Below are 57,671 nucleotides of genomic sequence, written 5' to 3' on the forward strand. Positions count from 1 at the left end.
AACGTGCTGCGCGGGGAGATGAGCCTCATCGGGCCCCGCCCACCGTTGCCAGCCGAGGTGGACCGGTACGAAGACGCCGCCGCGCGTCGCCTGCTCATCAAGCCAGGGATCACTGGGCTGTGGCAGGTATCCGGGCGCTCGAACCTGAGCTGGGAGGAGAGCGTGAAGCTCGACCTCTATTACGTGGAGAACTGGTCAGTGACCGGGGATTTGATGATCCTGCTCCGCACCGTCCGTGCCGTTTTGAGGAGGGAGGGCGCGTACTAGCAATGTCCGTTTTCAGTTGTGCTCATTCGGGAGGTCGCAATGTCTCAATATCTGTTCGTCTGTTCGGGCGGAGGGCACCTTAAACAGCTCCACACCCTTGCCCGCCGTATCGGTATCCCACCGGAGGACCAGTTCTGGTTCACCTTCGATAACGGGCTCAGCCGTACGCTCACCGACGGCACCGACCGGGTCTTCGCCAGGTTCGCTGCCCCGCGTGACGGATTCAACATCCTGAGGAACGCTGTGCTCGCCGCGAAGGTCATGGCGCAGAGGGACTTCGCCGCGGTGATCAGCACCGGCTCGTCGCCCGCGGTCTCAACGTTCCCCGTTGCCCTTGCCCGCGGCATCCCGTGCCACTACATCGAGAGCGCGGCGCGAGCGGAGGGGCCATCGCTCAGTGGACGGATTGTGGCCAGGATGCCAGGGGTCAAGACGTATTCGCAGTACCCCGTCTGGGCGAGCGACAGTGAATGGGCGTACCGCGGCAGCATCTTCGACGAGTTTGCGCCTGGCCCCAACCGTCCGGAGCGGCCCATCCGGAGGGCGGTGGTGTCGCTCGGCACCCAGGAGTCATACGGGTTCGACCGGTTGTTCCAGAAGCTGGTGCCGCTGCTCGACGGGTGTGAGGTGCTGTGGCAGGTCGGCGCAGCGGATGTCTCGGCGTACGGAATCGACGGGCGGGCGAGCGTGCTGCATTCGGAGCTCGCTAGGGCGGTCGCCGAGGCCGATGTGGTCGTTGCCCACGCCGGAACCGGGGCGGCGCTGACCGCCATTGAGGCGGGCAAGGTCCCGGTGCTTGTGCCGCGGCTGGCGCGCTTCGGGGAGCACGTGGACGACCACCAGATCCAGATCGCGGCGGAACTCTCGCGGCGTGGCCTCGCTATCGATTGCCCGCCCGAGCGACTTGACTTCGCGACGCTGGTCGCGGCATCCGTGCGCACAGCGCAGCGGGTGGAACCGCCGAGCTTCGACCTCGATGGACTGGTGCCGGCGGCGATGGCAGTTCTGTAGTACCAATCCTGCCGGTCGGGCGTCGTGTGCGTTCCGGCCGGAGGGGCAGGCGGCCCGGACCATCCCGAAGGCCGGGCCGCCGTCCACCCCCCCCCTCGTCCATCCCCCTTCGTCCCCCGCGCCGCGGAAGGCGGTGCCGCTCTGCCGCGCGCCGTGCTGCGGCCCGCCGACGCGATTCTGGCATTCGGGTGACAGGTGATGTGGGTGTCGCGGCCGCGCACCCACACAAACTGTCACTCCAACCGGGTTGCCCGTCCACAGCGGTGTCGGCGCTCGGGTGACACTTGATGTGGGTGTCGCGACTGCGCACCCACAGCATCCGTCACACCAACGGTCAGGAGCGGGACAAGCCCGAAGAGGCCGCCGCGTCCGCGGCTGTTTCTCGCCTGTGGATAACCCTCACGCGGCTGTCGCGAGTGCGCGACCATCGACGCATGACGAGAAGGCAACCACTTCCGGCGGTCGCGCGCACCGGCCCTGTCAGCGTGAAGGCGGCCCGGGAGCTTGGGGTCTCGCCAGGCAGGTTGAGGGCTTCGGACCTCGAGTCTCCCTTTCGGGGAGTGCGGGTGCCAGCGCCCATGGTCGCCGAGCCACTGGCGCGGGCGAAAGCACTAGCCACTGTCCTCGAGAACGGCCAGTTCTTCAGCCATCAGACGGCCGCTCTCATTTGGGGGATGCCATTGCCCTGGGCTCTCGGCGCAGCTCCGGTGGTTCACGTCTCCGCGTTCAAACCGAATCGACCGACACGGCGCGCGGGCACCGTCGGGCACCACCTCAAACCAGGAACCGCAACGACGAGAGAGTGGCTCGGCCTGCCGGTGGCCTCGCCGGCGACGACCTGGACGCAACTGGCGAGCGCATTAACCACTTACGAACTTGTGGCGGTCGGCGATTTCATCCTCCGCGGTGTGGATCCGCTCGAGAAGTACGGGTACCGACCCGTGTACACCCCGCTCGCCACCCGGGCGGAGCTCGAGACGGCCACCAGTTGGTGCCGTCGCCGCGGGGCCGCGAAGCTTCGGGAGGCACTGGATCGCATCAGAGAAGGGGTCGAGTCACCGAAGGAGACGGTACTGCGCCTCACGCTCGTGGATGCCGGCCTCCCGGAGCCGGAGATCAACGCGAACATCTATACGGCCGGCGGGACGTTCCTTGGACGGGCGGACCTCGCCTATCCCGAGTACAAGGTCATCGTCGAGTTCGACGGTGAGCAGCATAGGGAGAGTCGGTACCAGTTCGATCGGGATATCGACCGCATCGACCGGTTCGTGGAGCACGGATGGCGCTTCATTCGCGTTCGGGATTCGTTGCTCGGCTCGAATCCGACAGAGGTCGTGCGCCGCGTGAGAGTCGCGCTCATCGCGCGCGGCTGGTCGCCGGATGCCTGAACCCGCCTGAGACTATCGGGCCGGCACGGATGCGTGTGGCGCGCGCTCCTGCTGTCACGCGGGCGCCGCGACGTTCGAGTGACGGTTGTGGTGGGTGTTGGGGCGGCCCACCCGCGGGAAGTGTCGCTTGAGCGGGCGGCTCGGGGCGGAGGGGACGTGGTGTCGACGTTTGGGTGACGGTTGTGGTGGGTGTTGGGGCGGCGCACCCGCGGGAAGTGTCGCTTGAGCGGGCGGCTCGGGGCGGAGGGGACGTGGTGTCGACGTTCGGGTGACGGTTGTGGTGGGTGCTGGGGCGGCCCACCCGCAGGAGGTGTCACTTGGGCGGGCGGCTCGGGGTGGTGGGGTCACTTGGGTGGGCGGGCGGCTCGGGGCGGAGGGGACGTGGTGTCGACGTTCGGGTGACGGTTGCTGAGGGTGCCGGGGCGGCGCACCCACAGGAAGTGTCACTCGAGCAAAACCCGGAACGCCGCGCCGCGAAGGCTCCCGGCTACCCCGCTGCCCCCGCCACTTCAGCGGGGAGCGGTCGCCCGTCGATGTCGGCCCTCGCCGGCACGTGGGGGCCGGCCGGGCTGATCGCCGCACTGCCCGCATCCCGAAGGTGCAGGTCGCCGGCTTCCTCATTCACATAGAGCACATCCCCGGTGCGGTTGCCGCCGGCGCCGACGGCATCCGGTTCTGCACACGACTTCTCATTCCACTTCTCGACAATCGAGTTCGTCATCGGGCTCGCACAGTCGGCGAGGTACGCCACAACATTGCGATCGAACACAAGCCCGGGCAGCGGGTCGAGCCGCAGCGATCCGCCCGAGAACGAGTTGTTGCGCACGACCAGGTTCTTCGTCTTGGCGTAGCGCAGGTCGGCAGCAGAGCCGCCCTGGCAGTCCGCACTCTTCACGATGCACCCCTGCACAAAGTTCGACTCGATCAGGATGTTCTTCATCCCGGTGCCCTTGCCCGACGACAGGATGATGCCGGCGTTGTAGCAATTGCTGAGCTTGTTGGCCCGAAGCGTCACGTTCGCGCTGTCGAAGATCTGCACGCAATCCGCGTGCAGCCCGTTGTCCTTGTTCTGGTCGAAGTCGCGCACCTCGTTGTTCTCGATCAGAACATCGGATGCTCCGCCCACCTGGATTCCATCAACGCTCGATCCACCCTCGAAGAGGCTGTCGCTGACGGTGACATGCTGCGACCGGACGAACAACCCGGTTCCAGAGAGGTGCACGTTCTCGAGCCGAGTGTCGACGGCCGGCTTGTTCACGAACATCACACCGGTGACCGTGATGCCGCGCCAGGTCACCGACGGGATCCCCACCTCGAGCCTGTCGAATGTGGGCGTCGCGCCCGCGGCAGGAGCGACGACCACAGCGGAACCGAGCGACGCGAGGTTGTCGATGCCCGTGAGGTTTTTGCTGCCGTAATTACCGTCGGCCAGGGTGATGACGCTGCCGGCGCCGGCCTTGCCAAGCGCTGTCTCGAGGGAGCACGGCGACCCGGTCGAGCACGCCGATCCCGAGCCCTTCGGGGCGGCGGCCAAAGCATTCGAGCTGTCGAGCCTTCCGGTCGATGCCAGGCGCGATCCCGTCGCGCCCGGCGGGTCGAGAACGGTGCTCGACGCGTCGACCGCGCCGCCGTCGACGCCGGTGCCCGAAGACGCGGCGAGCTCACCCGAACTGGTGATCACGTCCCACGCCACGGCGGCAAGCTTCTGCTGCCCGAGCGTCGATGGGTGGAAGAAGTCAATCGAAGAGACGTCGTCGCCGGTGAATTCGAGTTCGAACGCAGCGTCGCCATCCCAGATGCAATGCGGATGCGTCGCGCACGCGTCGGCGAGTACGCCGTTGAATTTCTCGATGAGGGCGGAGATCGAGGCTCGGCGGTCGACGTCGGCCGGTTCACTGCTTGTCGCGTTGAACAACAGCGAGCGGCACTGCGCGATCTTCTTCCAGGTGGCGACGGCTGTCGGGTCGTCCTTCTTGGCGTCGATCAAACGGACGAGGTTCGGCAGCGACGACACATACACGCGTGCGTCGGGGAGCCCGGCGGCGAGGGTGTCGAATGCCGCAGTGACGTTCTCAGCGAACGCGGCCTCCGGTGTCATGTCGTCGTAGGACGGGGCGCAGACATCGTTCGCGCCGATGAGTACGGTGACCAGGTCCGGTCCCAGCTCCACGGCTCTGGCCGCCTGGTCCGGCAGGCTTTCGACGCCGGCGCCGTCACCGGCGAGAATCTCGGTGGTGGGAACGGCGCCGCTGGTCTCCGCCACCCGGGAGGCGAGTGACTGCACCATCGGGTCGGTTCCCGTCGACCACGACGCTTCCGGGCAGTGGCCGCCGCCATCGCAGGCGTTCACGCCGAGGCTCATGGAATCGCCAAGCGACGCGATCGCCGAGATCTCGAACGGTGCGGATGCCGTGGACGGTGGCGGAGTCGGCGCTGGTGCCGGTGCCGAACATCCCGCGAGCACGAGAACCGCTGCGATGCCGGCCACCAGCATCCGAACGGCTGGAATCCTTGATGGTTGTCTCACGCTGACGTCCCCCGATCCTTCGCCGATGTGGCCGGCGTTGTAGCCTGCGTTGCCACCGGCGAAACCTGTGGTGTCCCCGCGGGTCGGCGCTCATCGTCGTCGCGGCGGGTGTCGTCAACGCTATCCGCGGACTCCGCCGGGGGCTGTGGTTTGCGGGTTTTCTTCACGAACTCGATGATCTGCGCCAGGTCGCGCCGATAGGCGGGGATGACCATGGCGAGTCCGAGCGGAACCAGTCCAGCCACACCGCCAACCAGCACCTGGAGAATGGCCGGAAGCGCGAGCAGCGTCGTCGCCCACGCCGCTCCGAAGGCGAACGGCACGAGCAGGGCGGGTCGAAGCACGGGCAGGACGACGTCCCGCCCGGTAACGAAGGTGCCGCGGATCGCCCAGGCGAACCCGGGAACGAGAACCGCGAGCGACACGAGACCGTACGCGAGGGCGAGGCCGTCGACCCCGTTCCACCACAGCCCGACGAAGAACGAGGCGATGATGATCGGCCGCGAGACGATGTAATAGACCAGTTGCCGGTGCGCGCGACCGAGCGAGATATAGATCCAGCCCTGCACGTTGCCGATGGCCTGCGCAACGCCGGCGATCGTGAGCAGGGCGAAAATCGACGCCGTGGCATCCCACTGCGGACCGAGAAGCAGAAGGACCAGCGGATGCGCCAGCGCGGCGGCGATCGCGAACGCGGGCAGCGTGAGGTAGGCGATCACCATCAGCGAGGCGCGGACGTATCGCCGGTAGCGCGGTCCGTCATCCTGTAGGCGGCTCAGCACAGGCAGCGCGACACGGCCGAGTGGTCCGTTGAGCTGCTGGAGCGGGAGCATGAAGAGTGCATATGCCCGCGAATACTGGCCGAGTACGTCCGACCCGAGCTGGCGGCCGATCACGACATTGTCGACGTTGCGTGCCAGGTAGTTGAGCAGTTGCACGCCGAAGATCGAGCCACCCGTGGTGAGGAGGGGAAGTACCTCGCGGTCGACGTGCGGTCGACCCCAGTGGGGGCGGGCCGCGACCCACAGGGCAATCAGTCGATACACGCTCGCCGCTCCGGTGAAAACGACGAGCGACCAGACACCCCAGCCAGCGAGGGCAGCGGCGATGGAGAGTGCAACGCCAAGCGCCATGGAGATTACGTCGATGCGCGCGAGCACGCCGAACTTGAGGTCGCGCTGAACCTTCGCCTGCAACGGCATCGCGAGGCCGTTGATCAGGAGGGTCGGTGCGACGGCGATGCTCAGCAGCACGAGTCGTTGCTCGTCGTAGATTGACGCGATCAGGGGAGCCGCGAGGGCGATGAGCGCGGTGCCGATCACGCCGACTCCGGCGCTGAGCCAGAGCACACTCGACCAGGTCCTGTCGTTGAGCTTCTTCGCCTGGATGATGGCACCGGTCATGCCGAAGTCCCGGACGAGGTCGGCGATGCCGACGATGGCCATGATCATCGCGATGAGTCCGAAGTCGGACGGATCGAGGAGTCGAGCGAGGACAACCGTCGACACGGTCTGCAGAATGGTCTTCGACCAGGTTCCGCCCATCGTTACGAGGACGCCGCGGCTGGCCTGGTGGCCGAGCCGGTCATTCGCTGACGCGGACGTTCCCGAGGACGCCGGCGCCTCAACGGCGGGCGCCGACGCCGACGCAGGAGCCGTTGGTGTGCGGGGCGGCCTCATGCGCGGCTCGTTTCGTCTCGGTTCCAGCCGGGCAACCGGCCGCGTCGTTCCGACAGCGCGGCGAGAACGAGGGGGACGCCGTAGCCGACGCAATAGACGAGGAACGACGGCCACAGGGCCGGGCGAACGGCGACCCGAGCCAGGAGGTGGCGGTAGCCCGACGCGGCGGCGGGATTCGGGAGGTGGATCGGGGGGTCCGGCGGGTATGGGTGGTTGGGTGCCGGGTTTTTCCTCCCGAAACGTCCTCCGGGCGCCGGGGTGGACGTCGGTGCAGCGTCGGTCCGTGCCTGGGCGGTGGTCGGTACAGCGCCGGTCTGTGCCGCGCCGGAGGCGCCCGCTGCGGCGCCCGGCACTCCCGCGATCCGCGCCACCTCGGCGCGGCGGCGCAACTGTCGGTTGCCCGCGGCGATGCGTGTTGCCCTGCGGATGTGAGCCCGCAGCGTTGCGGGCGCGCGAACGACGAACGTCTCATCGAGGGTCAGCCGCTCCGACGGTGCGAACAGTTGCTGGACGAACCTGTCGTCGGCGATGACATCGGGGAACGCGCCGAAGCGCGCCCGTCCCTCGGCTGACAGGGCGTAGATGCCGGATCCGACGTGACCGGCCAGGCGGTAATCGCTGAGTTCCCAGATTCGGTAGTGGGCGCGGGCAGCCCAGCTCGCCGCCGACGTGTCGACCGAGAGCGTCGGTGCCGCGACGAGGGGACCGCCCGGCGCGCTGAGGGCGGCGGCGAGGGCCTGCAGCGTCGCGGCGGAGACGACGGCGTCCGCGTCGACATAGGCTCGCGGATAGTGGTCGCCGGCAATCGCGTCACCGGCGTTCAGTGCGACAGTCTTCGAGGGCTCAGCGGTCTCAACCACGCGCACACCATCACCGCCTGCCGCCCGCGCCACAGCGACGGTGTCGTCGGTGCACGCGTTGGCGGAGACAATGACGCGAAGGTCGGCATCCGCTCGGAGTTCACGGAGCAGCCGGGGGAGGACCGTCGCTTCGTTGTGTGCCGGAATGATGACGCTCATCCCGGCACCGGACGCCCGCGCCGCGCTCACGCGAGCTCCCGCCGCCGTCGCGGCCGTAGCCCGTCGAGAGGGCGTGACCGGGCCGGCACCTGCCCCGATGCCGACCCGGCCACAGTGGTTCGCGTCGGTGCTTCCGTAAGCACCCACGCGCCGACCCCAAGCAGCATGAACAGCAGCATGAAGGTCTGGAAGAATCCGAACGCGTCGTAGAAGAACATCGCCGTGCCGTAGCCGGCAATCGAGATGGCGAGCGCGAGAGCGAGCGCCGCGTACTGCGGCGAGTGCGCTGGTCTGAACGCGTATGCGACAAGCCGTGACGCCGGAATGAGGAGCAGGGCCAGCACGCCGATCACACCGAGCGCTCCCACCTCCATGAGCGTTCCGAGCCACTGGTTGTCGAGGATGAACGAGTTCGCCGTGTCACCGATGACGATCCGCGAGCCCAGTCCCGATCCGAAGAACGGCTGTTGCGAGACGATCTCGAGCGCGGGGTCGAGGTCGGCGAGGCGGCCGGCCCCCGTGAACCCTGGCGATGTTTTCTGAGAGGCGATGAGGGCCTCCGGGTCGAGGAACCCGCCAAACATGGCCTCGAACGGTTTCGGGATGATGGCGGCCGCGACCACGACGGCGGGCAAGGCGAAGCTCGCGAGCACAATCCCGAGGATCGGCCTCGTGATCAGGATGATCAGGAACATGACGGCGAGCGTGACAACGGCGGTGCGCGAGACGGCTGCAGCGATTCCGAACAACTGGAGCGCAACGATGCCGCCGAAGAAGATTTTGCGGTTGTAGATGTTGTGTGGCCAGGCCGCATACTTCGCCAGGTAGAGCGCGAGGGGGATGAGCATGCACAGCATGACGCTCAGCGCGATCGGATGCTGCGCTGACGCATACGCGCGAGCCCCGCCAGCGCGCAATGCCTCTCCTCCGTCACGCAGCAGCTCGAGCGGCAGGACGCTCGAGAGCTTCATGAACACGTTCTCCCTCGTGACCTTCTCGACGAGAGCGAAGAAGCCAACGATCCCCGAGAAGGTGACGAGAGCGGTGAGCAGTGTGTTCACGGTCCGGGCAGAGCGCAGCAGCTGGCGGGTCAGGTAGAGCAGCGCGACGACGATCGCGTAGTTGCCGAGGGCACCGATCGCTCCGGATGCCAGGCCCTCTTCGGTCAGGATCGTCGCGTTGACGGCGACAGAAACGATCATGGTGATGAGCCAGATGAGGAGCGGAGCGCCGAAGGCGATCGGACGCCAGGTAAAGCGCGGGTCGATGAGGAGGGCCACGCCGACAGCGACGATGAGCAGCACGATCACGGCGCGATAAGGCTCGAGGGCGAACGACAGAGGGATCGGGATCGCGTACCGCCGAACGGGAATGAACAGGACAACGGCAGCGAGCACGGTGAGCGCAATTCCCGAGCGGCTCGGCCGGAAGCTCAGGACGGCGTCCCTCACACGCTCGCCGATCAGCGCCATCTGGCCCGCATCGTTCGCGGCGGTCGGCAGTTGCGGCACGCCAGGATCGCCGCGCTCTGCCGGTGTCGGAGGGGCGCCTGGCCCAGGGAGGGTCGTCGTCATGACGGCCTAAACGTATGCGTGAGTGTCGTCGGACCGCTTGTGCTCGTCGTGATCCGGGTCTCCATCACCGACAGGCTGCACGGCGCCGTCGGCGCCCGTTGGCGTCGATGTTCCCCTCGCCCCTGCGGTCACCGATGATCCCGTGTCGATCGACGACGAATCGCTGTCGTCATTCTTTCCTGCGGCGCTCACGGCCTGGGACCGGCGGGATGCTGCGCGTCGTTTCTCGCGGCTGATCCGGATGTTGTACAGCACGAAGATCAGCGCGACCACGAGGATCAGGACGCCGAAAGCGGTGAGCACGACCGGGATCAGCGGATTGCTACCTTCGACCTCGGTCGCTTCGCTCTCGCGCAGTGTCTGCAGCTGAACCCGTTCGCCCTCCGGCACCGCCGTGGTGTCCTGCTCCGCCCGCACATACTCCTGGAAGACCGTGTTGGCCGCCCGCGAGATCTCCTCGGCACGGCCGGGGGAATTCGCGGAGCCGACGATGTCGAGAATCGGCAGCGTGAGGCGGCCGGGGAACTGTTCGTCTCCGGCCGGCTGGGTCGTGCGTCGAACCGCTGTGACCTGTTCTTCGTCGGAAAGCGGCCCGACGACATCCTCGACCATGGCACGGATCTCCGAGCCGGACACGATGTAGGCGTAGACCACCGTGGTGGAGACGAGGTCGCGGGTGACATCCGGAGCGACTCCCTCCTGCACGGGGGCACCGGGAATCACCGACTGGTAGAGCGGCTGCTGCGGGCTGCCGACCAGAACCGTCGTCGACGCCCTGTAGGTCTGGACGGCGCGCGGCTGCAGTTGCCCGTCAACGTAGCTGTATCCGACGATCCCGCCCACAAAGCCGGCGACGATCAGCCCAACGAGGAGCAACCACTTGTAGCTCCAGAGGACTCGAAGGTAGAGAGGAACATCCATGCTTATCGACTTTCTGCTTGGTGGGACACGGATGTCCCGCGGGTGGGCGAACCGCTGTGTCCTCTTCCATCGTGGACGCGCGTTGTAAAATTGAGGAACCCTCAGTATTACGAGTATATTAACAATCGATCGGCCACGGTCAAACACGCCATCAGTGCTTGTAAATTTCGTGACAGATACTCACGTCCCCTCCTGGGATGCGAAGAGCGCACCTGGCCCGAGCGGGGAGGAACATGACGAGGCAGACCGATGGTCAACGCCCCGCGCCGCAACGCGGTGGTGACGCGCTCCGCGTGTTGTACAGCTTCCCGCACGCCATCGGCAGCCAGGGCATCGGTGAAACCGCGTGGAACCAGGTGAACGAACTCATTCGTGCCGGGCACCACGTCACCCTCGTGACCGCGAGCGTTGCCCGTCCCATTCTCCGGTTGACGGCGCTCGAGCAGACCCTCATCGTCGGTGGGCGGCGCGTACCGCACCGGGCAATCGGTCGAATGCGGGCGTTCGGATGGCACGATCTTCTCGCGGCGCGCCTGTTGCAGCGCGGAACCTTCGACGCCGTCCACGCCTGGCCGCTGGCATCCTCCCGTACCCTGCACGCCGCACGTGCCAGGGGCGTCGCCGGACTCCGGGAGGTGCCGAACACGCACACGGCACACGCCTACGACGTCGTTGGACGCGAATACGCGAGACTCGGACTCTCCGTCCCGAACGGCTGGTCGCACCAGTTCGATGGTGAGCGGCTCGTCATCGAAGACCGCGAGTACGCCGCGGCACACGGGTTGCTCGTGCCGTCGGATGCCGTCGCAGACACCTTTCTGTCCAGGGGATTCGACGCATCGCGGCTTGTGCGCCACCGTTACGGGTTCGATCCCGCCACGATCCGGGTTCCGGCCCGTGACGAGACGGCGAGGCCATTCACCGCGGTCTTCCTCGGCAGATGCGAACCCCGCAAGGGGCTCCACTACGCGCTCGACGCGTGGCTTTCCTCGAGGGCAAGCGAGTCGGGGAAGTTCCTCATCTACGGCGACTTTGTGCCGGGTTATCGGGAACTGCTCGCGCAACGACTGGCTCACCCCTCGGTTGAGGTGAGGGGGTTCACCGACAGGCCGGCCAGGGTGTACGCGCAGGCGGATGTTCTGTTGTTGCCGTCGGTCGAGGAGGGCAGCGCGCTCGTCACCTACGAGGCGCAGGGCGCCGGGGTAATTCCGCTGGTCTCGCAGGCGAGCGGTGCTGTGGTTCAGCACGCGGTCAACGGGCTGATCCACCGGGCAGGCGACGTGAGCGCGCTCGGCTCACAGATCGACCTCGTCTACGGCAGCCAGCGCTGGCGCCGAGCGCTCCGTAGTGGCGTCCTCTCCCAGGCGCCGAGCCTCACCTGGCAGGCCGCGAACGCTGTGCTCGTCGACGGCTACCGTCGGGTGATCGACGGGCTCCGCCCCGGCGGATATCGTGGCAGACCCTCGGAACTTCACCCGGGAACGGGCGAGTACCCCGACCTCGATGAGGGATTCACGAACACCCGTGAGGCGACCGGAACCGTGCCATGTCCGCGATCGGGATCCCCGTGGCTGCCGAGTCGAGGGGGCAGGGTGCATGGTGCTTCCGGCTGACGTCACCCTCGTTATCTGCTCGCGTCAACGGCCTGAGCTGCTGAGGGACGCGCTCGTCTCCATCGCGGCCGCGACGCCGCCCGATGTCGATGTTCTTGTTGTCGATTCAGGATCGACGACGGATGCCACGGGGCAGGTGGCAGCGGATGCCGGCGTTCGCAGCGTGCGCACCGACGTGAAGGGGCTGAGCATCGCCCGCAACCTGGGCCTCGAGGCATCCGATCGCGAAATCGTGGTCTACACGGATGACGACTGCGTTGCGACCCCCGGCTGGATCGACGCCATGCTGCAGCATTTCGATACACCAGACATCGGAGTCGTGACCGGGCGCATGCTCGATCACACCAAGGTGGGATCGGACGAGGTGTATCGGCACAAGCTGGAGTTCTCCGACGTCGCCGGCGGTCTCGACGCGGGGCACGGTGCGCTGATGGCCTTTCGGCGGGCGTCGATTCTCGCGATCGGTGGCTTCGACGACATTCTGGGCGCAGGGAGGGATCTCGCCGGAGCTGAGGATCTCGACGCGTTCTGCCGGATGATCGACGCGGGCTGGAAGGTCGTGCACGAGCCGGAGAGCGTCGTGCACCACACCTTCACCCGGGTGGGGGAGAACTATCGGGAGCTGCTTCACGGCTACGGCCTCGGCATGGGCGCGCTCGTCAACAAGTGGCTGAGGCTCGACAGCGCGGTGGGCCTCGTGATGCTGCCCACTGTCCTCTCCCGCCAGCTCAGGAAGGCTGCTCGGGCGTTCCCGCGGAACCGGGCGAGAGCGAGGGCCGAACTGGCGATGTTCACCGGCATTCTGCGCGGATTCGCCCTGGCGTCGCGCCTTCCGCTCGACGGGAAGCTCTTCGTCGACACCACCCGTCCAGAGCCGATCGTGCTGCCCGATGCCGTCGCCGACGGCGGGCGCACGGACCGCTCCGTCGCGACCTCCACCGGTGTCGCCGCGTCGACCTCAGCGCAAGGAGAGATCGATGGCTCCTGACGTTGTCGTGCAACCCCTGAGGGTGCTCGACGAGAAATTTCTCGTCAACGAGGTGGCGTTCCGGCTGGCCCGGCCTGCCCTCACCATGATTCTCGACGGGGCCGGGCTGCGGCGAGACGACGGCACCATCGATGCCGATCTCGTTCGCGCGATCGTCGCCGAGCGCATTACGGCGGAGCCGGCCATGCTGCAGCGGTTGATGCGTGTGGCGTTCGGTCTGGCCACCCCGGCGTGGGTGCCGGCGGGGAGCGTCGACCTCAACTGGCACGTCACGATCCTGCCGGGGACATACCCGAGCGGACCCGACGCGAGCCTCCTCGCGGGTGCCGCCAACAGGCTCGACCTCTCCCGGCCGCTCTGGTCGTTCACGGTCGCCGACCTCGACGACGGCACGATCGCGATCGTGGGGGTCATCCACCACAGTGTCGGCGATGGAATCCAGGGCGTGCGCATGGTCTCGAGCCTGCTCGCCGACCAACCGGCAATGCCCGCCGGTGTGCGGAACGCGGGCGGCACGGTATCCGGTGCCGTCGTCGGCCGGGCGCCCCGAACGCAACTCGAACTGGTGAGGGGACACTACGCCGCCTGGCGGTCCCAGCATGCAACGGTGGGCGATGCGTGGCGTGACTTCCGCCGCAAGCCGGTCGCTAAACGGCTCAAACGCACCGCCGGGCGCCTGACCCGCCCGCTCAAAAATATCTACCTGGTGCGGTCGGGACGGGCGGAGCAACTCATCCCGCCACGGCAGTTCCGTATGTTCGTGGTGCCGGCCCCGGTCGTGAAGACGCTGGCGTCCCGGTTCGGAGTGTCACCGACCGCGCTCACGGTTTCCGCCGCGTTCTCCGCGCTCGCCGCCGTCGAACCGGAGCGGGAGGGCTATGCGCTGTCCGTGCCGTTGTCGCTCCAACGGGAGGCCTCCGCACGAAACCACATCTCGATGGTGAGGATTGACGTGGGCGAGGTGACGGATTTCGCCGGTGTCGTGGCATCCGTCTCCGACTCCCTCAGCTCGGCGGTGAGGACGCCGGGGAGCACCGGCAGGACCACCGCGATGTCGCCAGTGGATGAGGCCGGGTACGCGTCCCACCTGCCGATGCACCCGCGCCGCCAGTACTTCGGCCCGGCGGAGGTGACGTCGATCACCCTCTGGCCGGTGCTCGACCTCGACGACCGAATGGCGGTATTCACCACGAGTTACGCCGCGAGCTTTGCCGTCGCCGTTGTGACGACGGCGGCAACAGACATCGATCGGGTGACGGATGCCCTGGCTCGCGTCTTCGATCCGTCCGAGGTTCCAGCCGGGGCGTCAGTTCCGGTCGAACGAACAGAGGTGGTGCCAGGTGGCGTCTAAGGGAATACGTGGTGTGTTGCGGTCCGTGCTTGACCCGCGGACCGCGCTGCATCTCATCAGGGTTGCGCATTTTTACGGGTACAGCCATGTGCAGCAGGTGCGGAAGCTGAACCGGGGAGACGCCGTGTCGTTCGCCCCGACCGTGTCGTTCCGCAACGCTGAGCGCATCTTCCTGGGTTCCGGCACGCACATCGGCGAGGGCAGCGTGATCTGGGCGGGCAACTCCCGGTCGCGCGTGATCCTCGGGGAGAAGTGCCTGCTTGCGCCGCACGTGACGATCACCGCGTCGAACTACGGCATCGTCGAGGGAACGCCGGTGATGGACCAGGCGAAAATCGAGAAGGACATCGTGATCGGGCCGGGCGCCTGGCTCGGCGCGAACGTTGTCGTCACGGCCGGCGTCACCATCGGCGCTGGCGCGATCGTCGGCGCTGGCGCGATCGTCACGCGTGATCTTCCGGCGAACTGCATAGCGGGAGGCGTTCCGGCGAAAGTGCTCGGGCACCGTCCCCGGCCGGATGAGCGTGAAGCGACGGATGTCGTCCAGCCGGGAGGCGAATCGGCGCCAGCACGCCACGCCCTCAGCGCGGACCGGGCGGGGATCTCATGACCGGCCAGCCGACGGTCTCCGTCATCATCGTGAACTACAACACCCGTGATGCCACGCTCGAGTGCATCGAATCGGTCTTCGCTGAAACCGTCGCAGCGACCGGGGCAGACCCTGCTGTTCCACTCCCACTCGACGGGCTCACGGTGATTGTCGTCGACAACGGCTCCGTTGACGGCAGCGCTGATGCGATCAGGGAGCGGTTTCCCGCAACGGTCGTCATCGAAGCGGGGGAGAACCTGGGCTTCGCCCGCGGCGTCAACCGCGGAGTCGCCGCGTCGACGGACGACTACGTGTTGCTGCTCAACCCCGATACCGTCGTTCTTCCGGGCTCCCTTCGCGCGCTCGTGTCGTTCGCCGTCGAGCATCCGGAGTACGGACTTTTCGGCGGGCGCACACTCCGAACGGATGGGGTCGTCGACCCGAGTTCCTGCTGGGGGGAACCGACCCTGTGGTCGCTGACCTCGTTTGCGCTCGGCCTGTCGACGGCGTTCAAGCACTCGCTGCTCTTCGATCCGGAATCGCTCGGGACGTGGAAGCGTGACAGCGTTCGCGAAGTGCCCATCGTGACCGGGTGTCTCGCCCTGATCCTCAGGGAGAAGTTTCTTGCGATCGGTGGGATGGACGAACGGTTCTTCCTCTACGGCGAAGACGCCGAGTTCTCGGTGCGCGCACGCCGGGCCGGCCTCCGCCCGGTGATCGTCCCGACGGCCGTCATCGTGCACGACGTCGGCGGGTCGACCGGCGACTCCGGCCGAAAAATGAGCCTCGTCATGGCGGGCAAAGCGACACTGCTGCGCACCTCCTGGACGCCGGCCCGTGCTCGGGCTGGAATCGCGCTGCTGCAGGTCGGGGCCCTCGTTCGCGGAGCGCTCGAGGTAGTGACCCGGAGCCCCAAAAAAACCTGGCTCACCGTGTGGCGGTCGCGGACGAAATGGCGCCAGGGCTACCCGGAGGCCGAGGCGACGCTGTTCGGGCGAACCCCGCGGGACAACGTCGGTGCAATGCCCGATGCCGCGTCGGCTGGCACACCCGCTGGCGCGCCCGCTGGCGCGCCTCCTGGCACGGCCCGTTCCCGGCGGCGCGCCGACCGTCCGCTGCGGGTTGAAGCTGAACCCGCGTTCCGGACTCGGCACGCCAACCCGTATAACGCGGCGCTCTACTCGGCCATGTCACCGCACGATGCCGAGGTGCGCGATCTCAGCTACCTGCGACTGCTGGTCGGCAGGACCGACATCGTGCACCTGCACTGGCCCGACCTCACCTTCCTCTCCGGTCCCCGCCGGTGGCGGCAGGTCGCCAGGCTCGTGCTCTTCTTCACTTTTCTCCGGGTCGCGAGGCTGCGTGGCACCAAGCTGGTCTGGACCGTGCACAACGTGTCGTCGCACGAAAGCCGGTCCACCCCGCGTATCCGTGCCTGGTACTCGAGGCTGCTGGTCCGGAACGTCGACGGGATCATCGCCCTGACGAGCGAGGGCATCAGCGCGGCGAGGAACGGCTACCCCGAACTCGGGCGCGTTCCGGCGTTCGTCACACCGCACGGGCACTACCGCGACAGCTACGACCTGTCGGCGACCCGGGAAGAGGCCCGCGCGGCGCTCGGTCTGCCGCCCGAGTCGATCGACGCCACCGTGTTGCTCAGTGTCGGTCAGATCCGGCACTACAAGAACGTGCCGCATCTCGTCGACGTGTTCTCACGCCGCGGTGTCCGGGTTCTGGCCGGCGCGGAGTCCGACGCCAGCCAGAGGGAGATCCTCGCCATCGCGGGGAAACCGGCGGATGACGCGTTGCGGGCCGCGATCACGGCATCCGCCTCGAACGACGTGGTTCTCGACCTCGAGTTCCTCCCGGACGAGCGGCTTGCGACCTGGCTGCGCGCCGCCGATGTGGTTGTGCTGCCGTACTCAAAGATTCAGAACTCGGGTTCGGCGATTCTCGCGCTCAGTGCGGACCGACCGGTCGTTGTTCCCGCGCTCGGGGGGATGGCTGAGCTGCGGGACCAGGTCGGCGCCGACTGGGTCTACACCTTTGAGGGCGAGCTCACCGCCGACGTGCTCGACGATGTCGTTCTCTGGCTGCGTAACACCGACCGCGGCGAGAGCCCTGACCTCTCAGCCCTGGACTGGTCCACCGTTGCCGGCCAGACCGTCGCGGCCTATCGCGCGGTGCGGGGCGCATCCGCCCGACACCGCCCACCCACCCGATTCGGCCCACCCGCCGAACACCACCCTCACTGACGAAGGACCAGCTCTCATGTCACGTTCACAACCGGCTGGAGGTACCAGGTCGCGCCGTGCGGCATCCGTTGCCATCGGCATTCTTGCGCTCAGCATCCCACTCACCGTCGCTACGCCCGCGTGGGGTGCTGAGACGATCCCTTCCGTGATCGCGTCGCACGAGGCGGACAAGCCACCCGTCTCGGCGGGATCGGCGAACCGTCCGTGGGATGGACCAGCCGTCGCCGTGATCGACAGCGGCGTGAGCGTGCATACCGACCTCAACGTCGCCGCGCAGATCAACTGCACGGGGTCGGGAACGGCGGCGGATGCCAACGGCCATGGAACAGGCGTGTCCGGGTTCATCGGCGCCATCGACGACGACAAGGGGATCGTCGGCGTCGCTCCCGGGGTACCGATCTACTCGATCCGGATTCTCGACGCGAAGAACAGGGGGACGCCAGACATGTTCGTCTGCGCGACCAACTGGCTGAAGGCGAACGCGGCGCGGTACAACATCCGGGTGGCGAACCTCAGCATCGGATTCCCTGGTTCGGATGACGGCAACTGCGGCCGCACCAACAACGACGTTGCACACCGGGAGATCTGCGACCTCACCGCGGCGGGGATTGTCGTGGTCGCCGGTGCCGGCAACAGCGCAACCGACCTCGCATCGACCATCCCCGCCGCGTACGACGAGGTGCTTGCGGCGACAAACGTCGTTAATTACGACGGCAAACCCGGCGGCCTCGGCTCACCTCCCTGCTCGGGAGTGACCGCGCCCGACGACAAACCGGCCTCGAAGAGCAACTACGCCGTCTCCACCGCGGACAGGGCGCACACGATAGCGGCCAACGGCACCTGCCCGTATACGACGAAGAAGGGCAACGGATACGACTTCATCCAGTCGGGCACGAGCATGTCGAGCGCGGCGGTGACCGGCGTTGTGCTCAATTGCCTCAGGCCCGGCGGCGCCTGTGTCGGAAAGTCAGTGCCTGAGGTGCGACAGACGGTCATCGCTCAGGCGCGGGCCGCCGCGGTCAACCGTGGGCGGGTATTCGCCGGCGATCCGCTGAGCCAGGTGGGCAACAAGTACTTCGGATACTTCGCATCGACAGTGCCAGCCGGATCTGTGCCGACGCCGACGCCAACGCCAAGCCCAACACCCACGCCGACCCCGACACCCACGCCGACACCGAGTCCGACACCGACCCCGACACCGAGTCCGACGCCCACGCCGACGCCCACGCCGACGCCCACGCCGACGCCGACGCCGGACACGACCAAACCCTCCGTGACCATCACGTCACCGGCATCCGGTGCGACGGTCTCAGGAACGGTTTCCGTCAGGGCGCAGGCCAGTGACAACGTCCGCGTGACGGGCGTCACCTTCTGGGTCGGGACGGTGCGGGTGGCGACCGGAGTGCAGGTCTCGCCCGGTGTCTGGGAGGCGACGATCAACTCGGCTGCGTACCCGAACGGCACCTACTCCGCGACGGCGAGGGCGACGGATGCCCGCGGCAACGTCGGAGTCAGCCCGGCGCTCTCGTTTCGGGTCACCAACTGACGGAGCACGGGTGTCCGGGCCACGCGGCAACCGTTGCTCGGACGGAAAGGGTCGAACTCGCGGTAGCTCCGACGAAAAGGGTCGTGTTTGCTCGTGAGGTCTCGCCCTTTGTGGCCGAGCAGCGTCGGAGCAACCCGTTGTGGCCGAGCAGCGCCCGCTGAACCACGCGAGCCTCGCCACTAAACTGAGGCCGTGGCAAAACTCTACTTCCGGTACGGCGCGATGAACTCGGGCAAAAGCACGGCTCTCCTTCAGGCGGCGTTCAACTACGAAGAGCGCGGCCACCAGGTCCTCCTCGCCAAGCCCGCCGTCGACACCAAGGGCAACAACAACATTGAGAGCCGGCTCGGCGTCGCTCGTCCCGTCGACTTCATCATCGAACCGGATGCTGACGCGTACGCCCTGTTCGCTCTGCATCGGGCGCGCGCGCTGGCCGAGTCGGCCACCGACATTTCCTGCCTGCTCGTCGACGAGGCACAGTTCCTCAGCGACGCACAGGTGGACGATCTCCTCCGCATCGCGCTGCTCGAGGGGATACCGGTGATGGCTTACGGCATCCGTACCGATTTTTTGACCATGGCGTTTCCTGGAAGCCGCCGCCTGCTCGAGGTCGCACACAGCCTCGAGGAGCTCAAGACGATCTGCCGCTGTGGCCGCAAGGCGATCTTCAACGGCCGACGGGTCGGTGACCGGTTCATCTTCTCGGGTGACCAGGTTGCGATCGACGGCGTTGAGGTGGAGTACGAGTCGCTCTGCGGTGCGTGCTACCTGCAGGAGTCCGGCGGAAAGCTCGCCCCGCGCCCGTCACGGTAACGCGCGAGCCGGTTTTCGCGCCACAAAGTGTTCGTGGGCCGCGCACCGGATCAGCGGTGCACGGCCCACGCGTCTGTCTGAGACCGCGGTCGACCGAGAGCTAGACGTGAACGCTCGACGGCGACTGTGCGCCGCTGTTGAACCGCGGCTCCTTGCCCCGAAGCCGGCCGATCAGCAGGATCAGGCCGACAATGAGGAGGCCAAGCACGAGGCCGGCGATGAAGGAGACGAGGGTGTCGCCGAGCCAGACGACCACGGCGCCGAGGGGTGCGAGGGCATGCTCGATGCCGTGGATGAAGTCACCGATGAGGGGGACGCCAACCTCGCTGAGGTTCTCGAGGATCAGGTGGCCTCCGACCCAGAGCATGGCGACGGTCCCGACGATGCTGATGATGCGGAACACGGCGGGCATCGAGCGGACAATCCGGACACCGGTGTGCCTGACGCGCTTGTCCTGGTTCTTCACCATGCTCAAGCCGATGTCGTCGATCTTCACCAGCAGGGCAACGGCGCCGTAGACGACAGCGGTCATCATGAGCGCGATCACGGCGAGGACGCCGAGGGTCGCCCAGATTCCCATGTCGGGGTCGAGGCTCGCGAGCGAGATCAGCATGATCTCGGTGGAGAGGATTAGGTCGGTGCGCACAGCGCCGCCGACCAGCTTCTTCTCATCGCGCGCACCCTCGTCGGCATGGCCGTGGTGCAGGCCGAACCACTCGAGCACCTTCTCAGCGCCTTCAAAGCAGAGGTATGCGCCGCCGATGATCAGCAGATACGGCAGGACCCAGGGCGCGAACGCCGTCAGCAGGAGGGCGATCGGGATGATGATGATGAACTTGTTCCGCAGGGACCCAAGCGCGATCTTCCCGACGACCGGCAGCTCTCGCGCCGGCGTGAGTCCCTGCACGTACTGGGGGGTCACGGCGGCGTCATCGATCACAACGCCGGCCGTTTTTGCTGACGCCTTGAGTGCGGCGGTCAGAATGTCATCGACGACGGCGAGCAAGCCTACCGACATGGGTCTCCTTCAAATGGTGGGAGGACAACTCTACCGACCGTTATCCGGCGTTTCCTGCAAGGGCAGGGGGCTCCCGCGCCGCTACCTCTGTGTGATAGCGGCGACAGCGTCGCGCCCGGGCAGAGGAATCGCCGCGGTGTGTCAAGTCCCTGCCGGCGTCCTCTTTCTCGGCGTAACTTCCCTCGGACATTTCACCTTCGAAGGAGACACTTCCATGCCAAGTCGCAACACTGTAGTCCGCAGCATGCACGACATCGGCCTCGCCGCGTGGTTCGGCGGGTCGCTGATGGGGGCCGTCGGCCTCAACGGCGCCACGGCGAAAGCCAGTTCATCGGCCGAGGGCCTGAAGCTCGCTTCCATCGGTTGGGCGCGTTGGGCTCCCGTCGAGATCGCCGCGATAGTGATGCACGGCATCGGCGGCATCGGTCTCATCGGCGGCAACAAGGAACGCCTCAAGAACCAGGAGGAGAGCCGGACCAACACGGCGGTGAAGCTGGGAATCACGATTGCCGCGGGTGCGGCATCCGTGATCTCCGGGATTCTGGGCGGCATTATCGCGAAGCACGCAGACGAGGGCGCCGAGGGGATCACCGAACCGGCGCCGGAGGCATCCGACAGCCTGCAGACCGCGCAGCGGGTGCAGAAGGTATTGCAGTGGGTGACGCCGGCCCTCACGCTCGTGATGATCGTGCTCGGTGCCCAGCAGGGGGAGCAGCAGCGACCGGTGAAGGGTCTCTACGAGACGACCGCGCGGATGTTCCGGCGCTAGGCGTCGCGGGGCGCTCAGGTCGTCGGGCGTGGCGGCCGACTCATCGCTCGCCACGCCCGGGGCTACCTCGACGTCGAATAAAGCTGGACACTAGATAGGTTAGGCATGCCATACTTAGGCAATGCTTACCACCACGGATGTCCCGGTCGCCGCGTCGGCCCGTGTCGCCCCTTCACGGGTGCGGACCAGCGCGACGGCGGCGGCGGGTGGCGTCCCGGTGCGCGCGGTGAAGCCGGCTGCGCGCCCATATGCCGTCACCGTCACCGGCATCGAGGAACTCACGCCAACGTTCCGCCGGGTGACGTTCACCGGCGCGGAACTCCACGAGTTCGGCACTGACGGCCTCGACCAGAGGGTCAAGGTCATGCTGCCCCTCCCCGGGATCGGTTTCACCCCGCTGGACGCGAACAACTGGTACGGCGCCTGGCGCGAGCTGCCCGACGAGAAGCGCAACCCGCTCCGTACATACACGGTCCGCGCCGTTCGCCCCGAACTCCGCGAGATCGACATCGACTTCGTCGCGCACGGCGATTCGGGTCCGGCCTCCCGCTGGGTCACTCACGCCCAGCCCGGTGACGAGCTCATCGTCGTCGGCCCCACCGTGCGTACAGACGGACTGGTTTCCGGCGTCGAATGGAAGCCCGGCGACGCCACGAGCGTCCTGCTCGCCGGTGATGAGACCGCTGCGCCCGCCATCTGCTCGATCGTCTCGTCCCTTCCGCGCGACGCCAGAGGTTGTGCCTTCATCGAGGTGCCGACGATTGCGGATGCTCTCCCGATCGACGCCCCCGACGGCATCCACGTGACCTGGCTGGCCCGCGGCGACGCTGCCCACGGTTCGGCACTCGACCCGGCCGTCCGGGCCTGGACCGACAACTTCATTACAGACGGTCACCGGGGCGAACGCCTCGCCGATGTCGACATCGACAACGGGATCCTCTGGGAAGTCCCTGATCCGGCAAGCCACTCCGGTGGACTGTACGCCTGGCTCGCCGGTGAAGCCGGCGTGATCAAGACACTCCGCCGGTTCCTGGTCTCCGAGACCGGACTCGACAGGCACCAGGTCGCCTTCATGGGCTACTGGCGCGTCGGGCGGGCCGAAAGCTAACCACAGCTGACCAGCGCGCAGCGCCCACTCAGCTCCATCACCCCCCCCCTTTCCTGACGGTCCTGCCGCACGGCATCCGTCTCGATTCCACCCGCATCTTTCGAAAGGAAACACCGATGCGCACCACCCCATTCACGCGAGGCGCAGCCGTTCTCGCAGCGGCAACCGCGAGCGTGCTTGTACTCTCCGGCTGTGCGACAGGCGGAGATGAGAAGAAGGATGCCGCGGCATCCGACAGTTCAGCCTTCCCCGTCACTATTGAAAGCGCGCTCGGCGACGCTGTCATCGAAAGCGCACCAGAGAACGTCGTCACCATCGGCTGGGGTTCCGCCGACACGGCGATCGCTCTCGGCACGACACCAGTGGGTGTCGAGGCCGCTACCTGGGGTGGCGACGAGGACCTGTACTTCCCGTGGGTTCGTGAAGCGATCGAGGAAAAGGGCGACGAGCTGCCGGCGACGTTCAACGTCTACCCGGAGATCGACGTCGAGGCAGTGCTCGAACTCGCTCCAGACCTGATTCTCGCGCCGCAGTCCGGCATCTCCGAGGACGAGTTTGCGACGCTGAGTGAGATCGCTCCTGTCGTGGCATACCCGGACGCCGCGTGGCGCACCACCTGGGATGAGCAGATCGAGATCATCGGCAAGGCGCTCGGCAAGAGCGACGAGGCAGCCGACCTCATCACCGGTATCGAAGACGACATCGCCGAGGCCGCCGCCGAGCACCCCGAGTTCGCCGACGTGAGCTTCGCCTACGTCTACACCGCCGAGCCCGGCGCACTCTCGCTCTACCAGGCGGGCGACTCGCGCGTCGACCTCATCTCGGGCCTCGGCCTGACGATGGACGAGACGGTCGCCGAGGTTCCGCTCACGGAGGGCAGCTTCAGCTCCACCGTCGGCCTCGAACGCGCCGACCTGCTCGACAACGTCGACGTGCTCTTCACCTGGTTCAACGACGAGGAGAACCAGAAGCTCATCGAGGCGCAGCCGCTCTTCGCGCAGATTCCCGCCTTCCAGAGCGGTGCCTACGTGCCGAGCGTCGACAACCAGCTGGGCATGGCGTCGAGCATGATCACGCCGCTGAGCGTGCCGTGGGCTCTCGACAAGTACATTCCCTTCATTGAGGATGCTGTCACCAAGGTCGCCAAGTAACCTCACGTTGCTCCAGAGATGACCGCGACGGTTGCGCCGACGAGCGCCGGGCTGACCCCCGGCGCTCGTCGGCGTACACCGAAGCTCGCGACCGGGCTGGTCATCGCTCTCGTCGCGCTCGTGCTCATCGCCATGCTGAGCCTCGCCGTCGGCAACAAGTACGTTCCGCTGCCCGACGTCTGGGACGCCCTGTTCGCGCCGGGCGACACCTACGCAGACACCGTCGTCGCCAGCCGGATTCCGCGCACGATCCTCGGCCTGCTCGTCGGCGCCGCTCTCGCGGTTGCCGGCGGCGTGATGCAGGGCCTCACCCGCAACCCGCTCGCGGACCCCGGGCTGTTCGGCGTCAACACCGGTGCCGCAGCGGCCATCGTCACCGCCACAGCGCTCGGTGTGAGCGGTGCGATGAGCGTGTGGATCGCCCTGCCAGGCGCGTTCATCGCCGTCGTCATCGTCTACCTCATCGGCACCGGCCGCGGCCGTGGGACACCGGTACGGCTCGTGCTCGCCGGAGTGGTCGTGTCGAGCGTGCTGGCCGCGTACATCCAGGCGGTGTCGCTCAGCCTCCCCCGGGTATTCGACACGTACCGCTTCTGGGTGATCGGCTCGCTCGCCGGTCGCGATCCCGATGTCATCCTGGATGTCCTGCCGTTCATCGTCGTCGGGCTCGTCCTCGCGATCGCACTGTGCGGCTCGCTCAACGCGCTTGCGCTCGGTGATGACACGGCGCGGGCGCTCGGCGCCCACGTCGGGCGGACCCGGCTCCTCGGCGCTGTCGCGACGACGCTGCTGTGCGCGGCGGCGACCGCGGCGGTCGGCCCGATCTCGTTCGTCGGGCTCGCCGTGCCGCACATCGTCCGCAGCTTCACGGGGGCAGACCACCGCTGGCTGCTGCCGTACTGCCTCGTCGCCGGCCCAGCGCTGCTGCTCGCCGCCGACATCCTCGGCCGCATCATTGTCAGTCCTGCCGAACTGATGGTCGGCGTGATCACCGCGTTCGTCGGCGGGCCGATCCTGCTGCTCGCGGTGCGCCGGATGAAGGCCGCCGTATGACCGGGGCGTGGGCGGACGGTCGCCGCGACACTTCGGCTTTAGGTGACACTTCGTGCGGGTCGCGGGGGGCAACACCCGCAGCAACTGTCACTCGAGCCAGCGCTGCGCGCGGGCCCCGGTCTTTAGGTGACACTTCGTGTGGGTCACGGGGCGCAGCACCCGCAGCAAGTGTCACTCGAGCCAGCGCTGCGTGCGGGCCCCGGGCTTTAGGTGACACTTCGGGTGGGTGGCGGGGCGCGACACCCGCAATAAGTGTCACTCGAGTCAGAACCCGAGCGGATGCCACACCCCGCGCAGGTGCCACCGCCCCGGCGCGCCCGCACGCGGAGGTGACCGCATGACCGGGGCGTCGCTCACCGGTGAGGCACGGGTCGCGACCCGCAGCACGCCCTCGCCGGTGCTCCGGGCGGGCACCTGGCTGAGCCTCGCGGTGCGGCCGCGCTCTCTCGCGCTTGGCGGCATCCTGATCGTGGCGATTCTCGTCACCGGGCTGCTCACGCTCACCCTCGGCAAACTCGGGATCGCGTTCGGCGACCTCGTGCCGACGCTGCTCGGCGAGGGCGAGCGTCGCGATGAGGTCGTGCTCACCGCATTCCGCGGGCCACGGCTGATCGTCGGCATCGCCGCAGGCGCGGCCCTCGCCGTTTCGGGCGCGCTGTTCCAGACCGTCACGCGCAACCCGCTCGGCAGCCCCGACGTGATCGGACTCACCGCGGGCGCCTCCGCGGGCGCCGCCGCCTTCGGCCTGCTCTGGCAAGGCATCCTGCCGCTGCCCGTCGGCGCCCTCGTCGGTGCCTTCGCCGCGATGGCCCTCGTCTTCTTCGGCACGGGCACCGGCTTCTCCTCACCATCGAGGATGCTCCTGATCGGCATCGGCGTCTCCGCCATGTCGCTCGCGTTCGTGCAATGGGTGCTCGTCCGTGCCGGCCGTGAGCAGGCGACGGTGCTCGCCACCTACCTCAACGGCAGCCTCGCAGCCCGCGACTGGGACCACGCCGCGACCATCTGGGTCGCCATCGTCGTGCTGATTCCGTGCGCGCTTTTGCTCAGCCGCCGACTGCAGCTGGTCGAGATGGGCGATGAGCAGGCGGATGCCCTCGGCGCACGTTCCACCTCTGCCAGGGCGCTGTCGATTCTGGTCGCCATCGGCCTCGCGACAGCTGCGGTCAGTGTCGCAGGACCGATCTCCTTCATCGCACTGGTCGCTCCGCAGATCGCCAGGCGGCTCAGCCGGAGCGCTGGCCCGAACATTCTCGCGAGCGCACTCATGGGCGCGTTCCTGCTGAGTCTCGCCGACCTGCTGACGCAGCAGCTGCCCATCCCCGTGACCCTGCCGGTCGGGGTGCTCACGGCGGTTCTCGGCGGTATCTATCTCGGCTACCTGCTGGTGGCACAGTGGCGGAAGGGAACGATCTGATGCGGATGCTGGTGCGTCGTGCTGAGAGAGAATCCGGACAGATTGCAAACGTGGACAAGGGGACAGGCTGATGGCATCCGCTGCACTGATTAACGCGCGGGAGGGCGAAAGCCGACTTGCCGCGCGGAACCTGCGCCTCGCCTACGACAAGCGGGTCGTCGTCGAGGATCTCTCGATCGACCTGCCCGACGGCGGGTTCACGATCATCGTCGGGCCCAACGCCTGTGGAAAATCGACGCTGCTCAAGGCGCTCGCGAGGACACTGGCTCCGGAGTCAGGCACTGTGTTGCTCGGCGGCAAGCCGATTACCTCGTATCGGAGCAAGGCCGTCGCGCGTGAACTCGCGATGCTGCCGCAGAGCCCGATCGCCCCGGAGGCGATCACCGTGCGCGACCTCGTCGGGCGCGGGCGCTACCCGCACCAGGGGTTGCTTCAGCAGTGGTCGCACGCCGACGAGCGTGCCGTGGCCGATGCGCTCGAGTCGACAGGGTGTGCCGACCTGGCGGAGCGCTACGTATCCGAGCTCTCCGGCGGACAGCGGCAGCGGGTCTGGATCGCGATGGTGCTTGCCCAGCAGGCCGAACTGCTGCTGCTCGACGAGCCGACGACGTTCCTCGACATCGCGCACCAGTACGAGGTGCTCGAACTGTGCGCGGCGCTCCACAGCGAGGGACGCACCCTCGTCGCCGTGCTGCACGATCTGAACCAGGCCGCCCGGTACGCCACCAATCTCGTGGTGATGAAGGACGGCGGCATTGTGGCATCCGGCGATCCCGGCGAGATCCTGACGGCGGAGCTCGTGCACGACGTGTTCGGTCTCTCCTGTGTCATCATCGCCGACCCGGTGACCGGTACCCCCATGGTGGTGCCACAGGCGGGACGCGCCCAGGCATAACCCCCGGACCGGTGTCTGCCCGGCCGGTTCCGGTCGCGGTAGTCTGGCTCGGTGAGCGCACCGCGGCGTCGCTCGCGCTCGACGGGGGGAGGGGACCGGTGACCGGCATATTCGATGGCGACAGGCCACAGCCTGCACGCGGCGAACCAGGGCAGCCCCGGCGCGGAGAACCGCAGCGACCGCTCGCGGGCGACGCGGCGGCATTCGCGCGACCGCTCGAACCCCGGCTTCCGTCGACGCTCACCACCAGGGAAGCCCGCCGCGCGAACGCCGAACTCAGCCCGACGCGGCCGCACGGAGTGACCGGAAAGAAGCCAAAGCCAGCCAGGCCGGCGAAGGCTCCGAAGCAGGCTCGGGCGGGGAAGGCGTCGCGAGCGTCCGCCGCCGTGGCGTCTCCGAAACCGTCCAGGTCCGAGAAACCGTCCAGGTCCGAGAAACCGTCCAAGCCCGGGAAAGCGTCGAGGCCCGCTGGCGGAATCGGCACCGGTAAACGGCCCACGGGCAGGAAGAGCCGCGGGCCCGGCCGGTTCGACGGGAACCGTGCGCTGACCGTGAGCGTCGCGAGCCTCGCCGTCCTCTCGCTGATCGTGGTCGGCATCCTGCTGTGGACGAAGAACCAGAACCCGACTCTCGAGCGATCGATGTTCGAGGCGTACCAGTCCCAGCAGCGCGAGCTGGATTCGATTGCCGGCGCTGCGGCATCCGATATCGAATCGTTTGCCGAACTCCATGCCGAGGCATCCGCTCTCAACGCGGCGGCCGGAGCCGCCCTCGCCGCGGTGACGGGATTCACGGACGAGCAAGCGCGACTCACCGCCGAGACAGCCCGGGTTGCGTTCGAGTCGAGCATCGCAGCCCAGTCGCCGACGCGGCAGGCCGGTGACACCGACGCCGATGCCGACGAGGCACTCAACGCCGACTCGAGTGTGGAGGACCTGGCCCGCGGCATCAACATGCTCAACGCCGAGGCCTTGCTTCTCGAGTCAGAGGCCGAGACCGCCGCCACGGCGCTCACGACCCTCACCACGGCCCGCGACACGTTCGTCGCGGCGATGACCGCCTTCGGTTCGACAATTCCCGAGGCCGCCGACGGTGTCATCGACGCGAATGCGGATGCTGATTCCGCCCTCGCGGATGCCGTCACCACGGCGGTCACCGCATTGACCACGGCACTGGAGGCCGGGCAACCCGGTGTGGCGGAGCTGCAGGCGTACGCGAACGCGGCGAGTGCGCTGCAGGCCGAGCAGGTCCGTCTCGATTCGGAGGCGGTGACGGAGGAGGCGGAACCGGACTCCGAGGTCGATGCCGACGCCGCTCCTCGCGTGGCCCCGCGGACGCCGAGCCGCCCCCGGTCGACGACGCCTCCCGTAACTCCGTCGCCCACACCCGCGCCACCGGTCGACGACGACACGACCCCTCCCGGTGGTGAGGGTGGGACCGGTGAGGACGCAGACCCGGACCCGCGTGAACCACAAGCCTGACCGGGCGGCATCCCCGCTTATACCACCGCCAGCGTCACCAATCAACCGTGCACGACCCGCGCGATCGAGGAGTAAGCAGGGGTAACAGGCGCAGGTTGGGGGTGGATGTTATGGACCGGTCAGGTTCCTCCGCATTCATGAATCTGGTGCCTGCTCGCTTCGACGGGTCGCGCGGCATGCGTGGTCTGTCCTGGCGGGGTGGCATCCAATTCGGCCAGAGCGGATGAGAAGAACAGGCTGCTCGGCGGAGTGGTTGATGGCGTGAAATTCCACCGTTGACGCTCCGCTGGGCGGCAGCGACGGGGCGGCATCCGTTGCGTTTTCGTGTGTATCGTGCGGGGCGTCGTATGGATTCCGTGAGAGTCGATGTCTGCCGCCTCGGCGCGGGCTACTACTGAGTCATGACCACTTTTACCGGCCCGTTAACCGGGCCAATCGAACACCCCGCCGCTGCAGTCGTCGCATGACCCTCACCTCGATTCTGCCGACCCTGCGGCGATCCATTCCCGACCCGCTGAGGGTCGACGCCTGGCCGCAGCACACCAGCGCAACCGTCACTGACCTCACGGTCGCCGGGGTCTCGATGGTCCGCCTCGTTGAACTCTGCCAGACGCCCTGCGTGCACACCGGGGTTGCTGTGCTTCCGGGCACGAACGGTAAGGCCAACCCGAAACGGGATGCCGCCGTGGTCGTCGTGCGCGTCACCGCCGTCCTGACGAACTGGGACGCAGAACGCGTTGTTCTTATCGACGCCTGCCTCGACTCGGTCCCCGTCCTGTGGGCGGAGATGCGGCTGATCGGCCGGGTGTCGACCGTGAAGGATGCCTCGGCTGTGGTGCTGGCCGGTGAGGCGCACCAGAGTCCGTGCCTTGGTCGCAGAATGATCGCATTGCCCGGGGACCTCCGGGAAGGCGACCTGCTCGCTGTGCCGTGCGCAGGCATCCTGACCCGTCGTGACATCCGTCCGATCGAGGGGGTAGAAGCGGAGTTCGGTGACCGGCCGGACTGGCTGGCGGCGCTGGAATGATCGGGCGGGCGGCGTTGCTGGGCCGGGCGGCGCTGCCGGGCGGGCGACCGCGGGCTGGGGCGTGGATGGGGACGGGCAGGGTGACACTCATGCAGACATCTCAGCGAGTTGGAGCCTCGTCCGTCGATCGGCCGTGCTCGCGTGCTGGCCCGAGGGCACAGTTCATATCGCGACGGATGTCATCGTCAACAGGTCGTCCCTCGTCCACGCAGCGGCGTTGGCTCCCGCGCCGCTCGTGAAGATCGGAGCGGCCGCGGGGTGGGGGCCAGCACCGGGAACGCCGCGCCCGGCGTCAGGCCAGCGGACCCACGTCGAAGGTTGTGACCAGATCATGGCTTTGGCCGGGTGCAAGCGATACCGGCCGAGTGCCGATGTTCCCGGTCTCGACACAGATCATGTCCTGCCATTCGTCGTCACCGAAGTCCGCCATGCTCGCGGACTGGTCAATCCACGGGTTCCAGACGATGATGTTGCTCGCACCGGACTGCGTGATCCGCACCTGCCGCACAGCATCCGCGAGAACCGTGGTCTCTGGCGCACCGTCGAAGAACCGCGTCATCGGGCCGGACAGTCGGAGGTCACCCGTCTGCACACCGTCGTGGCTGGGATCGGTGTACGGCAGGCCGTCGAGTCCGGCGATGGTGACATCGCGGATGCCTGACACGGCGAAGTAGGTGTGGAGGGCATCCGTATAGGTGATCTCCGAATCGGAGCGATTCGTCACGGAGAGAGTGAGCCGGAGCCGGGCGCCAATGACGACCTCGAAGCGAGCCTCGAACGCGTGCGGCCACACCGAAGCGCGGGTCTCGGCTGAATCGCGGAGCGTGAAGACGAGTCGCACGTCGGCGCCATCGTCGCTCGCCTCGGTGACGGTCCACTCGGTGGTGCGTGCCCAGCCGTGCTGCTTCGCCTCCGGGTGAGGTCCGAACCACGGAAAACAGATCGGCACCCCGCCCCGGATCGGTGACCCGGGCTCGAAGTTGCTCTCACCGCTCAGCCACAGCACGGGCTCCTGGCCGTTCGGCTGCCAGGAGGTGATCTGGGCGCCCTGGAGGTAGATCTCGGCCAATGCCTGAGGGCCGGCGACACGCAGTCGGGGAAGCCCGCCTTCGCCCGCGTCGAACGTGATGGAAGCGGGAAGAGACGTTTCGATCAGCGGATGCTGGTGCCCGGGCGCAGTCATGGATTCGGTTCCGTTTCGGTTGGAAAGTGGTGCGCAACCGAGGATAACGCCACGGAGGAGACCTGGAGGTCGGCGCGCCCCGGGGGAGCAGTGTCCGCCGAACTGCGTGGTGGCAGGCACGTCGCGTCGTGCCGCGGCGATCGGGTTAGAGCAGCGACCAGGCGACGATGAGCCCGTTGTAGGTGATGTGCGCGATGATGGCGGCACCGAGCCGGCCCGTTGTCGCCGCGAGGATGCCGGTGCCGATTCCGACGACGAGCGTCGAGATTCCGACCACAGCGCCCTCCAGCCCGCCGTCGGTCTGCAACATGTGGACGCCGGCGAACACGAGGGCCGTCACCCCGATGGCAACGATGACCGGGATCCGGGCGGTATTAGCCCTCGGTGAGAGCGCGCGGGCGGATGCTCGCACCAGCGCCCGTTGCATCAGCCCGCGGAAGAACAGCTCCTCGATGACCGGTGCGGCAAGCACCGGCGCGAGAATGGCGAACACGAACCACCAGACGTCGTAGACGACGGGGCCGAACGTTGCCCCGCCACTCGCGACACGGCCGTAGAGGAGAATCTCGATCAGTGTCGTCGCCGCGCGCATCATGCCGCCGACGACGAGGCCGAAGAACAGGTCGATCCACTCGAACCGCAAACCGAAGTCGCGCGCGAGCGACCGGCGGCCCCGCAGGTACGAGGCGGCGAGGATTGCACCGATCAGCGGGACCCACGCGGCGAGGTAGCTCAGCGCGGTGCGGAGTTCCGGCGACGCCGGCCAGCCGCGGAGCGCAGCCCAGCCGACGGCCCACACGAGAACAACGGCGAGCGCAACGCCGACGGTCGCGTCGTTGAGCCCCCATCTCACCGGGCGGTCGTCGGCTGTGCCGGGGACAGTCGTACTCATACCCCAACGATAGGGCGCGCGCTGACGGTCGGGCATGAGGCAGACGGATCGCTTAACGCTCGGTCGCCACAGTCACGCGCCGCGCGAGGCCGGGGTAGTCGACGACCCATCCGTGAGAGTCGTACCGAACGTCTGCGTCGGTCGCCCCGTCGCCGAACCGGACGATACCCTCACCGAGGGCCGTGTACGTCTGTGCGGATGCCACCACTTCAAGCGTTGGGGGTAAGACCCACGCGCTGACGAGGCTGGCGTGAGAGCCGCGCGGTGCGTTGAGGAGCCCGAGGCGGTTCACCGGCAGGGCGTTAGTGAGTGGCGACCCACCGATGTCGAGGTCGACCGCGGAGGACAGTAATTCCTGGTCCGAAATGCCGGGCGGCGCCGGGGGTCGCAGACCGCTGCCGTCAAAAGATGCCAGAGCGGGCGCCCCGTCGGTCTCTCCCACAGCGGTCCACCTCGCGCCGGTGCGAGAGAGCTCCAGATCGCGAGTCCATCCCGCCCCCTCCGCGTGCGCGACCAAGCGCATTGCCGCCCAGGTGGCATCCGCCCAGAGTTCGTAGCTCAGTCGATAGGGCAGCGGATCGACCGCGTGTTGCGAACCACGCGCGTAGAGCCCGGTCGACGTGTCGAGTGTGACGACCTCGGACCCGGGAACATCGGTGCGCACCCACATCAGCACAACCGGCGGCGTTCGGCGATGCGCGGGCGACATCGGTCAGCCCTGGAGCTCCGCGGGCACGGCCTTGCCCTCGATGTCAGTGGTCAGCCGATCGATCCGACCGAGGATCTCATCGAGTTGCCGCACGGTTTCCCACAGCACCGGATGCTGTTCGCGAACGTCATCGAGCGACTCGCCGCCCGAGGTAAGGGAGCCGAGATCGAAACTCATGTTGGTGCGCGCTCCGGCGACGGCCGCCCGGAGCGCCCCGCACGCGACGGCGACGTCGGCGACGAGAGCGGGGTTACCGTGCCTGGCGAGCCACTCCAGGTCGCCGACCGCGTCTGCGCCGGTGCGGCCCAGGTTGGCGGAGGTTTCGGCGGCGTTGACGGATGCCTCGCGGATGGCATCCTCTCGCTCCTCGCCCGGTTCGAGACGGAACGCGCTGCCGAACGACTTCGAGGCGGCGGCATCCTCGTCGGCCAGGCGCAGGGCGGCACGGCGGCCGGCGGTCGCGCGGTCCTTCAGGGCGTCGAGCTCCTGCTCGAGCGGACCGTCGACCTCGGTGTATCCGGCGACCATCGAGGTGAGTGCGTACGCCATGGCGAGCATGACGCCCGAGGCGGCCCCGCCCCCTGGTGAGCCGGTGGCGCGGGCGAGCGCATCCGTCCAGTCTTCGATGGTGGAGGCGGTGGCAGAGACTTTCGCTCGGTCATTCATGGGTCAAGTCTGGTCCCTCAGGCCTCGGAGCGCACGGCCCACCCCGCGGCACCGCACCCGACCCGCCGAGCGCTCCATATCCATGCCCGTGCTGCAGAAGCTTCGGTAGCGCGGGCATGGATGTGCAGCGGTGAATGCAGTGCCCGCCTCACGCAAGCTCCGGTCGCGCTTGAGTCCGCTCGCGCTTGAGCTCCGGTTGCGCTCAACGCGCCCGCGGCACACGAAAAGGCCCCCTGCTCAGCAGGGGGCCTTTCACAGTAACGCTGGTGTTAAGTCAGTGAGACTTAGCGACGAGCGTCGGTGTTGTTGGCGTCGCGGTCGTAGAACTCGCGGCTTCCGGACTTGGCGAGTCCGCGGCTGATCATGTAGCCGATGGTGAGGAGCGTTGCGTAGAGCCAAACGCTCTGAGCGCCGAAGCCCTGTCCGTCTTCGCCGTTGTCGACCATCGCGGAAGCGATGAACATCGAGATCAGGATGACGACGTAAGCGATGAACTCAGTGGTCTTGAATGCAGCCTTGGTCTCGGTGGAGAGGCGCGAGACGCGGCCGTTCGTGGTGGTGTTGCTCATGATGTCCCTCTTTCATGTGACGATCGTGGCGCACTTGCGCCTGAGCTATGTAAGCAGCCGGTGGGCAAGATGTGTGAATTGCCTGTTGCCCCTTGACATTGTTGGGTGTATAAGCCATTCGCGTACGCGGGGGGCTGTCTGCGTACGCGGGAGGGGCGGCCCAGCGCGGCAGTTCCATGCCCGCGCTACAGAAGCTTCTGCAGCGCGGGCATGGATGTGCAGCGCTCGGCGGGGCGGGAGCGCGGATGAGGGCGCGGGACGCCGGAGTGCGGGAGGAGGGCGGGCGCGGATGCCCGGGCGCGGGGCTTCAGGCCGCCACGACGCGCACACCGACACCGGCAGCGCGAATCGCAGCAACCGCATCAGCGTCAGCGGAGCATCCGTCACCCTGTCGCGGCGCGCTCACGCCGAGCGCCTGGGGGGAGTTCAGCGAGGCTCATGGTGCGGCGTTCCGTCAGTGTTTCGAGGATCGCCAGCATCCGCTCGGATCGCTTTCCGGAGACGGCCCGCAACTGCGGGCGGCCTGTCCAGGGAGCGCTCACGATGTCCTCCAAGGCTCGGTCGAGCGACCGTGATCGCTCAGTCTGGATGTTCACTTTGGCCAGATTCCGATCAATTGGTTGCGCGGTTCGAGCAACCAGCGACAGACTCTCCGCATGTCTCGAATAGTCTTCGTCGGCGCCGGAAGCGTCGTCTTCACACGCCAGCTCCTCAACGACCTGCTCGGTTTCGCTGACCTCCCCACGCTCAACATCGTGCTGCACGACATCGATGCTGAACGGCTCGCCGTCGCCGAGGGCACAGCCCGTCAGGTGGCGGCGCGGCGGGGGAGAGAGCTCGACCTCGAGGTGACCGGCGACCGCCGCGCGGCCCTCGCCGGCGCCGACTTCGTTGTGAACATGATTCAGGTGGGTGGCATCGCCGCCACGAAAGTCGACCTCGAGATCCCGGCGCGACACGGCCTGCTCCAGACCATCGGCGACACGACCGGGGTCGGTGGTGTTTTTCGCGCCCTGCGCACCTTCCCCGTTCTCAGTGGGATCGCGCGTGACATGCAGGAACTGTGCCCGGACGCGTGGTTCCTCAATTACACCAACCCGATGGCAATGAACGTCTGGTGGATGTCTGTGGTGGCGCCCGACATCAAAACGCTCGGTCTCTGCCACAGCGTGTACTGGACGGTCAACGACCTCTGCGACCTGGTCGGCGTTCCGCTGGAGGAGACCCACTATCGGGCCGCTGGAGTAAACCACCAGTCGTGGCTCTACGAATGGTCGCACAGCGGCGAAGACCTTTATCCACGACTGCGGGCGCTCATCGACTCCGATCCGGACCTTCAGCGCCGTGTGCGCGCGGAGATCTTCCGGCGGATTGGCTACTACCCGACCGAGACGAGCGAGCACTCGTCGGAGTACCTGTCGTGGTTTCTCCGCGACCCGGCACAGGTCGAGCACTTCCGGATCGAGCCGCTGCAGTACATCGGCATCAGCGAAGAGCACGTATCGGAGTTCCACGCCGCTCGGGAGGCGCTCGACACGGGCGCTGACCTCGAGCTCGATGAGGGCGCCGCGGAGTACGCGCCGCAAGTGATCCACTCGATCCTTACGGGAACCGAGCGGGAGATCCACGTCAACGTGGTCAACGCTGGCCTCATCGACAACCTGCCGGAGGGGTCCGTCGTCGAGGTGCCCGCCGTGGTCAACGCCGACGGCGTCCGTCCGGTTGCCGTCGGTGCCATTCCCGAGCAGGGCGCAGCACTCAACCGCACCTACCTCTCCGTCGCTGCCCTGACCGTCGAGGCCGCGCTGCACGGAGACCCGGAGCGCGTTCGTCAAGCGGTTCTCGTCGACCCTAACGCCTCCTCGACTCTGACCCCGGCGCAAATTTGGACGCTGTGCGACGAGCTCACCGCGGCGCACGCTGACTACCTGCCTCGCCAGCTGGGCGGATCGCTCGACGACAACCTTGCGTCGGTCGGCCAATAGTCGCTCACCCCACGGGCCGGACCGCCCTCACCGGCGCCCCTGTGCTCGGTCGCAGGGCGCGTCGAAACCTTCCTTCAAGAATCGATCAGTCCGATTGACCACATCAGGCATTTTTCTTGTCAGATGATCAGTTCTCCCCGAGACTGTCACTCAACCCAACGCCGGGTTGAGGATGCTCCCTCCCTCGCTCGACGGATTGCCCCATCGACAATCGCACCTCCATGACGATCACCCAGCTCGAGATCTCCAGTCAGCCTGCCGTGTGGCGCCAGACCCTGAGCATGATCGACGAGGCGCGGGACGCCCTCCGCCGCCCCGGTGAGAACGCGCTGGTTCTCGGCTGCGGCACGTCCGCATTCGTCGCGGAATCGTTCGCGGCGCTGCGGGACCACGGTGGCTGGGGGCGAACGGATGCCGCGTACGCGTCAGAACCGTGGGCCTGGCGGGACGACCTCACGGCGCGGTTCGTGCGGGTGGTGCGGTCCTCGTGACGAGCGCGGCACTTCCATGTTCGCGCTGCAGATACTTCTGTCGCCCGAACATGGATCTGCAGCGGTGGGTGCTGTGAGTACGGAGGAGACGCGAGCGGAGCTGCGTGCGGGGACCCCGTTCCCCGTGGCGCCGCTCGTGGCCCTCGCCGTCGCGGTGTTCGTCAGCGTAACGACGGAGTTTCTGCCGACCGCGGTGCTGACGCCGATGGCGCGGGACCTTCGCGTCGATCCCGCAGCGCTGCCCCTCCTCGTCACGGTGTTTGCGGTTGCCGTTGTGGCGCTCACCCCGTTGCTCGTGCGGCTGACTCTGCGCTTCGAACGCCGCAGCCTCCTCATGATCGCGCTCGCCGTGATGGCGCTCGCGAACCTGGGCGCCGCTGCAGCGGGAGGGATGCCGATGATCGTGCTCGCGCGCATCGTGGCCGGCGCGGCGCACGGGCTGTTCTGGGCGGTGACCGGCAGCTACACCGCCCAGCTCGTGCCGGGGCATCGCCTGGCGCAGGCTGTGGCGATCACCGGTGCCGGCGTCAGCGCGGCGTTTGTGCTCGGTGTGCCGGCGGGAGCGGCACTCGCCGACGGTTTCGGCTGGCGGATGCCGTTTGTCGTCGTCGCGGCTGCCCTGCTCCTCGTCGTTGGGATGCTGCGGCTGGTGCTTCCGCGGATTCCCGGGGTTGGGCACGGTCCGACCGCCGGCGGAACCGGGGGAGCGGACCGCTCACGCGGCCGGGTGCTCGCGCTCTGTGGCATCGTCGTTCTCGTGATGGGGTCGCAGTACGCGCTGTTCTCACTCGTGAGCCCGTACCTGCTCGACGTCGTCGGCATCGCACCCGACGAGCTCCCGATGGTGCTCGTCGTCTACGGCGTGCTCGGCATCGGCGGGCTCGTCGGCGCGGGAGTGGCGGGCACGCGCTGGCCGCACGCGACACCGGTTGTGCTTGTCGCGGGACTCGCTGCCGGGGTCGCGCTGCTTGCGCTCGCCGCGGATCGGCCCGTACTCGGTGTCGTGGGAGTCGGGGTGTGGGGGATCGCCTTCGGCGGTGTGCCTGCCATCCTGCAATTCGCGGTGCTGGCTGCGGCATCCGAGGAGCTTCGCCCGCGGGCATCCGCCTGGCTCACCAGCACGTTCAACGCGGCGATCGGTGGCGGCGCGGCGGCCGGGGCCGCGATTGCGTCGCTGGCGGGAGTTGGCGTGCTGGCGTGGGCTGCCCTTCCCGGGCTCGTGCTCGCGGTGGCGGGGCTGTTGCTGCTCGCCCGCGCGCGTGAGGCGCGTTGATTGAGACGTGCTGGGCGATTCGGCGTCGAGCGCGGCAGTTCCATGCCCGCGCTACAGAAGCTTCTACAGCGCGGGCATGGATGTGCAGCGTTGAGAGAGGGTGCGGGTGGCGGCGGGGGATGAGAGCGCGTACGGATGCCGGGGCGCGGCCGGATGCCGGGGCGCGGCCGGATGCCGGGGCGCGCGGCGCGTCAGGTCCACGATGGGGGCATCACACCCGCAGAGCGGATCGATCGCACGACGCCAGCCCCGGCCCGCAGGCATCCGTTTCTGCAGCGCTGAGCGAGGGTACGGGTGGCGGCGAGGGATAAGGGCACGAACGGATGCCGGGGCGCGGGGATTCAGGTAGCCACGATGTGCGCATCACGCCCGCAGAGCGGATCGATCGCGCGACGCCAGCCGCGGTCGCAGGCATCCGTTCGCGTGTTAAACCTCGGCGGGAGTCTTCTCTGCCGGGGGCTGGGTGTGGTTGCGGCTCGCGCGTCGTTCGCGACGCGACGGGGTGCTTCGCGACAGCGGGTACTTCTCGTCGAGGTGCGGTTCGAGGTAGAGCCGGCGAAGCGCGAGCAGGATCATCGTGCCGCCGACCCAGTAGCCGAGGAACAACACCATGCCTTGGGCGAAAGTGAAGCTGACCAGGGTGAGGACGATGCCGATCCCGAGATAGAGCCAGCGCCAGGCGCCGGTGATCCGGTCGCGCGCGGCCTGTTGGTGCGCGGTGCGGTCCTCGAGTGAGTCCACCCGGCTGTTCAGGTCGGCGTCGTCGATCGCTGAGAAGAGGTCGCGCACCGAAACCCGCAGGGCGTCCGCCACCAGGGACAGGGTTTCCAGACTTGCGTCCTCGCCCGCCTCGAGCCGCTGAACCGTTCTGAGTCCGATTCCGCTCTCGGTCGCGAGTCGCTCCTGGGTCCAGCCCTGTGCCTGTCGAAGCTCAATAATTCGTGTCTTATTCATAGACCCCATGCTCGCTCCGCCCGGTTCGGTGGCACCACGCCAGGAGGACGCCAGTGTGCCGCCACCTGCCCGCCAGCGTACCGCCACCGGATTGTGGCAGGGGAGCGCCCGTCCGTGAGCGGGTGGTCGGTGCCGAGCGCTGGATGGTGCGCGAGCGCTGCACTTCCGTGCTCGCGCTGCAGAAGCTTCTGCAGCGCGGGCATGGATCTGCAGCGGTCGAGGGATGGACGGCCAGCGGGCAGGGTGAGCCAGCGGGCAGGGTGAGCGGGCGACGGGCAGGTGTGGACGCGCGCGTTACGGACGCCGCTTCGACGAGGGCAGCCCGTCGAAGGTGAGCCTGTCGTAGAGCCGGCGCGGCGGGTAGAGGTCCCGCGGCTCCCAGCGAGAGAGGCGGCCGACCACCTGGCGCAGCTCGTTCTCCCGGTTCTTCTCGTCGATGACGGCCTTCTCAGGTGTTCGCCCGTGAAGGTAGCGGGGATCCGTATATTTGGCTCGCCCGTCGCACTCCCCGGCGTGATCGAAGTCGTTCCAGTAAAAGTCCGGCCTGGCTGTGCGTCCGCTCGGGAGGCGGAACTCGACCTGAAGTAACGGAGGGGGAAACCCGAGAAGGTGGATCCACACACGACTGTGCGACTCCTCCGGTGAATCCGACTGGCTCGTCGCGAAGCCCGCCGCCGCCTGCGCCTTGCGGTAGCCCCGTTGACCGGATGCCGCTTCGACGCAGCGGGTGATGGCATCCGTCGTGGTCAATGCACCAGCGTGGCGCGCCTCGTGCAGTGCGGAGTCCATCGCGACGACGCTGTCGGCAAACGGCAGGTCGCGTGCGAGATCGACGACCGTCTGGGCGGGAGTGGTGAGAAGCAGGCCGTCGAGCGCAACGATTTCGACAGACGTGAGCGGGCGGCAGTGGCGCTTCACCGCGCCGGATGAGCGGCCGCCACGCGATTGGTCGGTCGTCACATCGATTCTCTCCGGCCAGGAACCCAGAATCCGGATGCCCCAGAGGGCGGCGGCCGCGTAATGGGAGTACAGCACGGTGCCTCGCGCCCGACCCGCGGCCTCCAGGACCTTGAGTCGGTGCTGCTCGTGGGGCGCGAGGCCGCTCCAGAACGCCGAGGGGGCGTACGAGCCGTGGGCGATGCGCACTATCGCGCCGGTGCGGGACGATCGGCGAAGGGTCGAGTCGTTGGCTCCCGTGGCCAGCTCCTCGTGTCTGCGGATGATGAAATCGGGCACACCTCAACTGTCGGACGTTTCGAGGGGTGGCGGGGCGGCATCCGTTCGATGGGGGATCGACGGGCGACTGCACGCTGCTGTGGAGGAGTCGCGGCCCGGTGTTGGGTGCCCGGGCGCGGAGGGGAGCGACGGCATCCGCCCGGGCGCTGAGCGCGGCACTCCCATGCTCGCGCTCCAGTTACTTCTGCCGCTTGGGCATGGATGTGCAGCGCTCGCGGGGAGCGGCGGGATGAGAGGGCGACCGAGGTAGTCGAGCTTGGGGGCGCGGATGGCGCCTGGGTGAGGGAAGGACTCGGGCGCGAGCGGGCGGATGTGGGAGGGGGCGTGGAGGTTCAGCCTGCGGGTGCGGGTGCGGGTGCGGGTGCGGGTGCGGGTGCCGCGCGACGCGGGTGCCGATGCTGCGCGGCGCGGGCACGTTGGCGCGCGGAGGGACGGCCCGTGCTGAGCGCGGCACTCCCATGCCGGCGCTGCAGTTACTTCTGCCGCTTGGGCATGGATGTGCAGCGCTCGCGCGGGAGTGGCGGGATGAGAGGGCGAGGAACGGGATGGTGGGCGAGTGCGGGGCGCGGGGTGGGGGAGCGATGTAGTCGAGTTGCAGTGCTCGGATGAGAGATGGTCGGGGATGCCGCGCGGCGCGAGCACGCTGACGTGCGCAGCGGCGACCCCGTGCTGAACGCGGCACTTCCATGCTTGCGCTGCAGATACTTCTGCCGCGTGGGCATGGATGTGCAGCGCTCGCGCGGGAGGGGTAGTCGAGTTGCAGCGCTCGGATGAGAGATGGTCGGGGATGCCGCGCGGCGCGGGCACAGTGGCGCGCGGAGGGACGGCCCGTGCTGAGCGCGGCACTCTCATGCCCGCGCTGCAGATACTTCTGCCGCTTGGGCATGGATGTGCAGCGCTCCGCAAAAGGCGGGACGGATGTGAGCCCGCGAGGCATGGATGTCGAGCGCTCGCGGTGGGACGGGAAGCCCGGGGCGCCGCCGCTACCGCGCGTCGGCCCCTCGCTTCGCGTCGTCCGCGTCGGCCCCTCGCTTCGCGGCGTCCGTAGCACCCGTAGCACCCGCGGCGCCCGCCGCGTCCGCAGCACCCGCGTCGCCCGCGGCATCCGCCCCGTCCGCGGAACCCTCCCCACCGGCCGGACGCTGCGCCCGAGCCGCCGCAATCGCCGCCCGCCCCGACGGCAGCAACACGGCCACCGCCATCACGAGGATCGTCACTATTCCGGCGATGATGAGGAGTATCTGCACGCTGATCACGTCGGCCAGCGGCCCGAACACCGTCATGCCGATCGGGGTCGCCAGCGCCATCACGATGCCGACGTAACTGAACACCCGCCCGTGCATCTCGGGTTCCACCGTCTCCTGCACGAGGGTCATGAACGGCGCGGAGAACAGCGGAACGAGCAGCCCGAACGCAAACATGAACCCGTAGAACAGCCACAGGTCGGGCGCGAGCCCAAGCGCAATGGTGAACACCGCGAAACCGAACGTTGCGAACAGGATGAGCGGCATCCGACCGAATTTCGCCAGCACCGTCGCCACCAGAACCCCGCCGAGAATCATGCCAACGCTGAACGCGACCTCGAGTACCGTCACCATCCAGACCTCGGTACCGAAGGTGCGCGCGATCAGAAGCGGCGTGATGAACGACGGCGCAACGGTCAGCAGGAAGATGATGGCGAACACACCGAGCAGCCAGCGAACGACCCGATGCTGCCAGATGTACCGCATTCCCTCGACCAGGTCCTCGCGGTAACTGGTGGTCTTGGACGCGATCGACGCGAGCGTCGGCACCGAGACGAAGGCGAGGAAACCGACACCAATCACCGCGGTGACGACGTCGATAAAGAACACGGGCACGATGCCCCACAGCCCGAAGACAGCACCGGCGGCAGCGGGCGCGAGCAGCGCCATCGCCGACTGAATCGACCCGAACAGACCGTTGACCCGCATCAGATTCTCGGCCGGCACAATCTGCGGGATCATCGCCTGCACCGCCGGGGTCTGGAATCCCGCCCCAATCGATCGCGCTCCCACAGCGAGCAAAATCACCCAGAGGTCGGTAATGCCGTTAAGCATTGCGATCGCGAGCACCAGCGTCACCGCCGCGATCGTAGTGTCGGCAATGATCACGAGCACGCGCCGGTTCATCCGGTCGGCGACGACACCGCCAAAGATCGACACAACGCCCTGCGGAAGAAACGCGGCGAGGGCATAGAGCGCGATCGCAAAACCCGACTGGGTCGCGAAAGTGACGTACCACATCACCGCGTACTGCACGATCATCGACCCGAACAGCGAGATGGTCTGGCCGCTGAGAAAGAGCGCGACGTTCCGTTTCCAGTGCGGGGGCACAGCGGATGCCTCGGCGCCGGTCGCGAGGATGCCGTCAGCGGATAAGTCGTCAGTAGATGATGAAGCTGGCTCAGAACTCACCGGTTAAGGCTACGGGTCGCCGCTGACATAGGCCACCCGTCGCGGCTGCCATCAAAGCCCGACTTCGCGCCAGATTCCTCACCTCATGCTGGAAATGATCGATATGGTCAGACTTGATCAATTTCAATCATGTCGTGTCGGATGTGATGACAGCGTGAGAAGGAGGGTCGCCGTGATTCAACAGGGCCGCCTCAATGTCGTACTCGAACTCGTCGGTGAACGGGGCAATGTGTCGATCGCCGAGGTCAGCCAGGCGCTCGGCGTCTCAACGGCCACGGTACGCCGCGACCTCAACGCGCTCGCCGAGCAGGGCCTCGTGACCCGCACCCACGGCGGGGCATCCGCGCTCGGCTCGGCATACGAGCTCCCGCTGCAGTACAAGATCGCGCGCCAGGCCGAGGCCAAGGTCGCGATCGCCCGGGCCGTCGCCGACCTCATCAATCCGGGGGAGTCCGTTGGCCTGAACGGCGGCACGACGACGAGCGAGGTCGCACGGATGCTCGGACGGAGCGAGCGGCTCCGCGTCGGCCCCGACAAGGTCGGCGTCACGATCGTCACCAACGCCCTCAACATCGCCTACGAAATGTCGGTGCGCGACCACATCAAAATCGTGGTCACGGGCGGTTTCCCGCGCCGTCAGTCGTACGAGCTGGTCGGCCCGCTCGTCGGTGCTGCCCTCCGCGGCTTCAGCCTCGACACCGCAGTACTCGGCGTTGACGGGCTCAGCGCCGCATTCGGTGCGACCACCATTCACGAGGGAGAAGCGGATGCCAGCAGCGAGATCGCCGGCGTCGCCCAGCGTGTGATCGTGGCTGCGGACTCCACCAAACTCGGGCGCAGCACCTTCGCTAGGATCTGCCCGCTGAACGCGATCGACATCCTCGTCACCGATGCCGAGGTGTCGCCCGGGTTTGCCGCTGACCTCGCCGCGGCTGGCGTCGAGCTCGTCGTGGCCGCACCCGCTGAGGCGGGCGACACGGACGGACCGGGCCCGACGCCGACAGACGCGGACTGACCCGGCCGGAGCGGCGGCGCACAGCCCCGCCCCGGCATCCGCTGAAGCCCCAGCACCGCACCGGCGCAGTGTTACGGCCAGGTAAATAAGCAAAACCGATCCTTCCCTGTCAAGGGCGAGCAGCACTAGTGTGCTGTTTTGTGATCATTTCCATATCAAACGTGACAAACTCGCGCAACATGGTGCAAGATGGCAGAAGACACAACGAAGTGGAATCCAGCAGATGAATATCAGTTCAACTCGCGGCACCAGCGACGCCGGTGACGGGCACGGCGCAGGCAGCGGAAACGCCAGCAGCACGGGCACCGGCAACGGCAGCAACGGCAGCGCCGCGGCCCCATCCCTGGCCGTCGCCGTCATCGGAACCGGCGCCCGCAGCGTGATCGCGCACCACGTCGCCGAGGCACGTCCCGGCGCACGGGTTGTCGCTGCCGTCGACACCACCGAACCGGGCCGCGACCGGGCACGAGCCCTCTTCCCCGACGCGACGGTCTACGAGTCGCTCGACGAGCTCATCGCCGCCGGCGGAATCGACGCGGCGATCGTCACCACCCCGGACCACACCCACGAGAACATCGCTGTCGCCCTGCTCGAGGCCGGCATCGCCGTCTACCTCGAGAAGCCACTCGCCATCTCCCTCGAGGGCGCCGATCGGGTGCTTACGACAGCGGCCGAGACGGGCACACCGCTGTACGTCGGCCACAACTTCCGTCACTCCGGTGTGGTCCGCGTGATGCGCGAGATCATCGAACGCGGCGAGATCGGCGAGGTCAAGGCCGTCTGGGTCCGCCACTTCGTCGGCAACGGCGGCGACTACTACTTCAAGGACTGGCACGCCGACCGATCCAAAACTGGAACCCTGCTGCTGCAGAAGGCCAGCCACGACATCGACATCGTGCACTACCTCGCGAACGGGTACACCCGCCGCGTCGTCGGCATGGGCGACCTCATGATCTACGGCGACATCACCGACCGCCGCGAGCGCCCGGGTGAGGTCATGGAGGACTGGTTCTCCTACGACAACTGGCCCCCGACCGCGCAGACCGGACTCAACCCCGTCGTCGACGTCGAAGACGTGTCGATGATGCTGATGACCCTCGACAACGGCGTGCAGGCGAGCTACCAGCAGTGCCACTTCACCCCCGACTACTGGCGCAACTACACGGTCATCGGCACCGAGGGTCGCCTGGAAAACTTCGGCGACACCGCCGGCGGAACCGTCAAGGTCTGGAACCGCCGCCACGAGTGGCAGGAATCGGGAGACGCCGAGTACCCGATAGAGGGCGTCGCGAGCGGGCACGCGGATGCCGATTTGCTCACGATGACAGAATTCCTGGCCCACGTGCTCGACGGCGCCCCCACCATCGTGTCGCCCATCGCCGCACGGGAAGCCGTCGCCGCCGGATCGCTCGCCGCGGCATCCCTCCGTGCCGGTTCCACCCCCATGACCGTCCCGGACCTGGCGCCGGCGGTTCTCTCCCGCTTCACCTCCCGTACTGCCCCCTTGCACCACCTGACAATCACAACAGACGCGCTACCCAGTGAAAGGACCCCCTCATGACCTCGTCCACCCCCTCCGCCCGGCGGTTGACCGCCGGAGTGGCCGCAGCCATGGGCCTCATGCTCGCGGTCAGCGGCTGCAGCTCGGATGCCGGAACCAGCGACAGCGGCGAATACGGCGCCCCCGATAAAGACCTGAAGGCATCCATCACCTACGGGCTGTGGGACAAGAACCAGGTGTCCGCGATCGAAGAGAACATCGACGCGTTCAACGAGCTCTACCCGAACATCGAAGTGAACGTCAACGTGACGCCGTACTCCGAGTACTGGACCAAGCTGCAGACGCAGGGTTCGAGCAAGACGCTTCCCGACGTGTTCTGGATGAACGGCCCGAACATCGGCCTGTACGCGTCCAACGGCCTGCTCGAGCCGATCGCCGACGCGGTTGACGCCGGCGACATCGAGCTGTCGAACTACCCGGAGTCGCTCGTCGACCTCTACAACGTCGGTGACGAGCAGTACGGCGTTCCGAAGGACTTCGACACGATCGGCGTCTGGACCAACAAGGCACTGTTCGAACAGGCCGGGGTCGAACTGCCGAGCGAGGACTGGACCTGGGACGACTTCCAGACCGCGGCCACCGACATCTCCACCGCACTCGCGGCTGAGGGAATCTACGGCGGCGCCGGCGGCATGGACGGCCAGACCACCTACTACAACACGATCTTCCAGGCCGGCGGCTCGGTCATCGACGGTGACACCTCCGGGTACGCTTCGGAAGGATCACAGGCTGGCATCCAGTTCTGGAGCGACCTCATCGCGAGCGGCGGGTCACCGTCCATCCAGCAGCTGACCGACACCACGGCAGACCAGTGGTTCACCTCCGGCAAGCTCGCCATGTACTGGGGCGGCAGCTGGTTCCGCTCGGCACTGACCGACCTCCCGTTCGCCGGTGACATCACGGCGCTTCCGCTGCCCACGGGCGAGGAGCAGGCCACCGTCATCCACGGTGTCTCGAACGTCGTCGCCGCTGACTCCAAGAACAAGCAGGCCGCCCAGGCGTTCCAGGTCTTCCTCGCCAGCGAAGAAGCTCAGCAGCAGCAGGGTGACGCCGGCGCGATGATCCCGGCATTCACCGGAACACAGGATGCCTTCACCCAGTCGATGCCTGACGCCAACCTGCAGATCTTCCTCGACGCTGTCGAGTACTCGAAGCCCCTCCCGGTGAGCAACAACTCTGCCGTCTGGAACGCATTCGAGACCGAACTGCTGCCCCAGGCGTTCTCGGGTGAGCGCCCGACCGCTGAGGTCACCGCGGAACTCGCCGAGCAGATGGACGCGGCTCTCGCCGAGGAGTAACCAGTGACAACCGAAACGCACACTCCCGGCTCGCCCGCCCCGACCCGCACGGGTCGGGCGGCGCGAGCCGGGAGCGGCGCCCCGCCCCAGACACCGCGGCGTCGCTTCGCCGGTGACGGCATCTGGCCGTGGCTCTTCCTCGCCCCACTGGTCGGCGGGATCTCGGTGTTCTACTTCTGGCCGATCCTCCAGACCGCGTTCTACTCCCTTACGGACTGGGGAGCATTCGGCGGGTGGGACTTCGCCGGATTTGAGAACTACGTCGCCCTGTTCGCCGACCCGGCGCTCTACCTCTCCTTCGGCAACACCCTGCTCTACACGGCAATCGTGCTGCTCGGCATCCCGATCGCCGTCTTCCTCGCCAGCCTGCTGAACCTGCCTGGCCTCCGTTTCGCGTCGCTTTACCGGGTGCTGTTCTTCCTCCCGTACGTGGCGATGCCGACGGCGGTAGCCATGGTCTGGCGCATCATTTTCAACGGCGACTTTGGACTCTTGAACTATGGGCTCGGTTTTCTCGGCATCGACGGACCGTACTGGATCAGCACCCCCGGTGCCGCAACAGTCGCCGTTGCGATCGTCGGCCTCTGGTCGTCGCTCGGGTTCGCGATGATCGTGCTCGCCGCCGGACTCAAGAGCATCCCGCCCGAAATGTATGAGGCATCCGAACTCGACGGAGCAAACAGGTGGCGGCAGTTCCGTTCGATCACCGTCCCGCTGCTCACGCCGAGCATCTTCTTCATCTCGATCGTCACGATCATCTCGAGCTTCCAGGTCTTCGACCTGCTCTACGCAATCCTCGGCAGTTCCAACCCGGTGTTGCCCAAGAGCATGTCGCTCGTCTACTTCTTCTATCGCGAGGGTTTCGTGAACAACGACAAGGGTTACGCGGCGGCGATCGCCATGGTGATCTTCGTCATCATCGGAATCGTGACCGCGATCCAGTTCCGCTTGCAGAAACGGTGGGTCCAGGTTGACTGAGGCAGTGGCATCCGTTCGGGTTCCTCCCGCAGCGAGGAAACCGACCCCGCGTCGCCGAGCCCCGCGTCGCGGCGGGTCGCACGTGTTCGCGCACATCATCCTCGGCGGAGGCGGGCTGTTGATGGCCTTCCCGTTCGTCTGGCAGATCATCATGTCGCTGTCGACGAACGCCGAGGTGCAGAGCGTCACGCCCGTGTTCTGGCCGGCCGAACTGCAGTGGCAGAACTACGCCGCCGTGTTCACCCGCCTGCCGTTCCTGGAACAGCTGACGACGTCGGTGGTGATCACCGTGATCCGCACGGTCGCCCAGATCCTGTTCTGCACCCTCGCCGGGTATGCGTTCGCACGCATGCGGTTCCGGGGCAGGGGCATCCTGCTCGCGCTCGTGCTCTCCATCCTGATGGTGCCGTCGCAGGTGTACCTGCTGTCGCAGTACCAGATTGTGCAGAACCTCGGCCTGCTCAACACGCTCGGTGGTCTGGTGCTGCCCGGCCTGTTCAGCGCGTTCGGCACCTTCCTGATGCGAACGGCGTTCCTCGCGATGCCGGTCGAGCTCGAAGAAGCGGCCCGCCTCGACGGTGCGAACCCGTTCCAGGTCTTCTGGAAGGTCATGCTCCCGCTGGCCGGCCCGACGATCAGCGTGCTCGCGATCACCACAGTGCTGTGGTCGTGGAACGAGCTGCTCTGGCCGCTCGTTGTCACCACATTCAGCGATCGGATGCCGTTATCGGCGGGGCTCGCAACGCTCATTGGTGACCGCACCACCGACTACCCGGTTGTGATGGCAGCGAGCCTGCTCGCCATGGCACCCGTGTTGATCATGTTCGTTGTTTTGCAACGTCGGGTCATCGACGGCCTCGCTTCCAGCGGGCTGAAGTAACCGGCATCCAGTACGCAATTTTCCGTTCCACACAAAGCATCATCCGACTCAAAGGAGATCCACCGTGCACCAAAGGAAACACCACAAGAAATTCGTACCGATCGGAATCGCACTGGCGGGGATTGCGGCGTTGGCCATCCCGTCCGCCGCGATCGCCGCGCCGGGGGACGTCACCGTTCAATATGAAGAAAGTGCGGGGGTCATCGCCAACCCCGAGCGCGGGTTCTATGACCACACCGAAACGCATTACCGGGCTGACGGTTCCGGATATGTGCCGCTTGTCCGTGCGGAAATCGAGGCGTTCCGCACCGAGGGTGTCACCCAGATCCTCCGAGTGTTCTACCTGGAGAAGTTCGTCAACACCCCGACGCTTGACCCCGAGTTCCTCGCCCTCGTCCAGGCCGACTACGACACGGCGCGCGAGGCTGGCATTTCCGTGATCACCCGGTTCGCTTACGTGCAGGGCGGCGCCTGGCCATACGAGCCGCCGCACGGAGACGCACCGCTCGACATCGTTCTCGCGCACATCGAGCAGCTCACCCCGATTCTGCGGGCGAACGCGGATGTCATTCCCGTCGTTCAGAACGGACTGATCGGCCTCTGGGGCGAGGGTTACTACACCGACCACTTCGTCGCAGACCCCGCCAACCCCGGTGTCGTCACTGAGGAGGACTGGGCCAACCGGTCAGCGGTGACCGATGCGCTGCTCGAGGCACTTCCCGAAGACCGTTCGGTTCAGGTCCGTACGATGCTCTCGAAGCAGGAACTCTTCGACGTGCCCACCGGCGCGGCGGGCGCCATCACGCTCGCCCAGGCGCACGACGGCAGCGATATCTCGCGCGTCGGTCACCACAACGACTGCTTCCTCGCGGCGCCCGATGACTGGGGAACGTTCCTGTCCGACCCGATCGAACTCGACCAGGAGTACCTCGAGGCGGACAGCAAGTACGTGCCCATCGGTGGTGAGACCTGCAACGTCAACCCGCCGCGCTCCGAGTGGGAAAGCGCGTCCGCAGAGATGGCGCGCTACAACTACAGCTACCTCAACCGTGACTACAACCAGGCGGTCCTCAACACCTGGGGTGCCGAGGGCATCGAAGAGACAGCGCAGCGACTGGGCTACCGCTTCGTGATGACCGAGAGCACTGTCTCGGCGGATGCCGACGGCGCGACCCAGCTCACCCTCGGGGTGCGCAATGACGGTTGGGCAGCTCCGTACAACCCGAGGACCGCCGTTCTGGTGCTCGAGGGTGACGCCGGCAGCTTCGAAGTGCCGTTCACCGACAACGACGATGCGCGCATGTGGATGCCGGGTACGACCACAACGCTTACCGCATCGTTCGCGGGTGTCCCCGACGGGGAGTACCAGGCGTACCTCGCTCTTCCAGCGGGAGATGCCGGCACGAGTGTGGACGCCCCCCTGGCCGGTCAGGCCGTGAGCGACGACCCGCGGTTCGCCATTCAGGCCGCGAACGTCGGCACCTGGGATGCGACCACCGGTCTCAACGCGCTCGGCCAGACGGTGACGATCGGCGCCGCGGCTCCGGTGATCACGCCGGCTCCCGTTGATCCCGCGGATCCCGCACCTGGAGTGCTGGCCCCGGCCGCGCCGGGCGCTGCTCCTGGCACCGTCGCTCCGGTAGTGACCGGTGACGGGACGACGGATGCCCGCGACCGGCTCGTGAACACCGGTACCGAGACCAGCCCGCTTGGCCTCGCCGTCGCTGCGGCGGTTGCGATGCTGATCGGCACCGGTGCGCTCGTCGCGCTCCGTCGCCGACAGAGTCAGCTCAGCTAGGCAGGCGCTCGCCGAAACGCCGAACGGGCACCGGATGTCGTCATCCGGTGCCCGTTCGCGTGTGTCACGCCAGGTCAGCGGTCCGTGACCGGTCCGCTGATCGATGAGACGTTTAGACGGTGGTGTAGCCGCCGTCGACCAGCACGTACGCGCCGGTCATGAAGCTTGCCTTGTCTGACAGCAGGAACGCTGCGACGTTGGCGATTTCCTCGGGACGGCCGAGGCGTCCGAGCGGGTGCTTGCCCTTGAGGCCCTCGAGCATCTCAGCGGGAGCGGCTTCGAGCAGCGGGGTGTCGATGTAGCCGGGGCCGACGGCGTTGATGCGCAGGCCCTGTGCTCCGTACTCTGCAGCAGCGTTCTTGGTGAGGCCGACGACCGCGTGCTTTGACGCGGTGTACGCCGACGAGCCGAGGGCTGCGACGGTGCCGTGGATCGAGGCCATGTTGACGATGCCGCCTTCGGCCGCACCGGACTCGAGGATGGCGGGGATCTGGTACCGCATACCGAACAGCACACCGTTGAGGTTGATGCCGATGACGCGTTCCCAGTTCTCGAGGTCGGTGTCACCGGTCAGGGCGGGGGCGCCACCGATGCCGGCGTTGTTCACCGCGTAATTGAGGGCCCCGAAGGTCTCGACGGCGAAGTCGACGGCCTTCTTGCTGTCTTCAGCGATCATGGTGTTCGACTGGAACGGAACAGCGGTTCCGCCAGCGGCGGTGATCTCGTCGGCGACGCGGGTCGCGCTCTCGAGGTTGATGTCGGCGACGACGACCTTGGCGCCGTTGCTGGCGAGTTCCTTGCTGATCGCTTCGCCGATGCCTGAGCCGCCACCGGTGACGAGTGCGGTCTTTCCTTCAAAATTGCCCATTGTGTTTCCTTGCTCGGGACAGAGTCCCGCGTTTCTGGATAGGGGCGGTTCTTCCGAACCGTCTAGAGGGATAACGGCCTCCGAGCCCAGCCTATTTCATCACTCTGCATAGACCTCTCAACAAAAAGTGAGCATACCTTCCATCCGAGCGACCTCGTGCAGCGGCAGGCAGCTGGCCCCGTGTCATCCGCCTCTGGCCGATCACCGGCAACGGCACTGTCATGGTGCCGACGCCGAGTGCGTCGCCACACCACCAGGAGGCGACAATGACGAACTCCCCAGCCAGCACCCCAGCGGCACAGTCGGCGATCGCTGCCCGCGACACCGGGCTGGTGGCCGCGCTTCTCGTCCTGTCGATATCCACCGGCATCCTCGATGGCGTGAGCTATCAGGCGCTCGATCAGGTCTTCACCGGCAACATGACGGGCAACGTGCTGTTTCTCGGATTCGCACTCGGTGGGCAGCAGGAACTCCCCGTCGTCAATCTGCTCGTCGCCCTCGGAGTCTTCTTCCTCGGTGCGGTCACCGCAGCCCGGGTCCTTCGGATCAGGCCGACACACGATCGGGTCCCGCTCGCGACGACCGCGACCCTCGCGTGTGGCACCGTCGTGACCTTGGGCGTCGGTGTCGGGTGGGCGGTGATCGGGCCGCCGAACGACACCGCGATCGTCGTGATCACGGGGGTGCTCGCCTTCGCCCTCGGCGCCCAGGCCTCGGCCCTCAAGCCGGTGGGCATCAGAGACATCAGCACTGTAGTCGTCACCATGACCATGGTGAACCTGGCCCACGACGGCTGGCTCTCCGGCAAGCACGACCCGCACTGGCTGCGCAAGCTTCTTGCGATTCTCGCCATGGGGTTCGGCGCCTTCCTCGGTTCGGCCCTCTACTTCTCCTTCGGCGCCCCGGTCGCGACGTGCGTCGGCGCCGTCGTGATGGGGTGCGGAGCCGTGGTGCTCAGGGTGGTGTCGAACCGGGTGGCGGCATCCGGAGCACGGTTGTAACGCCGTCGCCCGATTGGGCCAGCCCTCGAAACCCCGGCGTTACACCCCCGCAACACGGGGCTGTGAGCATCGGAATCACGCCGCAGAATGCGTCGTCACGCCGCGCTCCGCGCGTCGATTCCTTGCCTGCCCCGAGAGGAACACCTTGAGTCAGCCACCACGGCACCGATTCCGAAAATTCGTTCTGCTGCCGGGAGCGATGGTCGCAGTCGCGGCCACCAGCCTCGGCGGCCTCACCGTCGCCACTGCGGCACCGTCAGACACCACGGGACTGAACTTTCTCGCTCCCTTCTATATAGAGGCAGATCTCACCGGAGACGACGCTGTCGATGAGGTCGATATCGCCAAGCTCATGGCGGCGCTCGGCAGCACGAACGCCGACCCGACCTGGGCGGGCGTGAGGGTGGCCGACTTCGACGGCAACGGAACGATCACCGTCACCGATGTCGCGCAGCTGAGCCAGCGTGCGCTCTACGACGACGGTCCGTTCTCCGCGGTCGAGGCGAGCACGATCGATGCGCAGAAGGCAATGAACGCCGGTGTGATCAGCGCCGTGTCACTGACGAAGATGTACCTCAACCGAATCGCCGCATACGACGACCAGGGCGAGAAGCTCAACTCGATCATCTCGGTCAACGAGCACGCGCTTGAGATCGCTGCCCAGCTGGATGCGGAACGTGCCGCGGGCGGTCCCCGCAGCATGCTCCACGGCATCCCGGTAATCGCAAAAGACAACTACAACACTGTCGATATGCCGACGACCGCTGGTTGCACTTGCCTGAAGAACAACCAGACGGATGCCGACAGCCAGATGGTCGAACAGATGCGCGCTGACGGGGCGGTCATTTTGGCGAAGGCCAACCTCGACGAGTTCGCATTCAACCTCACCACCGACAGCTCGCTCGGAGGACCGACGATGAGCCCGTACGTCCGCAACCAGAACGCGGGCGGATCCAGCGGAGGAACCGGCGCATCCATCGCCGCCAACCTCGGCATCATCGGACTCGGCACAGACACCGGCGGATCGATCCGGGTGCCGTCGTCGTTCAACCAGCTGGTTGGCGTTCGGCCGACGGTTGGCCTCGCCAGCCGTGACGGCATCATCCCGCTCGCGCTGTCGCAGGACACCGGTGGCCCGATGACCCGCACGGTTGCCGACGCGGCGATTGCGCTCGACTCGGTCGTCGGGTTCGACGCCGAAGACCCGACTACCGCGGAGTCCAACGGCAACATCCCGGGCACGTACACCTCGAGCCTCGACGACTCGAGCCTCGAGGGTGCGCGGATCGGCTACGTTCCGTCGATCGTCGGCTCGAACCCCGCGGTGGTGCGCCTGTTCAACCAGGCGAAGGCCGACCTCGAGGCGCAGGGCGCGACCCTCGTTGAGATGGTGATCCCCAACCTCTCGACCGTTCAGAATTACTCGAGCGGAAGCACCAACGAGTTCAAGCACGACGTCAACGAGTACCTCGCCAAGTTCGTCACCGACCCCGACGTGCCGTACGAGACGCTCAGCGAAATCATCGCCGCGAACGACTACCAGTACCCGTCGCGCACCAACACGTACAACGCTCGTGAGCGGGTGAGCGAGGAGCAGTACCAGGCCTGGATCACCCAGCACAACGCGGAAATCGCGAATGGCGAGTCGATCCTCACCGGTGCGATGAACACGTACAACGTGTCGGCGATGATTTACCCGACGACGACCGGCCAGTACAACGCCGGCGCCAACAACCGCCTTAGCCCGTATGGCGGGATGCCGGCGGTCACCGTCCCGATGGGGATGTCGTCGACGGCGATCGACGGAAGCGCGATCGACGGAGCGCCATCGAACATCGAGTTCCTCGGCCGGTCATACGCCGAGTCGACGCTGCTCGGGTTCGCGTACGACTACGAGCAGGCCACGAAGCACCGCACCTCACCGTCCCTCTTCCCGGAACTGGTGGGTTGAGCCATGGCGACGATACGGCGAGTGCAACAGCAGACAGAACTGAAAGGTAACGAGTCCATGTCATCAGCGGGGAGCATCCGTCGACGAGTAACATTCGCGGGTCCGGTGGTCGCCGCGATGGTCGGCGGCCTGGTGCTGGCCGCACCGCTGTCGGCAACGGCGGCTCCGAGCGTCGCGACCTTCTCGATTGCGGTGTCGGATGCCACGGTGCAGGTCGGCGAGACGGTGGACGTCACGGTGTCGGTCACGGGTGCGGTCGACGTGTACGCGTACGAGCTGGCGTTGGGCTTCGACCCGGCGGTGCTCGAGTATGTCGACGGCAGCGCGCAGACCCCGATCTCGGGAGTCGGGGCCGCGACTGTGGAGGGCAGCGAGCTGCAGTATGTGCACACCAAGCTCGGTACCTCGCCCAGTGCGACCGGTGACCTGACGCTCGCGACCCTGTCGTTCGAGGCGATCGGCGCGGGCGATGTGACGCTCGCGCTCGACGCAGAGCTGGTGGGGGCGGATGCCGTGTCGCTGGTCGTCGCGGATGCTGCGTCGGCCGATGTCGAGGTGCTGGCTCCGCCCGCGCCGGTGACGTCGCCGTCGGCCGCTCCGGCGGCTCCGGTGACGCCCGGTGGATCAGCGGGGGAGGACGCCGACCCGGTGTCGGCATCCGAGCGCGACAAACTGTCGGATACCGGCGCGGATCTGGCGGCGTGGCCGTTCGTTGGCGCCGGGGCAGCGCTGCTTCTCGGAGCGCTGCTCGCGTTCGGGGTGCGGCGGAACCGGGCCAGCCAGGCCTGATTCGTACCGTCCTCGATGGAGACGTAGAAGTGGCGGCTGGAGCACCATGCCAGCTGCCACTTCCGCTCGCGGCGCGGCGCAGCGCCTCGTGCGAATAGCGGTCGGGTCGTTCACCCGCAATTCAGGATTCGGGCAGCGCGCCCTGCACGACAACGCCGCGGGAGACAACAGCCACGATATTCTCGACCCGGAGGTCGTCGAGGTTCAGCCAGGGGCGCCCGCGCATCACGAGGAAATCTGCCCCGAAGCCTGCATCGAGGATTCCCACCTGTGACTGCAGCCCGACAGCGGCCGCAGCCCGGGAGGTGGCGGCCTGCAGCGCGCGTTCGGGGGAGTACCCGAGAACCTCACCCATCCGCCGCACCTCGCTCATCTGGTCGCCAAAGCCGACGTGGTAGCCGTTCGCATCGGTGCCGAGCACGAAGTCGGCGCCAGCCGTAGCGGCATCCCGCATGAGCTCGTTGCGCGTTTTGACGAGCGCAGCGGCCTTTGCCGCCTGGTCGTCGGACACCGGTACCCGGCGCTGGGCGATGACATCGTTGATGAGCAGGGTCGGCGCGATACTCACTCCTGAGGTGCTGGCCGCGACGGCCTGTTCGCGGCTGATCAGCGTGCCGTGCTCGATGGAGTCAACGCCGTGCCGCAACGCGATGGCGATGCCGTCTTCGGTGTGCGCATGCGCCGCAACCCGAAGGCCGAGTGCGTGAGCTTCGTCGACGATCGCGTCGATCTCTTCGTCAGTGTGGTTCCGCCATGAGCTCCGGTCGGCCGAGAGAACTCCGCCGCTCGTGGCGATTTTGATGCCGTCGGCGCCAGCGCGGGCCCAGTGGCGCACCAGGGCGCGGCACTCCCACGGCCCATCGGCGGTGGGTTTCCGGTTCTCGACAGCGGGAGGGGTGAACATATCACCATGCCCCCCGGTCATGGAGACCAGTCCGTTTGTAACCAGCCGGGGCCCGGAGACAATCCCGGCGTCGAGTGCGCGGCGCAGCGAGATCTGGATCTCGTCGGCAGCCAGATCGCGCAGGGTCGTGACACCGGCGGCGAGGGCCTGCTGTGCGTGAGCGAGCCCGTGGAGCACCTGCTCCTCTGGGCGCGTGACGACGGGCCAGCCGAGGAAGTCGGCCGGACTATCCGACGCGTTCCCGATGAGGTGCACGTGCGTGTCGACCAGCCCTGGGATCACGCTGAGTCCATCGAACGTGGGTCCGGTTGGTCCGGGCAAGAAAGCGGATGCCGCGTCGATGCTCTCGACGACGCCACCTCCGGTCGAGCCGCCGTGCGGACCCCGGGTGACGATACCCTCGTTCCAGATCAGCGAGACCCGTCCACGGGCGGCTCGGCCGTCCCAGAGAGCGATTCCATTGAGTGAGTGCACGGGTCTCCTAGGACTTTGAGTTGCGGCGCGGCAGCACTTTACCGAGCGCCGCCGGAGGGCGCATGGTCGTGCCGGCCACGACGAGCACGGCGAGCGTGACGAGGTATGGCGTAGCGGACGACAGGGCCGCGGGGAGCGGGATCCAGATGAAAACGGCGAGAAGAACGGCACCGAGAATGAGCGGAGCGATGCTCGATCGCCGCCTCTTGCGCAGCATCCGGAGCCCGCCAAGCACGAGGAAGACGACGGCGAGGATGAAGACGAGGGCGCGCAGGGTCTCCGGCCGACCGAGCCCGATCGCGTCGCTGAAACCGAACAGGGCCGAACCGGCAAAGACGCCGCCGGGCATCCAGTTGCCGAAGAGCAGCGTGGCTAGGCCGACGAATCCGCGACCAGCGGTCTGGTTCTCGACGTACATCTGCGAAATGAGCACGAGGGTGCCGCCGGCAAAACCGGCCATAGCGCTTCCGGTGAGCACAGCAATCCACCGGGTGCGGTGCACACTCCCGCCAAGCGCCTGCAGGGCAGCCGGCTGCTCTCCGGCTGCTCGCCAGCGCAGGCCGAACGGGGTGCGCCACAGGATGTACGCGGTCAACGGCACCAGGGCGAGGCCGATCAGGGCGGCAACGGAAACGTCCCTGGTGAGGCCGCCGACGATGCCACCGATCTCCGCGATCACCGGCAGGCTACTCGACTCCATGGCTCGCGCGGCGTCGGGAGTGCCAAGCCCGCCGGAGACGAACGGGAGGCTCACCGACGGCACGCTCTCCGCGATGCGCGGCGACCGGGCGATGCTCCCGCCCGCCATGTCGGCGAAGACGATGTCAGACATGAACCGAGCGACAGCAACCGCGATCACGTTGATGGAAACACCGACGATGAGTTGGTTGATCCCCATTTCGATACACAGCACCGCCATGAGGACGCCGAAGATGAGGCCCCCGATTACGCCGCCGATGAGAGCGGCCCATGGGCCGGCATAAGTTCCGAAGAGGCCTGCCATCCAGGTGCCGCCGACCATCATCCCTTCGAGCCCGACGTTGATGACGCCGGCGCGCTCGGAGAAGATGCCGCCCATCGCGACGACGGCGATGGGAACAGTGAGTCGCAGGGCCGAACCCCACGTCGAGGACGCGGTGATTCCGGGCGCGTCGGCAAGGTATCGCGCGAGGATCAGGAGCCCAAGGCCAAGAAACACCCAGCCAAGAACCCGGCGGATGCGCACTATCGAGTTGGCGTTGCGGGCATCGGCTGGAACAGGACGCGTGTCCGGCGCGGCATTCAGGGGAGCAGCGGTGAGTGTTGTGGTTGCTCCCGCCCCGGTGGTCATTCCGTCGCTCATTTCACATCCTCCAGCACGGGTTCCTTGCGTCTGGAGCGCATGGCCCGCCAGAGCGAAACTTTCTTGTCGGCTTTTTCGGTGATCCAATAGCCGATCGCAGAGCTGATCAGAACGACGGCGATGAAGATCTGGCCAACCTCAGTTGGCAGCTGTACCAGTCCGAGTACCTGGGCGCTGCGGTCGACGAAGGCGAGCACAAAGGCCCCGACGGCCATTCCGATCGGGTGGGAACGGCCGAGCAGCGTGGCGGCAAGGCCGACGAACATCAGGTCGATCGGCATGGTGCCGTCGTATCGGTAGGTGACGCCGAGGATGTGCGGAAGACCGATGAGTCCGGCGATGGCACCAGAGGCCAGCATCGCGATAATCACCCGGCGGTTCACGCTGATGCCCGCAGATTCGGCGGCCTCGGGGCTCAAAGCTGTGACCCGCATCGTGTATCCGAAGACGCTGCGGTTCATCACGAGGTAATAGATCACTCCGACGAGGATGGCCACGATCAGGAAGCCGGAGATCTGTGTGCGGTCACCGAGCCCCAGGTCGATGAGTGACGGCATCCGCCCGCTTTCGTCGATGACCGCGGTTCCGGTGTTCTGCCCTGCACCCGATCGGAAGACGTCTGCAAGCAGTATCGCCACCAGGGTCGTTGCGACGGCGTTGAGCAGGATCGAAGTGATGACCTCGTTGACACCGCGGTAGACCCGGAGCAGTGCGGGGATGAGCGCCCACAATGCGCCGACGGTGCACGAGATGAGCAGCACGATCGGCAGCTTGAGCACGATCGGCAGGTTGATGCTGGCGGCCGCGACGGCGCCGGCGAGGGCAGCGAGCCGGTATTGGCCGTCGACGCCAATGTTGAAGAGGCCCATGCGCACGGCGAACGCGCCGGCGACGGCGGCGATGTAGAGCGGGACAGCTTTATTGAGGCTCGCGACGAGGGAGTCAGCTGTCGTGCCGTA

General features: G+C 67.1%; 49 protein-coding genes (2 of these 49 only partly in view). 30 read left to right on the forward strand and 19 right to left on the reverse strand.

The genetic code is table 11. The annotated features are described in order from the left end of the window. The 3 genes from AC1C2M_RS08625 to AC1C2M_RS08635 form a co-directional block, all read left to right on the forward strand. Positions 1–267, forward strand: partial view of a sugar transferase gene (locus tag AC1C2M_RS08625; protein ID WP_495435960.1) — the 3' portion only. The gene continues 1,302 nt to the left of window position 1, outside the view; 267 of the gene's 1,569 nt are visible here — the last part of the coding sequence; the start codon falls outside the window, past its left edge; the stop codon is at positions 265–267. A 39-nt stretch (positions 268–306) separates the two neighbouring features. Continuing rightward, a complete protein-coding gene (locus AC1C2M_RS08630) occupies positions 307–1,278 on the forward strand; it encodes a glycosyltransferase (protein WP_483405342.1) in 972 nt (323 codons plus the stop codon). Positions 1,279–1,844: 566 nt separating this feature from the next. Then, complete coding sequence (locus tag AC1C2M_RS08635; protein WP_495432641.1) at positions 1,845–2,666, forward strand: endonuclease domain-containing protein; 822 nt, start codon at positions 1,845–1,847, stop codon at positions 2,664–2,666. 487 nt (positions 2,667–3,153) lie between these two features. Here AC1C2M_RS08635 and AC1C2M_RS08640 read toward each other — a convergent pair whose 3' ends face one another. The 5 genes from AC1C2M_RS08640 to AC1C2M_RS08660 are packed head-to-tail and all read right to left on the reverse strand — an operon-like array spanning position 3,154 to position 10,386. After that, a complete protein-coding gene (locus AC1C2M_RS08640; RefSeq protein WP_495435961.1) occupies positions 3,154–5,193 on the reverse strand; it encodes a GDSL-type esterase/lipase family protein in 2,040 nt (679 codons plus the stop codon). Then, positions 5,190–6,872, reverse strand: coding sequence for a lipopolysaccharide biosynthesis protein (locus AC1C2M_RS08645; RefSeq protein ID WP_495435962.1), 1,683 nt, complete (start codon positions 6,870–6,872; stop codon positions 5,190–5,192). The genes AC1C2M_RS08640 and AC1C2M_RS08645 overlap by 4 nt, the downstream gene beginning before the upstream one ends. Beyond that, positions 6,869–7,891 (reverse strand): glycosyltransferase family 2 protein, encoded by a 1,023-nt coding sequence (locus AC1C2M_RS08650; protein WP_495435963.1) that lies wholly within the window; start codon positions 7,889–7,891, stop codon positions 6,869–6,871. The genes AC1C2M_RS08645 and AC1C2M_RS08650 overlap by 4 nt, the downstream gene beginning before the upstream one ends. Positions 7,892–7,917: 26 nt before the next feature. Continuing rightward, a complete protein-coding gene (locus AC1C2M_RS08655) occupies positions 7,918–9,465 on the reverse strand; it encodes an O-antigen ligase family protein (protein ID WP_495435964.1) in 1,548 nt (515 codons plus the stop codon). 6 nt (positions 9,466–9,471) lie between these two features. Next, on the reverse strand, positions 9,472–10,386 hold the full coding sequence (locus AC1C2M_RS08660; protein WP_495435965.1) for a YveK family protein: 915 nt from the start codon (positions 10,384–10,386) through the stop codon (positions 9,472–9,474). A 233-nt stretch (positions 10,387–10,619) separates the two neighbouring features. On the opposite strand from AC1C2M_RS08660, the gene AC1C2M_RS08665 reads away from it, so the two are divergent. From AC1C2M_RS08665 to AC1C2M_RS08695, 7 genes are all read left to right on the forward strand, one after another. Continuing rightward, positions 10,620–11,999 carry a glycosyltransferase family 4 protein gene (locus AC1C2M_RS08665; protein ID WP_495435966.1) on the forward strand — a complete coding sequence of 460 codons (1,380 nt, stop codon included), beginning with the start codon at positions 10,620–10,622 and terminating at the stop codon, positions 11,997–11,999. Further along, the gene (locus AC1C2M_RS08670; protein ID WP_495435967.1) at positions 11,983–12,987 is read left to right on the forward strand and encodes a glycosyltransferase family 2 protein; all 1,005 of its coding nucleotides are present in this window, start codon (positions 11,983–11,985) and stop codon (positions 12,985–12,987) included. Before AC1C2M_RS08665 ends, AC1C2M_RS08670 begins: the two co-directional genes overlap by 17 nt. Further along, positions 12,977–14,338: a wax ester/triacylglycerol synthase domain-containing protein gene (locus AC1C2M_RS08675; RefSeq protein WP_495435968.1), complete on the forward strand. Its 1,362-nt coding sequence runs from the start codon at positions 12,977–12,979 to the stop codon at positions 14,336–14,338. Before AC1C2M_RS08670 ends, AC1C2M_RS08675 begins: the two co-directional genes overlap by 11 nt. A 124-nt stretch (positions 14,339–14,462) precedes the next feature. Then, positions 14,463–14,948 carry an acyltransferase gene (locus tag AC1C2M_RS08680; RefSeq protein ID WP_495435969.1) on the forward strand — a complete coding sequence of 162 codons (486 nt, stop codon included), beginning with the start codon at positions 14,463–14,465 and terminating at the stop codon, positions 14,946–14,948. Next, positions 14,945–17,182, forward strand: coding sequence for a glycosyltransferase (locus AC1C2M_RS08685; protein WP_495435970.1), 2,238 nt, complete (start codon positions 14,945–14,947; stop codon positions 17,180–17,182). The genes AC1C2M_RS08680 and AC1C2M_RS08685 overlap by 4 nt, the downstream gene beginning before the upstream one ends. A gap of 16 nt (positions 17,183–17,198) precedes the next feature. Then, the gene (locus tag AC1C2M_RS08690) at positions 17,199–18,728 is read left to right on the forward strand and encodes an Ig-like domain-containing protein (protein WP_495435971.1); all 1,530 of its coding nucleotides are present in this window, start codon (positions 17,199–17,201) and stop codon (positions 18,726–18,728) included. Positions 18,729–18,920: 192 nt separating this feature from the next. Further along, positions 18,921–19,541, forward strand: coding sequence for a thymidine kinase (locus tag AC1C2M_RS08695; RefSeq protein WP_483405355.1), 621 nt, complete (start codon positions 18,921–18,923; stop codon positions 19,539–19,541). A 100-nt stretch (positions 19,542–19,641) separates the two neighbouring features. Here the strand turns inward: AC1C2M_RS08695 and AC1C2M_RS08700 are convergent, their stop codons facing one another. Beyond that, complete coding sequence (locus tag AC1C2M_RS08700) at positions 19,642–20,559, reverse strand: DUF808 domain-containing protein (protein ID WP_495435972.1); 918 nt, start codon at positions 20,557–20,559, stop codon at positions 19,642–19,644. Positions 20,560–20,773: 214 nt separating this feature from the next. Between AC1C2M_RS08700 and AC1C2M_RS08705 the strand changes: the two genes are divergently transcribed. The 8 genes from AC1C2M_RS08705 to AC1C2M_RS08740 all read left to right on the forward strand — a co-directional run bounded on the left by AC1C2M_RS08705 (position 20,774) and on the right by AC1C2M_RS08740 (position 29,460). After that, positions 20,774–21,328, forward strand: a complete 555-nt coding sequence (locus AC1C2M_RS08705) for a hypothetical protein (RefSeq protein WP_495432655.1) — start codon at positions 20,774–20,776, stop codon at positions 21,326–21,328. A gap of 121 nt (positions 21,329–21,449) precedes the next feature. Then, entirely contained in the window at positions 21,450–22,436 is a 987-nt protein-coding gene (locus AC1C2M_RS08710) for a siderophore-interacting protein (protein WP_495435973.1), read from the forward strand. Positions 22,437–22,552: 116 nt separating this feature from the next. Next, positions 22,553–23,587, forward strand: coding sequence for an iron-siderophore ABC transporter substrate-binding protein (locus AC1C2M_RS08715; protein WP_495435974.1), 1,035 nt, complete (start codon positions 22,553–22,555; stop codon positions 23,585–23,587). Positions 23,588–23,605: 18 nt separating this feature from the next. Next, complete coding sequence (locus tag AC1C2M_RS08720) at positions 23,606–24,640, forward strand: FecCD family ABC transporter permease (RefSeq protein WP_483405360.1); 1,035 nt, start codon at positions 23,606–23,608, stop codon at positions 24,638–24,640. Positions 24,641–24,977: 337 nt separating this feature from the next. Then, on the forward strand, positions 24,978–26,057 hold the full coding sequence (locus AC1C2M_RS08725) for a FecCD family ABC transporter permease (RefSeq protein WP_495435975.1): 1,080 nt from the start codon (positions 24,978–24,980) through the stop codon (positions 26,055–26,057). 70 nt (positions 26,058–26,127) lie between these two features. Further along, on the forward strand, positions 26,128–26,952 hold the full coding sequence (locus AC1C2M_RS08730) for an ABC transporter ATP-binding protein (protein ID WP_483405362.1): 825 nt from the start codon (positions 26,128–26,130) through the stop codon (positions 26,950–26,952). Between the two features lie 98 nt (positions 26,953–27,050). After that, on the forward strand, positions 27,051–28,433 hold the full coding sequence (locus tag AC1C2M_RS08735; RefSeq protein ID WP_495435976.1) for a hypothetical protein: 1,383 nt from the start codon (positions 27,051–27,053) through the stop codon (positions 28,431–28,433). A 463-nt stretch (positions 28,434–28,896) separates the two neighbouring features. Beyond that, entirely contained in the window at positions 28,897–29,460 is a 564-nt protein-coding gene (locus tag AC1C2M_RS08740; protein WP_495435977.1) for a hypothetical protein, read from the forward strand. Between the two features lie 292 nt (positions 29,461–29,752). Here the strand turns inward: AC1C2M_RS08740 and AC1C2M_RS08745 are convergent, their stop codons facing one another. From AC1C2M_RS08745 to AC1C2M_RS08770, 6 genes are all read right to left on the reverse strand, one after another. After that, positions 29,753–30,643, reverse strand: a complete 891-nt coding sequence (locus AC1C2M_RS08745) for a D-hexose-6-phosphate mutarotase (protein ID WP_495435978.1) — start codon at positions 30,641–30,643, stop codon at positions 29,753–29,755. 145 nt (positions 30,644–30,788) lie between these two features. After that, entirely contained in the window at positions 30,789–31,535 is a 747-nt protein-coding gene (locus tag AC1C2M_RS08750) for a CPBP family intramembrane glutamic endopeptidase (protein ID WP_495435979.1), read from the reverse strand. Between the two features lie 52 nt (positions 31,536–31,587). Then, positions 31,588–32,244, reverse strand: a complete 657-nt coding sequence (locus AC1C2M_RS08755; protein ID WP_495435980.1) for a putative glycolipid-binding domain-containing protein — start codon at positions 32,242–32,244, stop codon at positions 31,588–31,590. Between the two features lie 3 nt (positions 32,245–32,247). Beyond that, a complete protein-coding gene (locus AC1C2M_RS08760) occupies positions 32,248–32,910 on the reverse strand; it encodes a cyclodeaminase/cyclohydrolase family protein (protein ID WP_495435981.1) in 663 nt (220 codons plus the stop codon). A 284-nt stretch (positions 32,911–33,194) separates the two neighbouring features. Beyond that, positions 33,195–33,479 (reverse strand): hypothetical protein, encoded by a 285-nt coding sequence (locus tag AC1C2M_RS08765; RefSeq protein ID WP_483405376.1) that lies wholly within the window; start codon positions 33,477–33,479, stop codon positions 33,195–33,197. Between the two features lie 383 nt (positions 33,480–33,862). Next, positions 33,863–34,021 (reverse strand): hypothetical protein, encoded by a 159-nt coding sequence (locus tag AC1C2M_RS08770; RefSeq protein WP_495435982.1) that lies wholly within the window; start codon positions 34,019–34,021, stop codon positions 33,863–33,865. A gap of 114 nt (positions 34,022–34,135) precedes the next feature. Between AC1C2M_RS08770 and melA the strand changes: the two genes are divergently transcribed. The 3 genes from melA (at position 34,136) to AC1C2M_RS08785 (ending at position 37,228) form a co-directional block, all read left to right on the forward strand. Beyond that, positions 34,136–35,464 carry an alpha-galactosidase gene (melA, locus tag AC1C2M_RS08775; protein ID WP_495435983.1) on the forward strand — a complete coding sequence of 443 codons (1,329 nt, stop codon included), beginning with the start codon at positions 34,136–34,138 and terminating at the stop codon, positions 35,462–35,464. A 221-nt stretch (positions 35,465–35,685) separates the two neighbouring features. Beyond that, the gene (locus AC1C2M_RS08780) at positions 35,686–35,955 is read left to right on the forward strand and encodes a hypothetical protein (RefSeq protein WP_495435984.1); all 270 of its coding nucleotides are present in this window, start codon (positions 35,686–35,688) and stop codon (positions 35,953–35,955) included. Positions 35,956–36,028: 73 nt separating this feature from the next. After that, the gene (locus AC1C2M_RS08785) at positions 36,029–37,228 is read left to right on the forward strand and encodes an MFS transporter (protein ID WP_495435985.1); all 1,200 of its coding nucleotides are present in this window, start codon (positions 36,029–36,031) and stop codon (positions 37,226–37,228) included. 426 nt (positions 37,229–37,654) lie between these two features. On the opposite strand, the gene AC1C2M_RS08790 is transcribed toward AC1C2M_RS08785, so the two are convergent. The 3 genes from AC1C2M_RS08790 to AC1C2M_RS08800 form a co-directional block, all read right to left on the reverse strand. After that, complete coding sequence (locus AC1C2M_RS08790) at positions 37,655–38,182, reverse strand: helix-turn-helix domain-containing protein (RefSeq protein WP_495435986.1); 528 nt, start codon at positions 38,180–38,182, stop codon at positions 37,655–37,657. Between the two features lie 294 nt (positions 38,183–38,476). After that, entirely contained in the window at positions 38,477–39,418 is a 942-nt protein-coding gene (locus AC1C2M_RS08795) for a hypothetical protein (RefSeq protein WP_495435987.1), read from the reverse strand. A 983-nt stretch (positions 39,419–40,401) separates the two neighbouring features. Further along, positions 40,402–41,853: an MFS transporter gene (locus tag AC1C2M_RS08800; RefSeq protein ID WP_495435988.1), complete on the reverse strand. Its 1,452-nt coding sequence runs from the start codon at positions 41,851–41,853 to the stop codon at positions 40,402–40,404. Positions 41,854–42,025: 172 nt separating this feature from the next. Between AC1C2M_RS08800 and AC1C2M_RS08805 the strand changes: the two genes are divergently transcribed. From AC1C2M_RS08805 to AC1C2M_RS08830, 6 genes are all read left to right on the forward strand, one after another. Beyond that, on the forward strand, positions 42,026–42,868 hold the full coding sequence (locus AC1C2M_RS08805) for a DeoR/GlpR family DNA-binding transcription regulator (protein ID WP_495435989.1): 843 nt from the start codon (positions 42,026–42,028) through the stop codon (positions 42,866–42,868). A 223-nt stretch (positions 42,869–43,091) separates the two neighbouring features. Continuing rightward, positions 43,092–44,429 carry a Gfo/Idh/MocA family protein gene (locus tag AC1C2M_RS08810; protein ID WP_495435990.1) on the forward strand — a complete coding sequence of 446 codons (1,338 nt, stop codon included), beginning with the start codon at positions 43,092–43,094 and terminating at the stop codon, positions 44,427–44,429. Beyond that, on the forward strand, positions 44,426–45,727 hold the full coding sequence (locus tag AC1C2M_RS08815) for an ABC transporter substrate-binding protein (RefSeq protein WP_495435991.1): 1,302 nt from the start codon (positions 44,426–44,428) through the stop codon (positions 45,725–45,727). Before AC1C2M_RS08810 ends, AC1C2M_RS08815 begins: the two co-directional genes overlap by 4 nt. Positions 45,728–45,730: 3 nt before the next feature. Continuing rightward, entirely contained in the window at positions 45,731–46,705 is a 975-nt protein-coding gene (locus AC1C2M_RS08820) for a carbohydrate ABC transporter permease (protein WP_495435992.1), read from the forward strand. Positions 46,706–46,709: 4 nt separating this feature from the next. Further along, complete coding sequence (locus AC1C2M_RS08825; RefSeq protein ID WP_495435993.1) at positions 46,710–47,585, forward strand: carbohydrate ABC transporter permease; 876 nt, start codon at positions 46,710–46,712, stop codon at positions 47,583–47,585. Between the two features lie 64 nt (positions 47,586–47,649). Then, on the forward strand, positions 47,650–49,383 hold the full coding sequence (locus tag AC1C2M_RS08830; RefSeq protein ID WP_495435994.1) for a DUF4832 domain-containing protein: 1,734 nt from the start codon (positions 47,650–47,652) through the stop codon (positions 49,381–49,383). A gap of 112 nt (positions 49,384–49,495) precedes the next feature. On the opposite strand, the gene AC1C2M_RS08835 is transcribed toward AC1C2M_RS08830, so the two are convergent. After that, positions 49,496–50,251: an SDR family NAD(P)-dependent oxidoreductase gene (locus AC1C2M_RS08835; RefSeq protein ID WP_483405399.1), complete on the reverse strand. Its 756-nt coding sequence runs from the start codon at positions 50,249–50,251 to the stop codon at positions 49,496–49,498. A gap of 266 nt (positions 50,252–50,517) precedes the next feature. Between AC1C2M_RS08835 and AC1C2M_RS08840 the strand changes: the two genes are divergently transcribed. The 3 genes from AC1C2M_RS08840 to AC1C2M_RS08850 all read left to right on the forward strand — a co-directional run bounded on the left by AC1C2M_RS08840 (position 50,518) and on the right by AC1C2M_RS08850 (position 53,992). Next, positions 50,518–51,252, forward strand: coding sequence for a YoaK family protein (locus AC1C2M_RS08840; protein WP_495435995.1), 735 nt, complete (start codon positions 50,518–50,520; stop codon positions 51,250–51,252). Positions 51,253–51,451: 199 nt separating this feature from the next. Beyond that, positions 51,452–53,203, forward strand: a complete 1,752-nt coding sequence (locus AC1C2M_RS08845; RefSeq protein ID WP_495435996.1) for an amidase family protein — start codon at positions 51,452–51,454, stop codon at positions 53,201–53,203. 57 nt (positions 53,204–53,260) lie between these two features. Next, positions 53,261–53,992 carry a cohesin domain-containing protein gene (locus AC1C2M_RS08850; protein WP_495435997.1) on the forward strand — a complete coding sequence of 244 codons (732 nt, stop codon included), beginning with the start codon at positions 53,261–53,263 and terminating at the stop codon, positions 53,990–53,992. A gap of 121 nt (positions 53,993–54,113) precedes the next feature. Here AC1C2M_RS08850 and AC1C2M_RS08855 read toward each other — a convergent pair whose 3' ends face one another. The 3 genes in view from AC1C2M_RS08855 to AC1C2M_RS08865 are tightly spaced (at most 7 nt apart) and all read right to left on the reverse strand, a layout consistent with a single transcriptional unit that may run on beyond the window. Beyond that, positions 54,114–55,370, reverse strand: coding sequence for an amidohydrolase family protein (locus AC1C2M_RS08855; protein ID WP_495435998.1), 1,257 nt, complete (start codon positions 55,368–55,370; stop codon positions 54,114–54,116). Between the two features lie 7 nt (positions 55,371–55,377). Then, positions 55,378–56,712 carry an ABC transporter permease gene (locus AC1C2M_RS08860; protein WP_495435999.1) on the reverse strand — a complete coding sequence of 445 codons (1,335 nt, stop codon included), beginning with the start codon at positions 56,710–56,712 and terminating at the stop codon, positions 55,378–55,380. Then, a protein-coding gene (locus AC1C2M_RS08865; protein ID WP_495436000.1) for an ABC transporter permease crosses the window boundary here: on the reverse strand, positions 56,709–57,671 show its 3' portion. Its footprint extends 129 nt past the window's final position; only the last 963 of its 1,092 coding nucleotides appear in the window; its start codon lies off the right edge, out of view — the gene reads right to left on this strand; the stop codon is at positions 56,709–56,711. The genes AC1C2M_RS08860 and AC1C2M_RS08865 overlap by 4 nt, the downstream gene beginning before the upstream one ends.

The sequence above is a fragment of the Mycetocola sp. Y444 genome (assembly GCF_059445295.1).

Bases quoted from the DNA above. Each gene is read 5' to 3' on its own strand.
- AC1C2M_RS08765 (WP_483405376.1), bottom strand. From the start codon at position 33,479: ATGAGCAACACCACCACGAACGGCCGCGTCTCGCGCCTCTCCACCGAG.
- AC1C2M_RS08720 (WP_483405360.1), top strand. From the start codon at position 23,606: ATGACCGCGACGGTTGCGCCGACGAGCGCCGGGCTGACCCCCGGCGCT.
- AC1C2M_RS08690 (WP_495435971.1), top strand. From the start codon at position 17,199: ATGTCACGTTCACAACCGGCTGGAGGTACCAGGTCGCGCCGTGCGGCA.
- AC1C2M_RS08730 (WP_483405362.1), top strand. From the start codon at position 26,128: ATGGCATCCGCTGCACTGATTAACGCGCGGGAGGGCGAAAGCCGACTT.
- AC1C2M_RS08700 (WP_495435972.1), bottom strand. From the start codon at position 20,559: ATGTCGGTAGGCTTGCTCGCCGTCGTCGATGACATTCTGACCGCCGCA.
- AC1C2M_RS08740 (WP_495435977.1), top strand. From the start codon at position 28,897: ATGACCCTCACCTCGATTCTGCCGACCCTGCGGCGATCCATTCCCGAC.
- AC1C2M_RS08745 (WP_495435978.1), bottom strand. From the start codon at position 30,643: ATGACTGCGCCCGGGCACCAGCATCCGCTGATCGAAACGTCTCTTCCC.
- AC1C2M_RS08710 (WP_495435973.1), top strand. From the start codon at position 21,450: ATGCTTACCACCACGGATGTCCCGGTCGCCGCGTCGGCCCGTGTCGCC.
- AC1C2M_RS08660 (WP_495435965.1), bottom strand. From the start codon at position 10,386: ATGGATGTTCCTCTCTACCTTCGAGTCCTCTGGAGCTACAAGTGGTTG.
- AC1C2M_RS08750 (WP_495435979.1), bottom strand. From the start codon at position 31,535: ATGAGTACGACTGTCCCCGGCACAGCCGACGACCGCCCGGTGAGATGG.
- AC1C2M_RS08630 (WP_483405342.1), top strand. From the start codon at position 307: ATGTCTCAATATCTGTTCGTCTGTTCGGGCGGAGGGCACCTTAAACAG.
- AC1C2M_RS08860 (WP_495435999.1), bottom strand. From the start codon at position 56,712: ATGAGCGACGGAATGACCACCGGGGCGGGAGCAACCACAACACTCACC.
- AC1C2M_RS08850 (WP_495435997.1), top strand. From the start codon at position 53,261: ATGTCATCAGCGGGGAGCATCCGTCGACGAGTAACATTCGCGGGTCCG.
- AC1C2M_RS08705 (WP_495432655.1), top strand. From the start codon at position 20,774: ATGCCAAGTCGCAACACTGTAGTCCGCAGCATGCACGACATCGGCCTC.
- AC1C2M_RS08665 (WP_495435966.1), top strand. From the start codon at position 10,620: ATGACGAGGCAGACCGATGGTCAACGCCCCGCGCCGCAACGCGGTGGT.
- AC1C2M_RS08845 (WP_495435996.1), top strand. From the start codon at position 51,452: ATGGTCGCAGTCGCGGCCACCAGCCTCGGCGGCCTCACCGTCGCCACT.
- AC1C2M_RS08715 (WP_495435974.1), top strand. From the start codon at position 22,553: ATGCGCACCACCCCATTCACGCGAGGCGCAGCCGTTCTCGCAGCGGCA.
- AC1C2M_RS08675 (WP_495435968.1), top strand. From the start codon at position 12,977: ATGGCTCCTGACGTTGTCGTGCAACCCCTGAGGGTGCTCGACGAGAAA.
- AC1C2M_RS08655 (WP_495435964.1), bottom strand. From the start codon at position 9,465: ATGACGACGACCCTCCCTGGGCCAGGCGCCCCTCCGACACCGGCAGAG.
- AC1C2M_RS08835 (WP_483405399.1), bottom strand. From the start codon at position 50,251: ATGGGCAATTTTGAAGGAAAGACCGCACTCGTCACCGGTGGCGGCTCA.
- AC1C2M_RS08645 (WP_495435962.1), bottom strand. From the start codon at position 6,872: ATGAGGCCGCCCCGCACACCAACGGCTCCTGCGTCGGCGTCGGCGCCC.
- AC1C2M_RS08780 (WP_495435984.1), top strand. From the start codon at position 35,686: ATGACGATCACCCAGCTCGAGATCTCCAGTCAGCCTGCCGTGTGGCGC.
- AC1C2M_RS08760 (WP_495435981.1), bottom strand. From the start codon at position 32,910: ATGAATGACCGAGCGAAAGTCTCTGCCACCGCCTCCACCATCGAAGAC.
- AC1C2M_RS08650 (WP_495435963.1), bottom strand. From the start codon at position 7,891: ATGAGCGTCATCATTCCGGCACACAACGAAGCGACGGTCCTCCCCCGG.
- AC1C2M_RS08790 (WP_495435986.1), bottom strand. From the start codon at position 38,182: ATGAATAAGACACGAATTATTGAGCTTCGACAGGCACAGGGCTGGACC.
- AC1C2M_RS08670 (WP_495435967.1), top strand. From the start codon at position 11,983: ATGGTGCTTCCGGCTGACGTCACCCTCGTTATCTGCTCGCGTCAACGG.
- AC1C2M_RS08685 (WP_495435970.1), top strand. From the start codon at position 14,945: ATGACCGGCCAGCCGACGGTCTCCGTCATCATCGTGAACTACAACACC.
- AC1C2M_RS08815 (WP_495435991.1), top strand. From the start codon at position 44,426: ATGACCTCGTCCACCCCCTCCGCCCGGCGGTTGACCGCCGGAGTGGCC.
- AC1C2M_RS08840 (WP_495435995.1), top strand. From the start codon at position 50,518: ATGACGAACTCCCCAGCCAGCACCCCAGCGGCACAGTCGGCGATCGCT.
- AC1C2M_RS08755 (WP_495435980.1), bottom strand. From the start codon at position 32,244: ATGTCGCCCGCGCATCGCCGAACGCCGCCGGTTGTGCTGATGTGGGTG.
- AC1C2M_RS08725 (WP_495435975.1), top strand. From the start codon at position 24,978: ATGACCGGGGCGTCGCTCACCGGTGAGGCACGGGTCGCGACCCGCAGC.
- melA (WP_495435983.1), top strand. From the start codon at position 34,136: ATGTCTCGAATAGTCTTCGTCGGCGCCGGAAGCGTCGTCTTCACACGC.
- AC1C2M_RS08810 (WP_495435990.1), top strand. From the start codon at position 43,092: ATGAATATCAGTTCAACTCGCGGCACCAGCGACGCCGGTGACGGGCAC.